The sequence below is a fragment of the Sphingobacterium sp. UBA2480 genome, assembly GCF_002341965.1.
Lineage (GTDB): Bacteria > Bacteroidota > Bacteroidia > Sphingobacteriales > Sphingobacteriaceae > Sphingobacterium > Sphingobacterium multivorum.
In genome coordinates this window covers 807,402-865,072 of the sequence record NZ_DDPA01000007.1, presented here as the reverse complement: position 1 = coordinate 865,072, position 57,671 = coordinate 807,402, and the positions used below count along the sequence as shown (strand labels likewise).

Genomic DNA, 57,671 nt, shown 5'->3' with positions numbered 1-57,671 from the left:
AAATTCTTGACGAAAAGCTATCTTAAGCACCTTAAAATCTTCTATTACTCATGCGAAGATAAGAAAAAGATCTTTTGGAGTTGTAGGAGAAAAAGGGCATCTTTGAGAAGGAACAAACTGCAAGCCAATGTTACGTTGCATAACAGCATACTTGTATTCAATCATAAATTTATATTCTTCAAGATAAATGGAAACAACTCATTTGCCCCAATTGTCTGCCATGGAACAACGTGTACTAGGCTCACTAATCGAAAAATCAAAAGTAACCCCAGAATATTATCCAATGACAATCAACAGCTTACAAGCTGCTTGTAATCAAAAGACTTCCCGCAAACCGGTTGTACAATATACAGAAGAAGATATTATCGCTACATTGGATATATTAAAGAAAAAGGGCTTAATCTCGACAGTTGTTGGCGGAGGATCTCGCGTAACAAAGTATAAACACAATTTTGCCATACAATTTCCACTGGTTCCTTCCGAATTAACCATTGTTTGCTTATTACTACTCAGAGGACCAATGACCGCCGGGGAAATTAATTCAAACTCTGGAAGACTTTATGAATTTGAATCATTGGGTGAAATCAATGAACAATTGGAAAAATTGGCACAAGAAGGCTACTTGAAGTCCCTGCCTAAACAAATAGGGCATAAAGAAGTCCGCTATATTCATTTATTAGGAGATATCAACCTGGAAGCGTATGAAAATAGCGTTCCTGCAGGCAGCTCCTCGAACGACCAGACCTTACTCGAACGAATTGGACAATTGGAACAGGAAGTTGCAGCATTGAAACAGAAATTTCAGGATCTCTGGGATGAATTACATTAGTCGCTCATGTCGCAAACAATAGATTCCGAAAACGAAATATCCAAAGCAACCTTGTGGCTGATGACCATCGCCACAGGCTTGGTTGTCGCCAATAATTATTACAATCAACCACTATTGGACCTGATTGCCAAAGACCTACATATTGACGAGGCCATGGTCAGTAATTCGGCCATGTTAACGCAGATCGGATATGCCTTTGGCCTGTTACTGATCGTCCCCTTAGGGGATATGTTTAAGCGAAAAAAAATGATCTTGATCGATTTCTTTTTCATTATTTTTTCTTTAGTCGGTATGGCCATGTCCACTTCTATCCTATCGATCTTGCTATTCAGCTTTCTGATAGGTTTCACCTCCGTTATTCCGCAGATTTTTGTGCCCATGGCCGCCGAGCTTGCGAGCAAAGAAAAGCAGGCTTCAGCGATCGGAATGGTCATGTCGGGCCTGCTGATTGGTATATTACTATCTAGGGTTGTAAGCGGGTTTGTCGGCTCCTACTTCGGATGGCGCGAAATGTACTGGATAGCCTCAGCAATTATGGTCATTACAGCCATCGCCATAGCGATCAAGCTACCAGAGGTGCTGCCAAATTTTAAAGGTTCTTACCAGGAATTGATGCGATCAGTCTGGAACTTTGCCAGAAAACAACCTGTATTACAATTGGCTGCATTTCGTGGAGCTATGGGATTTGGGGCTTTTTCCGCATTTTTTACAACGCTTGTTTTCCATCTTTCGGCCCCACCTTTTTTTGATGGCCCCGCAACTGCAGGAGCCTTTGGTCTCGTAGGTGCCTGTGGTGCGCTTGCCGCTGCTTTTGTCAATAAACTAACCATTTATATAGGCAAAGCAAAAATCATCTTATATGCGATCTTATTGATGTTATTCAGCTGGTTATTATTTACCCTCTTTGGCTATACCTATTGGGGTCTCATTCTTGGTGTTATTCTCATTGATCTTGGTCTACAGTCGATGCACATCCTAAATCAAAGCGATTTCTATGCGCTGAACCTCGGGGCCAACAACCGACTAAACACCGTATACATGGTCAGTTATTTTATTGGCGGATCAACAGGCACTTTTTTTGCTGCACAAGCATGGCAACACTTCCAATGGCCCGGTGTTATTGTCGTAGGCACATGTTATACGGTATTGGCACTGTTGGCTCATCTATTATTTGATTATAAATTAAGAAAAAACTAATATGAAATTCGGCCAAGTTGAACATCCGGAGGAAATCGATTTTACCCTTCCTCCTACTCCACCGGAAACCTTAACCCTATTACAGCATTTCAAAAACGATCAATCTTTTGAGGTATTTGTAGGCTGTGCAAAATGGAATAAACAAGATTTAAAAGGCTTTTACCCCAGAGGTACAAAAGACGAACTTGCTTATTACTCCACGCAATTTAACAGCATTGAACTCAATGCCACATTCTACAATTCGCCCGGCATAGACCAGGTAGAAACCTGGAAAAAGAAAACACCTTCCAACTTCAAGTTCTTCCCAAAAATCCCACAATCCATCAGCCATTTTAGCAGATTATTAAATACGGGTGATAAAGTGAAGTTGTTTACAGATTCCATTGTTCATTTCGATGAGAAACTGGGAATGGCCTTTTTACAGATGCACGACAATTATAGTCCAAAGGATATGGCCCGTCTAAAACTATTTCTTCATGACTGGCCAAAAGAAGTCCCTCTAGCCTTAGAGGTACGAAATAAAGATTGGTTTTCCAAACCCGAAGTAACAAAAGAACTCTATGCGCTGCTGGAGGAAACCAACGTGACCAACGTACTGGTCGATACCGCAGGCCGTAGAGACATGCTCCATATGCGCTTAACCACACCGACTGCTTTTATACGGTATGTAGGTGCCAACCACGCGTCAGATTACGATCGCCTAGATCAATGGATCGATGTGCTGAAACTATGGCGCGAAAACGGGTTGCAAAAACTGTATTTCTTTATCCACCAGAATATTGAGATAGAATCGCCATTACTGGCAACACATTTTATCAAAAAACTGAATACAACATTCGACTTGGATCTAACCTATCCCAACAAAAACACAGGAAATACATTATTCTAAGACAGGATATCAGTTCCGGTGCTAAAGCCAACTATAGAAAAAATCATTCAGCATATTTTGCCCACAAAAAAAGCCGAAGTAGAAAATACTTCGGCTTTTTATATAAAAAATAAGCTTTCGCTTATTTTTTAGCGTATTTAAAGTTTTTACCGATGAAACGTGCATTACCACCCAATTCCTCCTCAATACGTAACAATTGGTTGTATTTAGCCATACGATCAGAACGTGAAGCAGAACCAGTTTTAATCTGACCGCAGTTCAGTGCTACAGCTAAGTCAGCGATAGTCGCATCTTCAGTCTCGCCCGAACGGTGTGACATCACAGAAGTGTAACCAGAATTTTGAGCTAAAGTAACCGCATTGATTGTTTCAGTCAATGAACCAATTTGGTTTACTTTCACTAAAATTGAGTTTGCTGTATGAGTATCGATTCCTTGTTGAAGACGTTTTGTATTGGTAACAAAAAGATCATCACCTACTAATTGAACATGGTCACCGATTTTGTCAGTCAATGTTTTCCAACCAGCCCAATCATCTTCAGCCATACCATCTTCTATAGAAATAATAGGGTATTTAGCTGTTAATTCAGCCAAATAGCTTGCTTGCTCTTCGCTAGAACGCACAGCTCCTTTATCACCTTCAAATTTAGTATAATCGTATTTACCATCTTTGTAGAACTCAGAAGAAGCACAATCCAACGCTAAACAAACATCTTGACCAGGTTTGTAACCGGCAATTTCAATCGCTTTCAAAACTGTTTCGATAGCATCCTCAGTACCTTCAAAAGTTGGCGCGAAACCACCTTCATCACCTACTGCAGTTGAAAGACCTCTGTCATGTAAGATTTTTTTCAACGTATGGAAAACCTCAGTACCCCAACGCAAAGCCTCAGAGAATGAAGGCGCACCCACAGGCATGATCATAAATTCCTGAAATGCGATAGGTGCATCAGAGTGTGAACCACCATTGATGATATTCATCATAGGAATAGGTAACGTGTTCGCATTTACACCACCGATATAACGGTATAATGGTTGACGTGACTCTTGTGCAGCAGCTTTCGCTACAGCTAAAGAAACTCCTAAAATAGCATTTGCGCCTAAGTTTCCTTTATTTTCGCTACCGTCTAAATCAATCATGATTTTATCGATGGCATTTTGCTCGAAAACATCTACACCTTCTAGCGCTTTTGCAATTTTAGTGTTTACATTCTCAACAGCTTTCAAAACACCTTTTCCTAGATATTTTGACTTGTCACCATCACGTAATTCTACTGCTTCGTGAATACCAGTTGAAGCACCTGAAGGAACAGCTGCACGACCAACAAAACCATTTTGTGTAGTAACATCTACCTCAATTGTAGGGTTACCGCGCGAATCCAAAATTTGACGCGCATGAACATCGATAATTAAACTCATCTCTTTATTAGACTATAATTTATTTTCATTACTTAGTGTAGATAAGACACACTCTTATCTACAGACATTTTTCACAATCAAATATAATAAAAAATGTATTTATTCCCCTATTTATTATGAAATAAAATATGCTCCATCGGCATAACTGTTCAACTAAAAACAATAAAAAACCCTTCAAAATCTGAAGGGTTTTTTATAGAATATTGTGCAATTTAGTTTTTGATCATTGCTACAAAATCATCAAACAAGTAGCGCGAGTCATGTGGACCCGGTGATGATTCTGGATGATATTGCACCGAAAATGCTTTCTGTCCTTTGATACGGATACCTTCAATAGACTGATCGTTCAAATTGACGTGTGTAATTTCGACGTTCTCAGAATTTTGGATATCTTCAGCCACAACTCCAAAACCGTGGTTCTGCGACGTAATTTCACAACGGTTGGCGATAATGTTCTTCACGGGGTGGTTGATACCACGGTGTCCATTATGCAACTTGCTTGTGCGGATGCCATTTGCCAATGCTAAAATCTGGTGACCTAAGCAAATACCAAACATCGGTTTATTTGCGTTTAAAATAGCTTTTACAGTCTCGATAGCATAATCCATCGGTGCTGGATCGCCAGGACCATTGGAAATGAAATAACCATCCGGATTCCACTGCTCCATTTCTTCAAATGTTGTCTTCGCAGGAAAAACCTTTGTATATACATCACGAGCCTCAAAATTGCGCAAGATATTTTTCTTGATTCCCAAATCCAAAACTGCAACACGCAACGAAGCATTTTCATTACCGAAGAAATAAGGCTCAGCTGTCGTTACTTTCGAAGACAATTCAAGACCATCCATTGAAGGAACCTCCGCCAATTGACGTTTTAATTCTTCAACATCCAATGTTTCTGAAGAAATAATCGCATTCATCGCCCCCTTATCACGAATATGGCGCACTAATGAACGGGTATCCACATCAGAAATACCAACTAAATTTCCTTCCTCAAAGTAGCTTTGGATCGATTCATCAGCCATTTTGCGGCTGTAGTTGATGTTATAGTTTTTACAAACTAATCCAGCAATCTGAATTTGATTTGATTCGGTATCATCCGCATCAATACCATAGTTACCAATATGCGCATTGGTCGTTACCATGATTTGTCCAAAATAAGATGGATCTGTAAAAATCTCTTGATAACCAGTTGTTCCTGTATTAAAACAGATCTCCCCAGTAGTCGTACCAATTTTACCAGCGGCTTTACCGTGATAAACTGTACCATCTTCTAAAACTAAAATTGCAGGCAATTTGCTGTAGTTGGTCATTATCGATGTAATATTATAAAAATGTGTATCCTTACTTTTATGAATTTTAAAGCCTTCTTGACTGGATATAAAAAAAGCCCTCAAATGGGCTAAATATCAATTAACAATGCATCATTACGATTGACAAACCGTTTCCTAAGGCACCTACCAGTAAAGACTCTACTTTAATTTTCACGGGAGACAAAGTTACGACATATCACTTATAAAGTGAAAACATTTTTTATTTTTTTATCCTTCCATTGATTGGACTTCCCGAAACCGAATAAAGTCCCTCAAAATCAGCACAGTCAATAATGGGACAAGCATATAAATCAGCGGGTTTTCTAACCAAGCTTCTTGCCATTCCATCCGCAGCAAGGCGATAAAGGCTCTTGTTAACCCACAACCGGGACAATCAGAACCACTGATACTCTTCCAAAGACAGGGAATAAGGATATGGATATCTGTAAAAAGATACAAGCCAATGGCAATCCCGAAATACCCTAGCACCAACGAATATATCCAATGACATTTAAGGTATTTCAGGACGAGCGAAATCATTAATTATTGTTAATTGGACTCTTGATATAATTACCGTTGGCATCTTTATATTTTCCGACAATAATCATAATCAAATCGATTAGATACCAGATACCACATCCCCCCAAGGTAAGCAGCTGAATAACAGCAGTACCAATTTGCCCCAAGTAGAATCGATGCGCTCCAAAAGGGCCGAGAAAAAAACAAAATAACAGTGCTGGTAACCACCTGTCATCCTGAAAGGTGTTGTTTTGCTGTTGAAAAGGTTGGTTAGCATAAAAAATAGGCTGTCTCACACCACAAAATGGGCACACCTCCGCCTTGATATTGATTAACTTACCGCACTCTACACAATACTTTTCGTCTTCTGTTTTCATTTAGATTTAGTTTGGCGATGGAACTGAAAAACAGTCGTCCATCAGGGATTAAATAATAGGTTGAAATTAATAAAAAAACTTAAAAAACATACATTTTTTGGAGCACAATGCTGTGCGCTAGTTCATCTTCCCGTTAAAATGACCTATTACTACAGAACAGCGATCTTTTTGCTTCGTAATCGCAGCTTTTTTCTTTTAATTTTTAGTTGCAGAAAATTAGAAATACGGAGGAATCAAATTCGTCTTTTTAACAGTGCTTGTTCAGTGTTCGTTCAGTGCTTGTTCAGTGCTTGCTCAGTGAAGACTGAATAAACAGTGAATAAATACTGACTAAAAACTGATTGAAAATTGGGATTAGGGATAAGTTGATGGCTGAATGAGTCATTTGTAATGCGTTTCTTAAATCAGCCAGTTGCCGTTACCACTAAAACTGGGGGCAATGAAAGTTTAAGGATAGAAATTCGTAATTAACATAAACAGAAAAGGCGCCCNNGGGCGCCTTTTCTGTTTATGTATTTAAACTTAAGAGTTAATTGCTTTCCAGATCATATCTTTCAATGGCAATATATTTTTACCGGTCACCGACGAAATGAAAATATAGGGTACATTTTCCGGCAGCTCCAGCTCCATTTCCTTCTCCAGCTCCTCATCGAGCATATCAGACTTGGTAATAGCCAGCAATTTAGGTTTATCTGCCAACTCGGGATTATATGCAGTCAGTTCATTCAATAGAATGGCGTACTCCTCCCGGATTGTCCGATCTGTATCGGCCGGCACCATAAACAACAAAACAGAATTTCGTTCGATATGCCGCAAGAAACGATACCCTAATCCCTTTCCTTCCGAAGCCCCTTCGATAATACCCGGAATATCGGCCATAACAAAAGAACGGTTATCCCGGTAGCTTACCATACCCAAATTAGGCACCAGTGTTGTAAAGGGGTAATTCGCGATTTCTGGTTTCGCAGCAGAGACCACGGACAACAACGTTGATTTACCTGCATTCGGGAATCCAACCAATCCAACATCAGCAAGAACCTTCAATTCGAGAATCATCCACTGCTCTTTCCCCGGAAGACCAGGTTGCGAAAACCGTGGTGTCTGTTGTGTCGGCGACTTAAAATGCCAATTGCCCAGCCCGCCTTTTCCACCCGGAACCAATATTCTGGTTTCACCGTCTTCTGTGATATCGAACAATACCTCTCCCGTCTCCGCATCCTTTGCAATCGTACCCAGTGGCACTTCCAAGATCTCATCACGTCCGGTTGCCCCGGTACGCAAAGAACTACCGCCAGACTCACCGTTTGACGCGATAATATGTTTACGATATTTTAAATGGAGTAACGTCCAGAGATTAGTCGTTCCTTTCAGTATAATATGTCCGCCACGACCGCCGTCACCACCATCGGGTCCACCAGTAGCGGTGTGCTTGTCACGGTGCAAATGAGCCGAACCTGCCCCACCATGTCCAGAACGACAACACACTTTCACATAATCAACAAAATTCGAACCTTGCGCCATTACAATTTATTACAGTCTAGAAAATACTTATCTTAATTAATAATTATCGATGATATCAGTCAAACTTTTAAAGATAGAATCGATATCGCCGATACCATTCACTTTAGAAAGCTTGCCTTGTGCCTCGTAATACGGCAACACATGAATCGTCTTTGTGAAATATTCATCGATACGCTTCACCAATTTATCCGCATCATCATCCGCACGACCAGAAATTTCCTTACGTTTAGCGATGCGTGCTTTTAATTCATCCTCATTCACATCCAGTGCGATTACGACCGAGATTGATGTATTGATACCTTCTAAAAAAGCATCCAATGCTTCAGCTTGAGCAACAGTACGAGGAAATCCATCAAAAATAAATCCTTTTGCATCCGGATTTTTCTTTACTTCCTCTTCCAGCATTGCTATCGTAATCGAATCTGGCACTAAATTTCCCTCAGCAATAATCTGGCTCACTTGTTGACCAAGTGGCGTTTGACCTTTAATGTGTGCTCTAAAAATATCACCAGTTGAAACATGAACCAATTGATATTTTTCAATAAGCTTTGCAGATTGGGTTCCCTTACCTGCACCCGGAGGGCCAAATATTACAAGGTTTAGCATAGTTTTATTTAAGAAATTAAAACGAGTTAAAAAATAAAAGCCTAATCACAGATGATGACTAGGCTTTTCAGTTGTGCGCTCCAAGGGAGTCGAACCCCTAACCTTCTGATCCGTAGTCAGATGCTCTATCCAATTGAGCTAGGAGCGCAATAAACCATTACGTTTAGAACTCTGTCCCATGTGTTTTGGTGACGCAAATATAGTCAGAATTCGTTTTTTTACAAATTTTTTTTCAAAAAGAAGTTCCCTTTACCATCGACAGCTTTGCAACAACGTTACTAAAAACAAAAAAGCCAATCAAATTGACTGGCTTTTCTTTGTGCACTCCAAGGGAGTCGAACCCCTAACCTTCTGATTCGTAGTCAGATGCTCTATCCAATTGAGCTAGGAATGCCTTTTTAAGATACAGAACCTGTATTCGTGCGCACCAAGGGAGTCGAACCCCTAACCTTCTGATTCGTAGTCAGATGCTCTATCCAATTGAGCTAGGAGCGCTAGGCAACCAAAACAAATCTGTTATCCTTTTCCGTTTTGGTGATGCAAATATCGTTATATTTATCGATTTAACAAACATTTTTTCTCTTTTTTAAACTTTATACAACAACATTTCTTTTATCTCGTTGATAATATTATATTTAAAATATCAACTTTTTTTTTCAGACACGGACAAATGTTAGCATTCATGAGCAAAAGAGAATTAAAACTCAGTAAAATTCGCATCGGAGATATCAGTATCTCCTATTATATTCGCCCCAGCAAATTATACCCCGCTCCAAAAACAGTCATTTTCATCCATGGTTTTCCCTTCAACAAAAACACGTGGAAACAGCAGCTCCTGCAACTCGACGAAGATTATACAGGCATCGCCATTGATGTTCGCGGACATGGACTAAGCACCAATGGACATGGTTTTTTCTCCGTCGATGTTTTTGCCAAAGATCTAGTGGAATTTATTCGTAAACTCGACCTCAATCATGTCGTCCTTTGTGGAATTTCTATGGGCGGCTACATTGCACTCAGGACCTATGAACTGATCGGCCAACAACTCAAAGGACTTATACTCTGTGACACGAATTCCCTTTCCGACGACAACAAAAGCAAACAAAAGCGTTTTGATTCCATTCAGGCGCTATTAAAATATGGCAGAAGACCGTTTGCCATTGGCTTTATCGCGAATGTATTTCACGATAAAACAATCCGTGAAAACCCCGAGGCTGTTGAACTCATCAAAAGCTGTATTCGCAGAAATGAAGTAGCCAGCATTTGTGCGACACAACTTGCTCTTGCTTCACGAACAGATACAACCCATTCGTTGAAGACCATTATTATCCCAACACTGATTATAAAAGGGAAACACGACAAGATGATGAGCGAAGAACAAACAAATATCCTTATCGAAAATATACCCGACGTCCGCTATATGGAGTTTGAAGAATCCGGGCACTTGCCGAATCTCGAGGAACCCGAAAAATTCAATGCCGTGCTAAATGATTTCCTGCGAAATATACCATTGTAACCATCACTTTGGTCGCCAAGTGCAACATCGGATATAGACAACAACAAAAAAAGCCACGTCAGTGGCTTTTATTTCTTTCTTTCATTCAGATTTCGCTCTACAATACTAGAACGAAAAATCATCTTTTGACCGAACACCCGCTTCTTCAGCGTATGCATCATCAAAGTTAGGCTCATAACGTTTCTCGATTACTTCCTGATTAGACTTGATGTAATTAACTACATCTGTCAAACCCTCAGCGAACTTTTCAAAATCTTCTTTATATAAGAAAATCTTATGCTTAATAAACTGGCCATCCTCAAAGCGTTTCTTGCTTTCTGTGATAGTAATGTAGTAATCGTTCGATCGAGTTGCTTTTACATCAAAAAAATAAGTACGCTTACCTGCTCTCACCTTTTTTGAAAAAACTTCTTCACGTTCTTTGTTTTCAAAATCTCCCATTGGTTGTTATTTAAGTTTAAAGTAATCTTAATCTTTGATAAATATATAATAATTCATTTTAATACACCAAATAATATTAAAAAAAAAGACAATTACGCATAAAAATGGCAGTTCCCCTTCCTAACATAGGCTAGATAAAAATTAAACAACAAGATTTTTTACCGACGAAATCATTACATTTACCGAAAATATAAGTTGTATTACCTAAAGCAAATATGTAGAATATATTTGTGCCTCTATCTTTGAGTCATAAATAGTAAAAACATTATGGAAAAAGAACCCATCATACCAAACAGCAATAATAGCCGCAATATTGTAGGAGCGATTGTGATCATCGTAGGTATATTCTTATTATTGAATAACCTCAATTTAGGAAGCTGGTTTCCGGATTGGTTATTTGGCTGGCAAACGATATTAATCATTATTGGATTGGTCATTGGCATAAATTCCCAATTCCAGAAAAAATCGGCAATTATCCTATTGATCATAGGCGGAGCGAGCCTTATTTCAAGAATGATGCGTACAGACTTTGGTTCTGTAACGGTCCCTATCATCATCATTTCGCTCGGGATCTACTTTATCATGAGCAAAAGGAAACCGCCGATGGTTCCCCCAACTTACCCTAATCCGCCACAAGGCTCTTACGACTGGGATAAGCGAGTCAGTGTACCTGTAGAGGGCGCAACTGAGAGCAACATTACGGATCAGGAATCAAGACCATTTAATGAACAATACGGTTCAAGCCAACAAGCCTCGCCTAATCAGCAGGCTTTTGGCGACAAAGAGAAAGGTTCCTTTCACCAGTCATTTGAGGACAACCTCAATCTGAACAGCATCTTTGCGGGCCAAAAGAAAGTCATTTATTCCAAAAACTTTAGAGGGGGCAATTTGACCAATGTATTTGGAAGCGTAGAGCTAGATTTAACAAAAGCAGATATTCAGCAGCCAATTGTGATCGATACGTTCCAATTGTTTGGCAGCGCACGTATAATTATCCCCCCACATTGGACAGTATTTAGTAACGTCGCCTCGGTCTTAGGCTCTGTCGATGACCGTCGGTTCCAAACGATTTATAACCCCGATACAGATAAAAAAATCTATATAACAGGCACCTGTATTTTAGGTAATTTAACCATAAAAAATGCTTAATAGATGAAAAGCAAGCTGTTCCTCAGTGTTAAAAGTCGACTAATTGGCATTATCTGTGTATCCGTATTTATCGGATATCTTGCATTACAATACCTATTGATGCTTCGTTCTGGATTTGATCAGCAACTTGCATTCAAGGATTCATTTATAAACAGTATGGTGATGATGTTTTGCTGCTATGGCATGTCATCAGCACTCAATTTCTACACCCCACAACCCCGGGAGATTTGGAAAGTACTCATCATCGGTTTAATCATGGGCGCAATAAGCATCGCATTAAGCCGATTCTTGATGAGTTACTTTATCCAATCGACCTTTACCCCATTGCTGGACTTAACATTACCTTATCGGGGCATCGTTAACTTCCTCATTTTGACTTCTGTTGCCATTATCAACATTGTCTGGAATATTCAGGAAGACAATATCAACAATATCAAACGGAAGCAGGAATCCGAAAATTTACTTCGGGAAGCCGAACTGTATAATCTAAGACAACAGTTACAGCCTCATTTCCTCTTCAATAGCCTCAACTCCATTATAGCACTTATTGGCGCCAATCCGGATGAAGCCCGAAACATGACGTTCCAGCTATCGGACTTTTTAAGAGGAACACTAAGAAAAGAAAATAATCAAATTATCACACTTGAAGAAGAACTCGATCACCTTCAACTTTATCTCGATATTGAAAAAGTACGCTTCGGTCATCGACTCAATACATCCATCTCTTCTTCAGAAGAAATTTTTAACAATAGATTGCCTGCCATGATTATTCAGCCACTGGTGGAAAATGCGATTAAACACGGGTTATATAATGTAACGGATCAAGTAGAAATTAAAATAAAATGCCATTCGAATGATGGCCAACTGCTGATCCAGATTACCAACCCATTCGATACCGAAGAACAGTCAAAACCAAAAAAAGGCACTGGATTTGGACTATCGAGTATTCAACGCAGATTATATCTCCTTTATGGAAGAAATGATCTACTGGAAACTCAAATTCAGGACAACATATTTATTAGCACCCTAAAAATACCTCAATATGATTAAAGTCGTAATTATCGATGATGAACCCCTTGCACGCTCCATTATTGCGGGTTACCTAAAAAATGAAGCCGATATATCCATTGTGGCGGAATGTGGTGATGGCTTTGAAGCTGTTAAGGCTATCCATACGCACGAACCGGATTTAATTTTTCTGGACGTACAAATGCCCAAATTGACCGGATTTGAAATGCTTGAACTCGTTGACGACCCTCCGGCGGTCATCTTTACGACCGCTTTTGACGAATACGCCTTGAAAGCTTTCGAAAAGAACGCCTTGGATTACCTATTAAAACCAGTATCACCAACACGTTTCAAAAAAGCTTTAGAAAAATTCAGAGCAAGCTACTCCGCACCTGAGAAAAAAGTTCAACCCAACTACGAAGTGCTTACAGCGCAGGACGAAACAAAAATCGACCGTATTGTTGTCAAAACAGGCACCCAGATCAAGATTATTCCGATTGATACCGTCAAATACCTGGAGTCTTATGACGACTATGTTAAAATTCATACCAAAGATGGCATGTACCTGAAAAATAAAACAATGGCATTTTTTGAAAAATCTTTGGATCCGAATCAATTTGTCCGTATACACCGATCTTTTATCATTAAAGTGGATCAGTTGGCCAAATTGGAACCTTATGAAAAGGATTCGTATATTGCTGCACTGACATCAGGCGAAAAGCTCAATATCAGTAAATCAGGCTATGCCCGATTAAAACAATTGATTGGAATTTAAACATTCCGTAGATTTGTGCCCATCAATCGTTATGAAACATTTTATTACAATAGTATTGCTGGGCATCACATCTTACTCCTTTGCCCAAACGAATCCTGCAGAACAGATCAATAAAGGAGTTTACAATAAGCTGGAATTTTTTATCAATTCCCAGATGACAGACTCCGCCTATAATTTGGCCAGTGACACCTTCAAACAACAATTTAGCTTAGCCAAATTCACGCAAGTACTACAGGAACTCTATCCCTTAGGGAGGGTAAAAAGCTCAACCATAAAAGAGTTTGAAAAAGGGCTTGCAACCTATCAGATGGACTTCGACAGCCAATCGTATGAGGTTCTTTTTGCAACGGACACAACCTTAAAATTCAATACATTAAAATTCACTCCTCTGGCAATCAAGCCTCAAGTGGAAAAAACTATTGTGGTACCTGCCACACAGAAATCAGTCGATAATGACGACCTTTTTGTCGATTCTGTTGCAAATGCTTATTTGAAACAACAAAATACGCAATCACTTGCAATTGGCATTCTAAAGAATGGACAAACAAAAAGCTATTTCTATGGTGAGACTGCCAAAGGCAACCAAACCGCGCCTACAAAAACGTCTACCTATGAAATTGGTTCGTTAAGTAAAGTTTTTACCGCTATACTTTTGTCAAATCTTGTCGAAGAAGGAACGATAACCTTAGATCAGCCTATTGCGCTATTTCTTCCTGATACACTCAAGAAAAATGAAGAACTTTCAAAAATAACGTTTCAAATGTTGGCCAATCATACCTCTGGCTTACCAAGACTTCCTGACAATCTCGACAAAGTCAAAGGATTTAACGAAAACGATCCTTACAAAACATACGATAAAAAAGCACTTTATAGTTTCCTCGCAAGCTTTAAAAATAACAAGAAACCAGGTGAAGAGTATGAGTACAGCAACCTTGGTTACGCCGTATTAGGAGACATTATATGCAGTATCTATAAAAAAAGCTATGATCAGCTTGTAAAAGACATCATCTGCAAGCCACTCGAAATGAGTAATACCTTTCAGGTATTGGATCCTAAAAGAAAAGATACCTTTAAAGTATACAACAAAGATGGTCAAGAAGTAATTCCCTGGTCGTTTGACGCTTTTGGTCCCGCTGGCGGATTAAAATCGACTCTTGAGGATCTGCTTAAATTTGCGAATGCGCAATTCAAGATGCCGCAGACCCCATTGGAAAACGCCATGGCAAACACCAGATTGTTTACTTTTTTTCTGCCTCCAGACACCGACTTGGGACTCGCATGGCATATGAACCTGATTGACGACCTAACGGTCTATTGGCACAATGGCGGAACTGCCGGAAGCAGCTCCTATCTAGCCTTATCGCCCGATAAAAAAAGTGGCGTTATCATCTTGTCCAATTCTGCCATCTCTGCCGATGATAAGGGTAAAGCTATTTTAGATTACATACTCCGTAAAAAATAAAGTTCAAAAAATAGAGAATAATGAGCCATATTGAAACAACAATATGGTTTTTTTTGTTGTTATAGCGATGAGTGATCATTAATTTTGACTAGAAGAAAACACAAATTGGTTTACCAAAATCAATCACAAGAAAGCTAAAGAACAGCTATTTGCATGAAGATATTTATCACTAAAAAAATACCACAAAAAGGTATAGATTTATTAAAATCTGCCGGTCACGATCTAACGATACACGATTCAGCTGATCCCCTATCCGAAAGGCAGCTTATCGAAGCGAGCCAACAGGCCGATTACGTGCTCAATGGTGGGATGCAAAAGTTTGATGCTAATTTTTTCCAAAACTGCCCAAACCTTAAAGCCCTATCCCTCATGAGTGTCGGCTATGACAATGTGGATATCGCTGCCGCAACACAGCATGGAATACCTGTAAGCAATACGCCAGGCATACTTTCGGGAGCAACAGCTGATGTCGCATTCCTTTTAATGCTATCGGTATCGCGGAAGGCATTTTTCAACCACAAGAGAATTTTGCAGGGCGAATGGAAAGGTTTTGATCCAACGGCAAACCTAGGCATCGAGCTCAACAACAAAACACTGGGTATTTATGGACTGGGACGAATTGGCTTTGAATTCGCGAGAAAAGCCAAAGCAGCGTATAACATGGATATTATCTATTACAATCGGAGCCGTAATGAGGAAGCAGAGCAAATTCTTGGCGCACGATATGTGAATTTCGACGATCTGCTCACGCGGAGCGATGTCCTTTCAATCCATGCGGCGTTGACAGCGGAGACTAAAAACCGGTTTGACAAAATGACATTTGCGCGCATGAAAAACTCCGCTATATTGATTAATACCGCCAGAGGCGGATTGGTCAATGAAATAGATCTAACAGAAGCTCTAGAGACTGGCCAACTATGGGGTGCCGGACTTGATGTGACAAATCCTGAACCGATGGATCCGAAAAATCCACTGTTAAATATGGAAAATGTCTGTGTACTGCCACACATCGGGTCTGCTACAGAAGAAACGCGGGATAATATGGCAATGATGGCCGCCAGTAACTTACTGGCAGCAATTAAAGGCGAAAAAATGCCGCAGATTATCAATAAAGAGGTATATCAATGAAACGAAGATTTTTTCAGATTTTAAACAGCTTAAATAAAGCCATCTTACCAAAATATGGTAAGATGGATCCCTTGAAATTAAAAAAGTACCAGCAGGCTATCATTGCCTACCGGTACTTTGTCCTTTTACACGCCTTGGGAACAGATCAGGACTAAGCTTTTGCAGTCCCTAGGTCGCTTGAATTCGAAACAATGCTAATCTGTGTCGGATTGGAAGATAAACTAATATCGTTCCTTTCCAGCTCCAACATAATCTTTTCCTGCATTGAGTTTCGAGCAGCGACATAATGCTCTCTTTTCGTCCACGCACGAACGGTTAAAACCATGGCACTGTCTCCCAATTCTTTGATAAAAACAGTTGGCTCTGGAGTTGTCAACACATTTTCATTCGAACGGAGAACTCTTAATATAATATCTTTCGCTTCTTTCACATTTTTATCATAAGAGATACTGATGGTATATTCAAACATGCGTTGCACAATTTTCGTATAGTTTTTAATAACCGAATTGGCCAAAGGGCCATTTGGGCTAAAAACACGTACACCATCATCGCCTATTAAAGTGGAATACAAGATATCAATCCTCTCTACAGTACCTGCGGTACCATTTGCACTCGAGATGGAATCCCCTACCTCAAATGGTCTAAACATCAAAATCAGCACTCCGCCGGCAAAATTACTCAGACTTCCCTGCAGCGCCATACCAACGGCCAACCCAAAGGCGGATAAAGCAGCAATAAAAGAAGTTGTCTGTATTCCAATCTGACTTGCGACGGTGAGGAGCAACATCACCCACATGACGATCTTTACAATACTGGAGATAAATGCCCGAATAGAGGGATCTACATTCTTCTTTTCGAAACGTTTATGTAATAAGCGATCTACAAAATTGATCACATATTTCCCAAGAATCAATAGGATAATTCCCCCTATAATCCCCGGAATTGACTCAATGACAATATCGGTCAAACGACCAAATCTACTCCCCAAACTATTTAAATTACTTTCCATGTTATAAAATATATTTTAAACCTCTACGCACAAGGATTGTTCCAACATATCAGATACCCTATCAAAATATAAAAATCATTGAAAAACACCATAAAAGACCAAATAAACACCACTATTAAAAGAATATTTAGCGTAATTTTGCTATATGAATAGAAAAAATACCATTCCGATTATTGATAGTTGTAGCATTGATCTCAATAACAAAACAACGATTCATATTGATGATCTAAAAGAATATATCATCAAGCATCAGGATATGGTGTTTCCTCACAAACATAATTTTTTCCATTTTGTGCTATTCACCAAGGGCTCAGGAGAACACATTATTGATTTCAATCATTACAACATTGAACCTTATCAAATCTATTTTATGGTACCAGGTCAAGTTCATACCTGGAACTTTACAGGTGACGAAGAAGGCTATGTTGTCAATTTTTCCATTGACTATTTTCAGTCTTTTCTCTTAAGAACCGATTACCTGGAACGCTTCAGCTTCTTACAGGGTAAAATTGAGCAGCTTATTTTTGTTATTGCGGAACAATTTCGCAAGCAGGCTATTCACATTCTTGAACAAATTGCTTCCGCAAAAGCGGCAGGTCAAACGGAAGACTATATCCGTACACTTCTGCTCCAATTTATATTGTATATCTCAATTTCTACAGAAAAAGATCATCAAGAGCACAGTACGCCATATAATCACAAAATATTCAATAGTTTTCAGCAATTGGTTGAACAGCAATTCAGATCTACCAAATTGCCCAGTGTGTACGCAGATCAGTTATTTATTACACCCAATCATCTGAATGCGATCTGCAAATCCTACATCGGACAATCAGCAGGTGAAATTATACGAAACCGGATTGTACTCGAAGCGAAGCGACTATTGGTCAATCGAAACTTAAATATCAATGAGATTGCAGATGAGCTGCAATTCAATGACAACTCATACTTTACTAAATTTTTCAAAAAATCCGCTGGGCTCACACCAGAAGAGTTCAGAAAACAACTATAACTATGGAAGAGGTTAAATACGAATTATCTGAATTTAAAGCTGCATGGCAAGCGAAATGTCCAAGATGCCGGATCGGCCATGTATACCAAGGTCCTGCCTATGGTCTTAAAGTACAAAAAATGAATAGCCATTGCGAATACTGTGGACTTCGTTACGAGCGTGAACCAGGTTATTTTTATGGTGCCATGTATGTTACCTATGCTTTCTCCATTGCAGAAATGGTTACGGCTTGTATGGCAACCTATATCCTGACAGGCAATGACTCTTCTTTTATACTCTATGCAACCGTTGCTATCATGAGCGTTGTTTTAATGTCGCCATTCAACTACCGTTATTCCCGTATCATACTGATGTATTGGTTGACCCCGGGCTTAAGATATGATCCAAATGTCAAAAAAAAGGAAGTTGATGTGAAGGCTTCAGCATAACCTTCATTATCCTTATCTTTATCCTGATGAAGGATATCATTTATTTGGACAACAACGCAACAACGCGAATTTTGGATGAAGTATGGAATACCATGACCCCCTACTTCATCCAAAACTATGCGAATGCATCTAGTGTTTATCACCAAATGGGGCGTGAAGCCAATGCCGCCGTCCAACTGGCTAGAGCGCAAATAGCTGAAGTGCTGAATTGTTCACCAAAAGAACTATTTTTCAATTCAGGTGCAACAGAAAGTATTAATACCGTAATCTGCGGCATATTTGACAAATATCAATCCAAAGGAAATCATATTATCACCGTTTCAACAGAACACAAAGCTGTCCTAAGTTGCTGTGAACAATTGACGAAAAAAGGAGCGCAGATCAGCTATCTACCCGTCGATGCACAAGGAATGATCAATATCGACGACTTGAAAAATGCAATGAGTTCCCAGACCATACTCGTTTGCATCATGGCGGCAAATAACGAGACAGGAGTATGCACATCGCTAACTCAAATCGCTACTATTTGTACAGAGAAAGACATCTTATTTTTCTGTGACGCAACGCAGGCTGTTGGAAAAATCAACATTGATCTACAAAAAGTCCCGATTGACCTTTTATGCCTGAGCGCGCATAAACTTCATGGCCCGAAGGGAGTCGGTGCCTTATACATCCGTCGCAAATCGAAGCCGATTCAGATTGCTCCGCTGCTTGTAGGCGGTGGTCAGGAAAGCGGATTTAGAGGCGGTACGTACAACGTTCCAGCTATCGTCGGCTTTGGAAAAGCCCTGTCTCTGATTAATCCAGCATATTATGATACGGTCGAACGAAACCGCGATCTATTGGAAGAACTTTTAGGTGATATTCCTGAAATCATCATTCATGGAAAAAATGTACCCCGCCTACCCAACACCAGTTACATCAGTTTTAAACACATCCTAGCCAGCGAAATAATGACTGCCTGTCCTGCTTTGGCCCTTTCCTCGGGCTCAGCCTGTGTAACCGGGTCCAGAGAACCGTCCCATGTTTTAATGGCTATGAATGTTTCCAAAGAAGATGCATTATCGGCCATTCGCTTTAGCTTAAGCATATTTACGACTCAAGAGGATATTATACAATGCGCTCAATTGGTCACAGATGCGGTTCGCAAAATCCGCGATCAATCCCCCATCTGGCAACTTTTCAAAGCTGGCCTGATCGATTAATTTATGACATTCTAAAAACTTTATAACAGGCGAAATATAACAAGATTGTATGTATCTTTGTGCTATACAAAGGATATTACTATGATTACAGTTACTGACAAAGCAAAAACTCGTATCGAGGAAATCATGAAGGATGAGCAATATGACAGCAATTACTTTGTGCGTGTTGCTGTGGAAAGTGGCGGTTGTTCGGGCTTGAGTTATAAGCTGAACTTCGATAACGAAGAAAAAAAAGGTGATCAATTTTTCGAAGATAAAGGCGTGAAGGTCTGTTTGGATATAAAATCGTTTTTATACCTAGCAGGTACAGAACTGGATTATTCCGATGGTTTGAACGGAAAAGGTTTTGAATTCCATAACCCTAATGCGAGCCGGACCTGTGCATGCGGCGAAAGTTTCTCCGTTTAATCAATCACGTCGATCCACCATAAATAAAAGAGCCCTGAAATATTCAGGGCTCTTTTAGTAAGTAACCAAACACTTTTAGTTGCACCAACAAATTATTAGTTTTATAATTAAATATTGACCTACCTTCATTTTGTTAGAATTTTTTTATTTTTTCAACTTTTTAATGGATAAATATTAAAAATCACAACCAAACAGATTAACCAGTGATATTTTCATACTTTTGTAGGAAATAACTGAATAAAAAATAAAACCATGCGTATCAATCCGCACATGGTATTTCATTTAACTCATATGGAGGGAAGAAAACTTTTAAATACCGAAGTTGCTATCAGCTTCGTTAAAGATACATTTGTCCAACAACTAAAGAAAGCATTAAACTTAATTCCGATCTCATCGCCATTGGTGGTTTTAGACGGCACAGGATTAAATGATGACTTAAATGGAATTGAGCGCCCGGTATCATTTCCGATTAAATCATTGAATGAAAAAAGGGCTGTCGTCGTACATTCATTGGCAAAATGGAAAAGAGTCCGTTTAAAAGAACTTGAAATGTTACCCGGGGAAGGCATCGTGACAGACATGAAAGCACTGCGTCCTGATGAAGATTACACCCCTATTCATTCGATATATGTAGACCAATGGGATTGGGAAAAAGTAATCGATAAAGATCAACGTACTTTGGCCTTACTGAAAGATACCGTATTAAAAATTTACGATGCATTACGCTATACAGAACAACAGGTTGAAAGCAAGTATCCACAGATAAAAGCTATTCTCCCAGAAACCATTACATTTATTGCAGCAGAAGAACTACTGCAAAAATATCCTAATCTAAGTGCAAAAGAACGTGAAAATACCATCACAAAAGAATATGGTGCAGTATTTTTATATGGTATCGGCGGGGCACTCAGCAATGGTGTTGCACACGATGGTCGCGCAGCAGACTACGACGATTGGAGTACTGCAAATGAGGCTGGACACAAAGGATTGAATGGAGATATTCTCGTATGGAACCCCGTCTTAAATTCAGCCTTTGAGCTTTCTTCCATGGGGATTCGCGTCGATAAAACCGCTTTGGCACATCAAATGGAAATCAGAAATTGCACTGAAAAATCCAAACTGACTTTCCATAGCATGCTTCTCAATGATCAATTGCCGGAATCTATGGGCGGTGGAATCGGACAATCCCGTGTCTGTATGTTTATGCTCAAAAAACAACATATTGGAGAAGTCCAAGTCAGTATCTGGGAAGAGGACAAAAAAGAAACATTAAGACAAGAAGGTATTGATATCCTATAAAACAATACTTATGGAAAATTAATAACTCGGCAACTATACCGAGTTTTTCAGTATACCGATACAAATCAAGGCAAGGTAATCATCTTTTATAAACTGATTACCTTGTTTTTTTGAGCATAAAATGCCTAAAAAATTTTCATTCGAGTTTGTTCCTTTCAAAATAGCGGTATTTTGTATTTTTGCTGAATGCAGCTAGAAGCTATTTTAAATAAATTAGGTATCTCATCCTTAAATGAGATGCAAGAAAAAGTAGTGGAATCGTACCAAAAAGATCATGATTTCATCTTACTTTCACCCACAGGATCTGGCAAAACCTTGGCCTTTTCATTGCTCATTTTAGAGCAACTGAAGGAAATCGTTCGGGAGGTTCAAGTACTGATCTTAGTGCCGACCCGCGAACTGGCCTTACAGATAGAGCAAGTGCTTCGCAAGGTAGCCACTGGCCACAAAGTCACCTGTGCCTATGGCGGTCATAGTACCCGTATTGAAAAAAATGAATTCAAGGATGCTCCCGGAATTATTATAGGAACTCCAGGACGCATAAAACAACATATCGAAGAAGGAAATTTTGATCCTTCCGGTATTCATACCCTCGTGCTAGACGAATTTGATAAATCGTTGGAACTGGGATTTCAGCAACAAATGGATTTTATTATTCGACATATACCGGCCATCAGATCGCGGATATTGACTTCTGCAACGATGATGGATGCAATTCCTCCTTTTACACAGATAGAGGAGCCTATTCTTGTCGATTTTTTGAATAATTCACAAAATATACCCCGCATTACAATTAAAAAAGTAGTTGCCCCTGTTCAAAAGAAATTGGAGGCACTACTAAAACTTATCTGCAAGATTGGGACGAAAAAAATGATTATCTTCTGTAACCATCGCGATGCCGTCGATCACATCAGCGAACTACTGGATAATCGCAATATTATTCACGACACCTTTCATGGCGGACTTGAACAGCAAGATCGTGAACTGGCGCTTCTCAAATTCCGTAATCATTCCAACAATGTTTTGATCACGACCGATTTGGCTGCAAGAGGGCTGGATATCCCCGAAGTTGATGCCATTATTCATTATCAGCTACCGCATAAAGAAGATGGCTTTATTCATCGCAATGGACGTACTGCGCGTATGCAGGCAAAGGGTGATGTCTATGTCATCTTAAAGCCGGAAGAAGCGTATCCCTATATAGCGGAGGAAATACCTGAAGAGGAATTTCCCGAATACTATGATCTTCCTGAAAATTCACCTTTCGCCACACTTTATGTTAGTGCTGGAAGAAAAGACAAAGTCAATAAAATTGACATTGTAGGTTTTCTCCTGCATTTGGAAGGTGTTGAAAAAGACGACATTGGTATAATAGAAGTGAAAGATAAGGTCGCTTATGTCGCCGTTAAAAGAAAGCTTGCTCCTTTTATTATCAACAAGGCAAATGGGCAAAAAATCAAAGGACGTAAAGTAAAAATTGGACGTACTTAAAGGTCCAAAACATTGGTTAATTGGAATTCAAGTGTAAAACGGTGGCTTCAATTCTTGTATTTTCTTCTTTGGAAATCAATCGCCAGGTAAGCCTTCACAATACCGTGTAAGGCTTACCTGGCGATTCTGATTTAAAATTTTTCAGGGTATGTCATCGTTCCTGTTCAGGCCAAGCGCCCCCAGGTTAATCCAATTCTTTTAAATACCGGAGATACAATTGCACAGCTTCGCGCTTCTTGGCTGTCAAATGGAAATTAAGATGCTCTGTCAGATATTTGGTATAATCAAAGTCCTCAAATTCTGGGAGACCGGCTATCACATCGGTTGCATGTTCAACGCCATACGCTAAAGCTTCATTGAATTCCTCTACAAAAGAGTCGGGAAGTTTTTTGTTACTTACCCATAAGGCAAAAGCGAAAGGTAATCCGGTGAAGTTAAACCATTCTTCCCCCAAATCATAAACATAGGGTACTGCATTCTTCTTACCGAAAGTACGATCCCCAATTAAAACATAGGCATCTGGCTCTATAGATTCATCAGTGACCAATTCTACATCCTTTTTCCAATAATTTTTTATCAATACACGTGCTAAACCATTTGAAGTGCGCGATTGCTTATCTAAACGTAAAGTTTTTACCTCTTCAATAGGTTTATTGGCAAAAATAAAGACAGAATCGACAGCACCTTCCGTGCCGATACAAAAATCGGTATTAATATAGTACTCGGGTAGACTTAATAAGGCAGCTGTCGGTATAATCCCGATATCAGCTTGATCGTCGATTACTTTCTGTGCACAGGCACTTGGATAATCGACGCTCAAGTCGATTTGCTCCATCACTTTCGATTTACGTATTCCATTCAAAAATGGATAAGTATTGGTATACGATACGGCAGAAACTCTAATTTTATTCATTTATCAATGCTTCTAAGTGTGCGGTATTGTAATGGTCTACAATCTCAAATTGACCATTATCATACAGCAATTTATATAAAGCAGTATTTGTATGCGGGAAATCATCCATATAACGGGCATCGACACCAGTCATTAGACAAAGCATAATCCGTAAAGCACGACCGTGCATACAGACTAATATGTTTTTTTCATCTGTCTGAGCGAGCATATGATCCAAGGCGATTTGTTGACGCGCCATTAATTCATGAGGAGACTCTCCGTTTTCGATACTGACATCCAATTCTCCATTGCGCCATGCTGCGACCAATTTTTCAAAACCAGCTAGCAACTCCGGTGTTTGTTCTTTTCCTTCATAAACTCCCCAGCTTATTTCATCCAAACCAACAAGCTGTTCCCAAGGTAAATCCAAATCAATGAACCCCTGTACAGTTTGATGAGTACGCAATAAAGTGGAGGTATATATCTTATCAAAAGGCACCGTATTGTAGCGATCAAAGAAAGCCTGAGCTTGAGCTATGCCCATTTTATTGAGTGGGGAATTAACACCCCGCCCCTGCACAATACCTCTTAAATTTAGATCAGTCTGTCCGTGTCGTATAAAATAAAATGTCTTTTTCAACGTGCGATATGAGTTATGAATTGACAACAGGTAATGCGTAATAGCTTTTCTTTTGATCAACTTGATCAAAAACAACATCATTATAATCGGTTACCACATTGTAGAGGGTATCTCTTTCAATCGGATGGCGTCCAACATTTTTTATCAGCTCGACAACCTCTTGTGTGGTCATCCCCGGTTTTTGCTCTTCTGCTCCTGCCATGCTGTATATTTTTGTCGTATCATCCAGTGTTCCGTCTATATCATCGACCCCAAAAGCCAAGGACAACTGGGCCGTATCTCTCGATATCATTGCCCAATAAGCTTTAATATGATCAAAATTATCCATGTAAATTCGAGCGATCGCGTAATTCCTGAGGTCTTCAATAACGGATACCTCCGGAATATGGGACATTTGATTCTCCTTGTTTCTAAATTTTAGTGGAATAAAGGTCTGAAAACCGCCAGTCTTATCCTGTAGCTGTCTTAAGCGCTCCATATGATCGACACGATGCCAAAACTGCTCTATATGGCCGTACAGCATGGTTGCATTGGTATGCATGCCCAGCTTATGCGCCTGCTCATGAATATCCAGCCATTGTTCGGCTGTGCATTTATCATGTGCAATCTGCTCTCTGACTTCTGGATGAAAGATTTCCGCACCACCGCCCGGCATAGAATCTAATCCGCAGGATTGCAGATACTTCAATCCGTCGTAATGGCTCAATTTTGCTTTCTTGAAAATATAGTAATACTCTACAGGTGTAAGTCCTTTGATATGCAACTCGGGACGATGTGCTTTACATTTGCGAAAAAAATCGGCATAAAATTCGAGGTTCTGCTTAGGAACAACCCCTCCGGTGATATGAACTTCAGTAACAGCCTCCTTGTCGTACTTTTTCACAATATCCATCATGCCGTCGACTTCCATCTCCCAACCTTCAGCCCGTTCTTTTATTAAGCGGGAATACGAACAGAACTTACAGTCATATACACAGACATTAGTCGGCTCGATGTGAAAATTACGATTGAAAAAAGTATGATCACCATGGCGTTTCTCGCGAATATAGTTAGCAAGCACACCAAGGTAGCCTAACTCACCTTTCTCATACAAAAGTACGCCGTCCTCAAAAGTGATACGCTCCTCTCGCAAAACTTTCTCCGCTATATCTCTCAATTCGACAGCTAAATTCTTATCGTTAATCAAGAAATTCAATTTATCTATTGCGTTCATTAAATGTATCTCCTATCTTAAATCAAATGTACCGAAAAGGCAACAAAAGTTATAATAAAAAATGTGACAACAACTAATTTGACATAGCTCTTAGAAAAGGAGCCTAATCTGTAAATTGTTGCATTTCGATTAATTTACGGTATAATCCTTCTTGCTGTATCAGCTCACTATGGCTACCTGCTTCTACGATCTTTCCGGCTTCAATAACCACAATTTTATCCGCATTCTGAATGGTACTTAAACGATGGGCAATCACAACCGTTGTTCTATTGTCCATTAATTTATATAAGGAGTCCTGCACCAATTTTTCAGATTCGGTATCTAAAGCAGAAGTCGCCTCATCAAGAAGCATGATCGGTGGATTCTTCAAGACAGCTCGTGCAATACAGATCCGCTGACGTTGGCCACCAGATAATTTACCGCCCCTATCACCTATGTTGGTCTGATACCCCTGTTCCGTTTTCACAATAAACTCATGCGCATTCGCAATCCGTGCAGCGGCTTCTACTTCCTCTTGACTGGCAGAAAGATTAGCGAATGCAATATTATTGAAGATCGTATCATTAAACAAAATGGACTCCTGATTGACGACACCGATCATGTCCCGTAAAGAATCCTGGTCTAAATCCCGTAAATCAATACCGTCAAACAAAATTTGCCCCCCAGTAACGTCCATAAAACGCGGAATTAAATCAACTAAAGTTGATTTTCCCCCACCTGAAGGTCCCACCAACGCAATAATCTTCCCTTTTTCTATAGTCAAATCGATGTTCTGTAGAATCTCTTTATCTTTGGTATACGAAAAATTCACCTGATTAAAGACAATATTCTTCTCAAAGCTTTTCACAAGCTTCGCGTCGGCGCGATCTTTCACTTCCGTCCGTTCATCGATAAGTTCCAATACACGCTCACCCGCAGCAAGACCATTATGAATACCGCTGAAAGAATCTGTTAACGCCTTTGCCGGACGCATCACCTGTGAAAAAATAGCGATATAGGCAATAAATGCGGGCGCCGTTAAACTCTTGTCACCTGAAAGCACCAAATGGCCGCCATACAAAAGAATAATAGCCACCATAATTACCCCCAGCAATTCGGACACAGGTGAACTTAACTGTTGTTTTTTAGCCATAGCACGACCGATATTGGCGTAACGTTCGTTCTCATTATGAAACCTGTTCTTAATAAATGAAACGGCATTGAAAGCTTTGATAATTTTTATTCCAGACAATGCTTCGTCCAAATAGGAAATCATATTTCCATACGATTCCTGTGCCGCATGCGCTTGGCTTTTAAGATTCTTAACGATTCTAGAAATAAAAAATGCAGAGACGGGAATGACCAAGAGTGAAAAGAATGTCAATTGCGCAGAGATATTAAAAAGCATCACGATATAAGCGATCAATTGCAAGGGCTCTTTAAAAACCACCTGTAAAGTCCCCGTCACAGAATACTGCACGACCTGTACATCAGACGCAACTTTAGAAACAATATCTCCTTTTCGTTGTCCTGTAAAATAACCGACATGTAAATCCATTACACTGTCAAATACCGCTCTACGCAATTTGAGCAAAGTATGAATACGGAAATTCTCCATAATGCGTTGACAGAAGTAGCGAAACAGATTACTGATAAATACGGAGATCACAATTGCAATACAGACCCTTTGCAATGCGCCATAGGCACCAAACTGCTCATTTGCCATCGATGCATAGTAATTGAACCAAGCTAAAATATCTGTGTACGCTTCAGGTTTCACGACTTCAATAGCTGCTTCACAAGCCTCTTTTCCGGTTTTAAAAAGTGTATGGAGTAAAGGAGCAAGTAATGCCAAATTCAACGTGCTAAAAACAACCGTGATCAGCGTGCAAATTACATAGGGGATTGCAAATTTCTCAATGGGTTTAGCAAACGATAAGAGCCTAAAATATGTTTTCATTTATGTTGAACTAAGACAAATTACTTTTACATCAAAAGTAATTCGTCGGTCTCTCCTCTAACTTCCAGATTTTTGACGAGGAAATTGAACAAAAATAACAAATTAATCAAGAAAAGCACATATCCTGGCAAGGGACTATAAAATTGTTGCATCGCAAGAATAAAGCATTCAGCTTGTTCAGCTTGAAAAATCGATAAAAAAATCTCCTTTTAATAGATAATTCCCTAATTTAGCCTTATTCAAATACCAAATTTATTAAAATAAAATGCAAATAGACGTTGCCAAAAGATTGCAGCACACTGAAGAATATTATTTCTCCAAAAAATTAAGAGAAATAGATGAGTTGAACAAACAGGGAGCGCGTGTAATCAACCTAGGAATTGGAAGTCCAGACTTGCCTCCACACCCGGAGGTGATCGAGACATTAAATACGAATGCCCAACTTCCAAATGTGCATGGCTATCAAAATTATAAAGGCGCCCCCGCCCTACGACAAGCCGTTGCAGATTGGTATCAACGTTATTATAACGCGACTTTTAATCCCAATACAGAAATATTACCCTTAATAGGGTCAAAAGAGGGTATTGTGCACATCTGTATGACCTATCTTCAGGAAGGAGACCAAGCGCTTATACCCAATCCTGGCTACCCAGCTTATGCTGCTGCAGTGAGATTGAGTGGTGCTGAAGCGATCACCTATAATCTTACACAAGAGAAAAATTGGCTTATCGATCTAAATGAGCTCAAAAAACAAGACTTGTCAAAGGTTAAATTGATGTGGATAAACTATCCTCATATGCCAACAGGTGCTTCAGCACCCGATGCATTTTATCAAGAGCTGATTCAATTTGCTAAAGAGTATAATATCCTGATTTGCCACGATAATCCGTATAGCTTTATTTTGACAGATACGCCAAGAAGCATTATGAGTATCCCTGGCGCGAAAGATGTAGCCATTGAGTTGAATTCGCTGAGCAAGTCTTCCAATATGGCGGGATGGCGAATTGGTGTGCTCGTGGGTGCCGAAGAACGTATAAACCAAGTACTCCGTTTCAAAAGTAACATGGACTCAGGTATGTTTTTACCTGTTCAGCTGGCTGCGGCAAAAGCCTTACAACTTGATGCCTCCTGGTATGCTGATCTAAACAAAATTTATGCTGAAAGACGTCAACAGGTGTATGAAATTATGGATTTGCTGGACTGTTCTTATCAAAAGGACCAAGTAGGTCTATTTGTATGGGCACGCATCCCTGAAAAATACAAGGATGGTTATGCCCTGAGCGATGCTGTTTTGGACAAATCACGGGTATTTATTACACCGGGTGGAATTTTCGGAGACAAAGGCGATCAATATATACGCATCAGTCTCTGTGCCACAGTAGAGGTGCTCAAAGAATCAATCCAGCGCATTAAAGATAATTTCTAAGACATTCGATATCGGGGCAGCTTAACTGCTTTGAAATTATCGATAGAATAATTGATCGACAAACAACCAGGGTATAAAGCGTTCGGTGTATAACATTTGAACAAAAATACGCTTAATATAATTGTTTACATATGAACATTGCCATTGTAGGCGTAGGCTTGATCGGCGGCTCAGTTGCCATTCGCCTAAAAGAAACAAAATTCTGCGACAAAATTATCGGTGTAGATAAGAGTCAAAAGAACTTAGATAAAGCGATGCACATCGGCTTCATTGACGAAACAGCAAGCTTAGAAGATGCGATTAAGAGCTGTAAAGTATTAGTGCTCACAATTCCTGTCGATGCCATTTTACATGTTGTTCCTCAAATCTTGGATTTGGTTACAGATCAGGTCGTCATTGACATGGGATCGACAAAAACAAATATTCTCAACAAAATCAAGGATCACCCTAACCGGGGGCGTTACGTTGCAGCCCATCCCATGGCCGGAACCGAGTATTCGGGGCCTGAGGCTGCAATAGCAGGCTTATTCAAAGGCAAGATGATGGTGTATGTCGAAGCATTTAAAACGGATGAGGATGCTTTCGAAATCGCCGATGCCATCACCGACCAATTGGAGATGCGCAGCTGTTTTATGAATGCGGACGAACATGATGTACATACTGCTTATGTATCACACATCTCCCACCTGACCTCTTTCGCCCTCGCCTTAACGGTATTGGAAAAAGAGAAATCTCAGGGACGTATCTTTGAGCTGGCAGGATCGGGATTTGAATCTACAGTACGTCTTGCCAAAAGTTCGCCCGATATGTGGACACCTATTTTCAAGCAAAATCGCGAAAATGTACTCGAAGTGCTCGAAGAACATATCAAGCAGCTTCAATCCCTGCACGATTCTATTGCCACGGAGGATTATGACAAATTGCACAAACTTATTACCCGTTCCAATAAGATAAAAAGGATCATTAAATAAAGGCTGCTCTAGTTAGAGCAGTAGGTATAAAAAGTCCACCAAAAGGTGGACTTTTTTTATTCATCTTCCAATTCATTGAATTTATCCAGGTCGGCTTTTGCCCCGATAGGATCACCCAATTTTTCACGAATTGCTGCGCGATATGAATACAAATCAGAATAATATGGATTCAAATCGATCGCTTTCGAGTAATCTGCCAGTGCGCCTGGTAAATCCTCCAACTTTTCATTCAAATCGGCTCGTAATGAATACACATAAAAATCTTCCGGATTGAGCGTAACAAGGCGATCAAAATCCAATAATGCTTCCTCAAAATTTCCCAACCGCTCAAACAAAGATGCCCTTTCTTCGTATACGATCGATGAATCACGATCTATTTCCTCCGCCTTGGCATAGTCTTCCAGCGCACTTTGGTAATTACGATAGGATTCAAACACTTTTGCACGAAATATATAGGCGGCAGAACGATTCTCATCAAGAGCAATAGCCTGATTGAAATCAGACAATGCTAATTCAAAACAGGTCAATTTCAGGTACAAACTTCCTCTAAAAACAAACAGGTTGCTATCCTTGTTGTCGGATTCCGCAATAGCAGAAGAATAAAGACCGATTGCTTTTAGATAGCTATAGCAATGAACATATTCAAGTCCCAATGAATTTATTTCGTCAGTACTGAGCGTCCTAGACTTCGATTCCAGCTCTTGTATGACCAAATTTTCAGCTTCAAAATACGTTAATTCAGCTTGATTTTCCTGCCATTCCAAAACGCTATGGTAATTAAAATCCAGTCTCTTGGCAATCTGATAATCATAGAAAGCACCTTCGTCTTCATCGATGAGTCGATAAACTAAACAACGGCTCGCATAAAAAAATGGCTCCTCTTTATACTGTTCGATTGCGCTTGTAAACGTTGCAATAGCTTGGTCATATGCCGCTATTTTAAAATAATAAAGCCCCAAATAGCTATAGGCAAGTGCATGATTGGTCAAAGCAATCGCCTGCTCAAGTAAAGCGACAGGATTACCATCGCCACTGATTCCGACATTAAATCCTTCCAATGTAGATCTAATCGCGCTCTGTTGGACGGTGTCTAACCAATCAGCGGAAAAAGATGAACTCGCTTCCGGAAAAAATGATGAAATAGGTAAAAAAGAAAACTTAGCAAGAAGTACGGGTACTGGCAGTGTAAAATCTGATTCCACAAAAGTATTGTTTTGTAGAATGACAGCTAGATTTGAAAACATATGCTTCATGCCCAAAACTAAGCTAAATTTCATTACAAAAGAAATCTAACGGGAGATCAGGTATTATAATCGGGTATTCTTATCAACTAATTTCACCTGTCAGGTATAAGTATTTATAGCGGACAATATCCCTCGAATTTGTAAATTTGATTAATTTTTCCTTTTTGAAAACATAATTGGAAACCTTCTCTTCCATCAAACGCAGGAATTCAACAAATTCAGCAAAAAAGTCTTGACGTTCTCCTGGTGTAAACTGGCTGTTTTTTACAATCCAAAAGAATTGCTCTTCATTTACATGGAAAGATACCTCATTTTTCTTTTCTTTTCGAAAAATAAAGATTGGGTCATTTTCTTGGTTAATAAATAAAGCAAAGCCTGTATTTCCACCATCCAAATTAACAACAAAAGCAGAAAAATGGACAGTACCGATCTGTAAATTTTCCAGACAAATTAATTTATGCAACATCAGGTTGACAATTAGATCACCTAAAATTATTAAGTTTTTATTAAAAAACAAAAAAAGGCCCACAAAATAATTGTGGACCTTTTGTATTCGACGTAAATCTTATTAGAATGTAAATTTCACAGATGCATTCCAAGTTCTACCCTGTCCGATCAAAACAAAATTGGAAGTATCAATACCATTCCAAGTATTGTTCACATCTGTCACCAAGTTACTCGAAGTAGCTTCCGAAATATAGAACTTATTCAACACATTGTTCATGTTAACACGGAAACTCATGCTGTTCTTGTCACTTACTTTGACATTGTAAGAAAGACCGGCATCCAAAAGATTAAAAGACGGTAATTTCATATAACGTCCATAAGTTTGGCCATCTATTACTTCTCTACGATAATTCGATGCATACAAACGCTCATAATATCTGTAGTTTGCGTCAACAGACAAACCCTTAAACACTTTATATTTAGCACCAAATCCATAAGAAGTTTGCGCTGCGTTACCAACATGTTCACCGGTTAAGTTAACCTGAGAACGTCCCAATTCGACGCGGTTATCGTTACGTATAACAGAGTTTACTGCACCATCGTATTTCCAGTCACCTATCGATAAAAACCCTGTTAGGCTTAATTTTTCGATTGGGCGGGCCTCAAAATCAACTTCTACCCCTCTATGCACCTGTTTTACACCGTAATTTGTTGTATATAAATAGGCACCTTCGACCAAAATACCAGGATCATTTGTTGGGTTGTATTTTTTCACATCATCTGCCGTCGCTAAACTCGAACTACCCGTAACACGGTTTTCCCAAGTTGTGCGGTAAACATTCACATTCACATCCAAGAATCGAGAAGCAAATTTATAACCAGCCTCTAAACCAAGGATTTTTTCATTTTCAGCATTTTCATTAATATCATTTGCAAAATTCATGAAAATATTGTTTTGATAAGGCTGACGGGAATAGTACCCCGCATTACCAAAAACACTATGATGTCCCAATGTATAACTTACACCACCCTTCGTATTGTAGCCAAAGTTGTTCACGTCTTTAGAATCCTCATTACCTGGTGTGTATTGAAAATAATCAGAACGTTTATTTTGTTGTTCGGAAACCGATCCTTGGAAAAACGCTGTAAAGCCATTTTTCGCATATTCCAATTGACCGAACAGACCCCCGTAACGGATGTATTGATTGTAATCCCAAGCTAAACGATCTTCACGCGAATCAGGTTTGCTTGAGAAAGCTTTCCAAGGATTTGTTGAGTATGTATTGGTAACCAATGGCTTATTAGGGAAATTAACATTACCGCCCAATACAACACCATTTGTATTTCCAAGTGGATCTGTCAATTTACGATAATGTGTACCCTTATAATCTCTCACGTCAAAACCCACATTAAAATTCAGGGACTCTGAAAGCTTACGGTTATAATTGGAAACTATACCAAACCACTGATGATTGTTCACATCAGCAGCCAAATATTTGCCCTTGTTGTATTTATCACTTCTTAACGATTGACCGCCGCCAGCAGCTAACGACGCATAAACGACAGTTGACAAAGATGATTTGTCATCGATGGTCCAATCCCAGTTCAAGTTGGCTACCGGCTTATGATAAAAGTTCTTTTGTGCATTCATCATCACGCCGTTTGCATCCTTATAATTGTCGTTGTAACGTCTGCCATTAGCGAGATAGTTCGACAATTTTGAGGTATATCCTTGGTTGTGCCACTGTGGTGCACCGGTTACCATGAAGTTCAGGTTGTGCTTTTCATTTGCTTTGTATCCAACGGACAAGAAATAACTTTGTCCAGCACCTTCCGTATGATCCATATAACCGTTACCTGACCATTGCGTAAACATAGCCGAAACAGCAAAACCGTTTTTCATCAGACCGGTATTGTAACCTACTGTTGCCTTCATAAACATATCGTTACCAACAGTAGTGCGGACAAAACCACCTTCTTTCATTGCGGTAGATTGTGTCACGTAATTTACGGTACCGCCGACAGATGAAATCGCTAATTTAGATGATCCCAAACCACGTTGAATCTGCACTAAAGAAGCAATATCTGTAAGTCCCGACCAATTCGACCAATATACACTTCCATTGTCCATACCATTGATCGGCTGACCGTTCAACAAAAATGCGGTATTGGACTGATCAAAACCACGTGTTGTCATAGAAGACTCACCAAAACCTTTTGCCTGACCAGTGATATAAACCGACGGGGTATTAGCTAGTGCTGAAGTAATATCCTGTGCGCCTACCCTTTCCTCTAAATCCTGTTTACGGATCGTCGAAACGGCAATCGGCGTCTTTCTTCCCGCAGCAATATCAATAACACCATGACCAACAACAACAACCTCATCCAAATTTGTTGAAGATCCAGCCGTAAAAATTGGATTGATATTCAACGATTCCCCCGATTTCAGCATGATGTTTTCGAAAACAACAGGCGTTTCGCCAATGTAAGTTACCTCTACTTTGTAGGGGCCTCCTTCTTGAAGATTTGAAATTTGAAATTTTCCTTGGGCATCGGCTGAGCCACTTACAACTTGTCCACTTGGGATGTGGGTAATTTTAATGGTTGCTCCTTTAACCGTTTGTCCAGTAGCTTCTTTGACAACTCCTGAAACCGAACTAGTATTTGCTGTTTGACCATGAACGGCACTATAACTAGCAAAAACGAGGGCAAAAAAAAGTAAAGACTTTTTCATGTTAGATGTGATTGTTTTGTTTTTGTGGCGCAAAATTAGGAATTGATTGTCTTTTTAACTAATTTTAACAATAGGATTATCAGACCCTAGCGCTATACAAAACAAATCAGTTTTAAGCTTCCACAGAAAAACAGCTACTTCTAAAACAAAGAGGCAATAAAAAAACAGATTAAATAAAATAAATACAACACATTCATCACATTCTTAAAAAAACACTAAAAATAATCAGAATAACATTTTGTCTGTTTTGAATAAATCAAAATTTATGAATTTCACGATTTTATATGTTAGCTGCTGGATACGCCACACACAGCACAAAAAAACCGGTCTTTCTACACATTATTTCCACCAACATTCTTTTCCACCAACATTCTTTTCCACCCCCAGGGGATAAAATAAGCCCGTAAATAATTAACTTTAACTAAAATAATACCGTATGTTGTCAATCCAACAAGCTTATACAGGCATTCTTGAGCCAGAGTTAATTACTGCAATAGCCAAAAACGCACACATCAAAACGTTTCATGAGGGGGATCTCATCATTGATACCAATCAATACATCAAGTCGATGCCCCTTCTCCTAGATGGAGCAATAAAAATTGTCCGGGAAGATGAAGACAAAGGCGAACTGCTGCTCTACTATTTGGAAAAAGGTCAAACCTGTACGATGTCAATAGCCTGTTGTCTCGGAAATAAAAAAAGTGAAATTCGTGCCCTCGCAGAAAAAACAACAACGGTTGCCATGATTCCAAATGAGCTTGTCAACCTTTGGATGGGAAAATACCCCTCTTGGCGAAATTTCATCATATCAAGCTATTCAAGCCGTATGGACGAAATGTTACAAGCTATTGATAGTCTAGCTTTTTCCAATATGGAAGAACGAATCATCCAATATCTGAAAGCCAAAGTAAAGCTGAACAACGACCGAATACTTACCCTTACGCATCAGGATATTGCTTCTGACCTAAACACATCCCGGGTAGTTGTCTCCCGAATTTTAAAAAAACTGGAACAGGAAGATAAAATAGTGCTCCTTCGTAACGAAATCAGGGTATTAGTGGAATGACCAAAACATTTGTATCTTTAATAGACGTAAATTTCAAGAGCTATTAATGTAATTTTAGATGAAGATAGAAAAATTAGGATTTATAGGATTAGGAAACATGGGGCACCCCATGGCTAAAAACCTGGAAAAAGCAGGATTCCCCCTTTCTGTTTATAATAGAAACCGTGCAAAAGCAGCGGGCTTTGAAGAACAATCAATGATCAGAGAAGGTATAGCCGAATTGGTCGAACATGCTGATATTGTATTCTCCATGCTCACCAATGATGAAGCTGTCAGTGAAGTATATGAAAAAATCCTTCAAGGAGATATCAAGGGCAAATTATTTGTCGATATGAGTACCATATCCCGTAAACTCACCCTGTCTATCGCATCCAAACTCAAAGAAAAAGGAGCCGCATTTATAGATGCACCTGTGGCCGGCAGTACCAAGCCCGCGGCAGAGGGCACCCTGATTATTATGGTCGGTGGTGAACAGGAGGATCTTCATCGCGCCCGGCCATACCTCGAGCAGATGGGCAAGTCGATCAAACATGTTGGCGAAAATGGCCAGGGAATTGCCGCCAAACTTGCGATCAACTATTTTCTTTCAACGATCTATCAAGGTCTCGCAGAGACGATCTTATTTTCAGATAAACTGGGAATTCAACGGAGTGATATGCTCGAAATCATCAATGATAGTGCCAGTGGCAGTGGCGCAACAAAAGTCAAAACGCCTTTACTGATGGAAGAAAACTACAGTCCTGCTTTCGCGCTAGATCTTATGCTGAAAGATATTCGACTGGCGCAACAAGCCGGTGCCGAATATCCCCTCCTCAAGACATTACTCGATACCTACGGGAAAGCACACGACAAAGGTCTCGGACAACTCGATGTTATTGGTATTATTGAATCTATAAAGTCGTAACTTCAGGTTGACGACAGCGGAAAAAATGTACATTGAAAATTATATTTAGTTGAGATGGACTCCAAATTAGGTTCATTTCTGATCACACAAAATAATGAGCGGAACAAATTATTGACAGATGAAAACAGTTATGACACTATTGATGCTTACTATGGTCACGATGACTACGCAGGCCCAACAATTAAAACAGGTTCCTTACCAGGATGGTGAACAAAAACTCAACGGCATGGTAACCGCCAATAGGGCAAAAAAAGGCCCTGCTGTCTTAATTCTTCCTGCGTGGAAGGGAATTGACAACGAAGCGAAACAAGCGGCATTGCTTCTTGAAAAAGAAGGTTACATCGCGTTCATTGCCGACATCTACGGTGAGGGAAATATTCCTGCGGACAACACCGCAGCTTCGAAAATTGCAGGCCACTACAAGACGGACTATAAAGCTTATCAGCATCGCATCAAGCTCGCATTAGAACAACTGAAAAAAGAAGGCGCAGATCCGACAAAAATTGCGATCATTGGCTATTGCTTTGGAGGTTCAGGAGCATTAGAAGCGGCGAGAGCCGGCTTCCCCGTCAATGCCGTGATCAGTATCCACGGAGGCCTATCCAAAGCTGCCGATAGACCCAATGGTTCCATTAAAACAAAAGTACTCATTGAGCACCCTGCAGCCGATAAGAGTGTATCAAAAGAAGATTACGATGGGTTGGTCAAGGAATTAAATGAAGGAAAAGCAGACTGGCAAATAATTACCTACGCAAATTCTGGACATACGTTTACGAATCCCGAGTCAGCGGAATATAATCCCGTGATGGCCAAACGTGCCTGGGAGCACACCTTATTATTTTTGAAAGAAGTATTAAATTAAATAGCAAAGTCAACAACAGCAATATCGACCCAAATGAATTATAACGCGAAACTGCACATTTATCCGATTATCATTCAGTTGTTGATATTGCTGTTATATAGTCCCATTGCAGCATCGCAAACAGTAAAATCGTTAACAATAGCTAGCCCTACACAGGCAGTTCTGTTTGTAACCAATGAGTCCGATAAATCAACTGATTTTATCATGCGTTTACACGAAAAAAATGCTGCTGCGATTTTCAAGCAAGTACCTTTTAGCACAACAAAGTTACTGGTCACAAAAACCGATGCAAAAAAACTTACATTTAGCGTTAAAAATCAACAATGGACCATCAATGTATTGTCATTGAAACAACGTCATGCCATGATCTTGTTTGATGGCTTAGGCAAACCCAAGATCATATACGATAGTAATACCTATGTGGCAGCAGCCAAATCCATATTAAGCAACAGCACACAAGTTGCGTCAAAGAATCCTTCGTCACAATATAATGCCCAACATTTCTTTGACTCCATTGCACAAGTGCAATTTATTCCATCCAGGCAATATGCAGCGGCTATTATCGCCAATACAGCTCTCCCTCTTTACTACAGTCAGCGTAAAAATCAATGTGACGGCACGTACGTCATGCAGCAGTTTTCCGATGAAAATGAGGTGGAAACTGGAGCAATTGTGACGACTGTATATGAAGAAGGCAAAGAGCTCACATCCAACAATCTTTCCGGCGGAAATAATTATTTCAGCAAAAGATGCTATAATCAGTTCGGACTTATCGACTCCATACAGTACCTTCAAAACAGCAAATGGAGCAACAGCACCATTTACCGTTATCTCCCAAACGCCATTGTTTCCTACGATCCAACATTACAAACAGCGACAATAGACCACTTGAACAGCAAACTCCAGGTTGTAAAAAGAGAATCCATTCATTTTTTATACCAACGGATAGATTGGACCATTTACAGTTATGACAAACAGAATCGCATGAGTGAAGAGCTGTCGGGCAGAAATGATCAAAGGGAAAGTCGGGTCCGTTATGCGTATAGCGATCCGAAAACAAGTGATTATATACTACGCCAAACCTTCGATCAAAATGACCAACTCACAGCGGAAATCAAGCGATCCTACCGGGCCAACGAAACAGTTGATGAATTCTACTTCAAGGGGGTATTGCAACAAAAATCAATTGTAAAAGATTTGGGAAACTGTACGTATGAAAACCTGAACTATAACGGGCATGGGAAGATCACGGGCAAATACGTACAAACAAGAAAACAGCTATAGACATAGAGCGAAAAGCCAGTATACACCCGATGGAACAAAAGTTCTACCCCCTATACAGTAAAAACACAGGACAAAATCAAAAAAAGCGGCAAAAGATACATTTCTGCATTAATTTTGATAGCGATAAATAAACATCGTATTGAAAAAAAGAAAACTGATCAGTCAACAGCACCCCTTGCTCTATTTTTTTGCAGTATGGGTAAGAAGAATGCAGCGAAAAGCCGTCTGGCTATTTGACGACAAAAAATACAGCAAAGTTAAATCAGCTGAAAAACTTCCCTTTCGTATTAAAAAGCATCAGTCTGTATTATTAAAAAAGCTGGGCGAAAATAATATGCAATTGCAGATCAACAAAGTGACCAACCTGAAAATTGCAGCAGCACAGATCAATGCCATTCTGATCAGACCGAAGGAAACCTTTTCATTTTGTAAACTCGTAGGGCTCCCCACCGTAAAGAAAGGGTATCTGCCCGGCATGGAGTTATCCTTCGGTGAAGCAAGGGCGGGTATTGGCGGTGGAATCTGTCAAATATCCAATCTCATCCATTGGCTTGTTATCCATAGTCCACTCACCGTCAGCGAACGTTATCATCACTCCTTTGATCCTTTTCCTGACGATGGTCGCGTTTTGCCATTCGGCAGTGGGGCTACCGTATTTTATAACTACCGTGATTATCAATTCACCAACAACACGCCTTACACCTTCCAGATCAACCTCTGGTTTACAGAGAAATGTTTAGAGGGCGAATTGAGGATCGATCAGGAGCTGGATTTTGCATACCATGTCGTTGAAAAAGAACATCAATTTCTTAAAATAGACAACCAGTTCTTTCGTAAAAATGAGATTTGGCGCGAGAAGTTTTTAAAATTTCAGGGTGGAAAGATTTTAGAAACAGAACTTTTGACCAAAAATTTTGCCCGGGTTACTTATACCCCTGTTGAATATATTGAAATTAGTGCCGATCAAAATCCGGCCGATTAATTTAACAAGCTAAGTGATCGAAAAATGACGGATATGAAAAGTCCTCTTTTTTGTTTAAATTTGGTCTGGCTTTGGGGGTATTCTGTATAGAATTGAGATAGTCCCTTTGAACCTGATTCGGTTTATACCGGCGTAGGGAAAAGCAAAAATCCACTGTACAGCATACTCCTTTACTGCGCAGTCTATCGCTCTTCTTCCCTCCAAGGCTACACCGTACATCTTAGCATATGTAAAAAGAATGGAAGATTCAATTATCAATTTATTAGCGCAGCTGAGGGTCGAAAAACCCCTTGTACACAACATCACAAACCTAGTCGTGATGAACAATACGGCCAACGCACTGTTAGCCCTAGGAGCGTCCCCCGTAATGGTACACAGTCCTTTAGAAGTACGCGAAGTTGTCGATATTGCGCAAGCTCTTGTTATTAATATCGGCACCTTGAGTGAAGATACAGCCGAAGCTATGCTGGTTGCTACCGAACATGCCAATACCATTGGACGGCCATGGGTACTTGATCCTGTTGGTGCTGGGATATCAGCATTCCGCAATGATTTATTAGCCAATCTACTGGATCTCAAACCAACGGTTATTCGTGGAAATGCATCAGAAATCATGACGCTGTACAATTTCAACCAACCGAACACAAAAGGAGTCGACAGCACGACAGCGAGTAAAGATGCGCTCCGATTTGGCCAATTATTGCAAGAGCAAACCGGTTCCATTATCTGTATTTCCGGAGAAGTAGACTATATTCTTTCCGAACAATACAGGGTTGAAGTCTTTAATGGCAACCCTTTAATGACACAGGTAACTGGACTTGGCTGTAGTGCTACTGCACTTATTGGTGCATTTCTAGGTGTTACAGACCAATATGTTGAAGCAGCTGTTGCCGGCGTTTCCATTTTGAGCTTGGCGGGAGAACTCGCAGCCCAAACAGCAGCTGGCCCGGGTACCTTGCAATTGAATCTCTATGATGAACTCTATAAGCTCAATGCAGAACGTCTAAAATCAAAGCTCAAGATCAAATGTTATGCGCATTAATCCGCTTTTTCCCTACCCTTTATATTTGGTAATTTCTGAGCGGGACTGTTATCCTCAACATTGGCTCAATGTCGCCGAAGAAGCCATCATTGGTGGAGTCGATCTTATTCAATTACGCGAAAAAGCTAACGATCCCGCTACATTTTTGGATAAAGCCATGCGTTTGAAAAAACTGACCGATCGTTATGGTATTCCGCTCGTGATCAATGATGCCGTAGCAATCGCTGCAAAAATCGAGGCATGGGGAGTACATGTGGGTCAAAATGATTTGCAGCCGCTCCCTATTCGCGAAAAATATGGCGATAAATTAAACATAGGCTGGTCCATAGAAGATATGCAACAACTGGAAAGTCCACAAATGTACGCCGTCGACCACCTCGGTGTAAGTCCCATTTTTTCTACGAGAACAAAAATGGACACGATTACTGAATGGGGAATTGCAGGTTTAAAACAACTTCGGAGTAGGACGGAAAAACCATTGATCGCTATCGGAAGGATGAATTTACAAACTGCAGAAGAGACCTGGAATGCCGGTGCAGACTCCATTGCAGTCGTTTCGGCCATATGCCAAAGTCAAGATCCCAGAGCTGCCAGTGCACAACTAAAAGAACTATTAAAATGACAAAAGATAAAAAATACCGCGTCCCTACCGTACTCAGCATTGCGGGGTTCGATGGTAGCGGTGGTGCAGGTATACAAGCAGATACCAAAACCATATCTGCATTAGGTTGTTATGCCATGAATGTGTTAACTGCCTTACCCGTTCAGAACACACAAGGTGTAAGACGTATTTATGACATTCCTACAGCAGCCGTCCAGGACCAATTAGATGCTATTTTTGACGACATCTATCCCGATGCAATTAAAATAGGCATGGTACACCATATTGAACTTGTGGAGCTTATTAGCAGCTATTTAAAAGAATATAAAGGGCCTATCGTATTTGATCCAGTCATGGTCTCGACCAGCGGACACAAGCTGATTCACGACGATACGATTCAGGCCTGCATAGCACTTCTTTTTCCTTTGGCAACGCTAATTACACCAAATTTAGATGAGGTAAGTGTCTTAGTAGACGAAGTTATTGACACGGTTCAGAAAATGGAAAAAGCGGGAAATAGCCTACTGGCGAAAGGTTGTCAATCCGTTTTGATTAAAGGCGGGCATCTCCAAAGTCAAGAATTAACATCCCTATTGTTCCAGCACAAGAATCCACCAATTGAATTCAAATCTCAAAAAATTAACAGCAAAAATACACATGGTTCCGGTTGTTCGCTTTCTTCAGCAATTGCGAGCCATTTGGCACAAGGCGTTGGTCTCGATAGCGCGGTTGAATTCGCATTGGCCTATATACACGCAGCAATAGCTGGTAGCAAAGACCTCATCATTGGCAAAGGAAATGGGCCATTAAATCACTTCCACAATCCGATTAAACTTATTCAATATGAACTGGACTGATCATGCCTGGGATTCAATAACATCAATTTATTCAGATATACTCACTATGCCGTTTATTGTTCAGCTTAGTGATGGTAGTCTTCCCCTGGATAAATTTCAATTTTACATGCAGCAGGATGCTTTCTATTTAGAAGAATTTGGCCGTGTGCTCGCCTTTATAGGTGCAAAAAGCGCGGATAACCAACAAGCATTGGACTATTTCGAATTTGGTCGCAATGCGCTACTTGTTGAACGGGCATTACACGAAAATTACTTTCGGGAATTTGGTTTAAGTCCTGCCGACAAGAGCAACAAAATCGAACCAACCTGCCATCATTATGTTCATTTTCTTAAAAGCGTAGCCGCTTTCGAGAGTATTGAGGTTGCTATGGCGGCAACACTCCCCTGTTTTTGGATTTATAAGGAGGTCGGAGATCACATTGTATCGACAGCAAATACACAGGGAAATCCCTATTCCAAATGGATAGCAACTTATAGCGGTGAGGATTTTGCACAGGGCGTTATCAAGGCGAAAAACTACGTTGACAAAATTGCAGCAGAAACTACTGAAACAAAACGGGAGAAGATGCGACAAGTATTTATAACAGCTTCCCAATTAGAGTATCAATTCTGGTTAGCAGCCTACAAACGAAGAGTCTGGTAAACAAACTATTGTCCGATACCGAACAGTTGATGTTCAAAAATGAGCATGAACGAAAATAGCACTCAGGAACAAAACTAGTGTTAATCAGTATTTTAAACGGATTTAAAGTTTTGGCATTACTATTATACTATAGGTGGCAGTTAACGATAGCGCGTATGCATAAGTGCATAAGAAACGATAAAAAGGGAAATTAAAATGAAACTTTCAGTAAAAATAAATTTAAACTAATAACAGAAAAATAATGAAAAGAATCTTAACCATTGCCTTTATTTCATTTTTATATGTAGCTCAGGCACAAGAACGCGAAACACGTAAGATCACTGCTCCAGATGGCATTTCATCGGCAACTTCATTACGTGTAGATTATATTCACTCTAATCGCAACGAAGTTATTGTTGAAGCAGATAATCCCGAACATTTATCCCTTATCGAAACGACTGTAAAAAACGGTACACTGTATGTACAGTATAAAAGAAACAGTTCAATCAGAAATGCGAGAAACAATCGCGTAACTGTTTACTCAAGCAAGATACCGACACGCTTTTCGGCATCATCCAGCAGTTCGATCTATACCGATGAAACGATTAAGGCAAACAAAATTTCTGTAGACGTATCCTCCTCCGCAAAAATATCGCTTAAAAAATTAATTGCTGATGATATCAACCTTTCAACGAGCTCTTCTAGCAAGTTAACGACAGATGTCAGCAGTAAAAATTTGCAAGTATCGGCAAGCAGTTCGTCTAAGCAGGAAATTGCGGGTAGCGCTTCAAATTTAAATTTGAACACCAATTCATCCGCATCGGTTGACATGAGCCGTTTCTCGACAACAAATGCCCAAGTACAAGCCAATTCGTCTGCAAATGTTACGCTCAGCGTGAAAGAAAACTTACAGGGAAATGTTTCTACATCGGCAAGAATTGCGTTAAAAAATCAACCAAAAAATGTCCAAGTTGACAAATCAACAAGTGGCAGAGTAGTATTGTAATTTTTAGTGTGGTCTTTAAAAAAGACTGTTTATTTATGTTTAATGTTTAGTTAGCTTAAAGGTGATACATACCCCAGTATCACCTTTGCTTTTATTAGCATTTTTGCTCACACTTCTCCTTCTCCTTCTCCTTATAAATTCACACATTTATCACCTCAAAAAACTGTATCAGGAAATTAATGACATCGATAGCAAAACCAGATTTCAGCTAAAAAAATTATTTTAGGTCTCGGTTTCAGGACATTTTTGTATATTAATATTCATATAAATGCCAAACTTTCGACGCAATGGACAATTTTTTAGCGACTTGTATCAAGCAATTTCAATATTATAAATCTTTGGGTGATAAAACATTGGCACAGTTAAGCACTGAACAACTCTTTTGGCAACCCAATGATTCGAGCAATAGCATTGCATTAATTGTTAAACATTTAGGTGGAAATATGCTTTCCCGATGGACCGATTTCCTCACCACAGATGGCGAAAAACAAAATAGAAACCGCGACCAGGAGTTTGAGAACAGTTGGGTAGATCGCGATGAGCTTATTACCTATTGGAATGCTGGATGGTCCTGTCTGTTTCAAGCAATTGAATCCCTCGAAGAAGAAGATCTCGCTAAAATCATTTATATCCGTAATCAAGGACATACCGTCATGGAAGCGATCTTGCGGCAGCTAGCACATTATCCCTACCACATCGGTCAGATGCTCTATATTGGGAAAATATGTTTGGATGATAAATGGACCTCCTTATCAATACCCAAAGGTAGTTCAGCGTCCTATAATAGGGAGAAATTCAGCCATGAAAAACAGCAACAACATTTCACGTCGGAGTTTATAAAAGGGAATCAGGACAATTTGTCTTAAATAAGCTTTTTCACTTAGTTAACACAATAATTACTTGATTGGAAAGCATCGGATGCTAACCTAATTTCCGCAAACTTTTAAGTATATTTGTCATACATACAACTATTCCTTTTTTTTGATTTCATTGGTAAGTAGGTTGTCTTTAAAACTATGAAAAATTCGATTAAGATCATCAACAATTACGAGTACAAAAAGTTATTTTTACCGGATGTTTCTGAGCACAATTTATTCAATGAGAATAAAATTCAAGTCTATCGAATCGAGAATTACCTCCGCAGTATCCTGATGCCTGTCATCCCCTATCGTACGACGTTTAATTTTCTCATTTTTGTAACGAAGGGGTCCCTGACCCAACATCTCGAAAGCGCATCTTATACCTTAACCGAAAATCAAGTCATTAACATCAAACAAGGTAATATTACGGCTACGCTGGCAATCTCTGATGATGTAGAAGGTTTTTTCGTGGTTTATGAAAATGAAATTGTAACTGATATTGAGCTTGGCATAAACGATATTAAATTTTTCAATTCCCATCCTTTTACCACACTTAAACCACATGTAGCACATTGGATCCAGCAAATGTTGATGTTATTGGAAGAGGAACTTTTTACCGAGGGCCGCGTAATGGAAGTCTGCATATCCATGATGCAGTGTATCCTATTGAAGGTGATAAAATCGGATATAGAGACTAAGGCGCCGATGAGCCGACAGCTCGATATTGCTTTCCGTTTCCGCGAATATGTACAAAAATTTCATATCGATCATAAAAACGTGTTATTCTACGCCAATTTATTGCATATTTCAGAAAACTACCTCAATAAATGTGTAAAGGAAGCGACAAATAAACCTCCGAAGCAATGGATTAGTGAAATAAGTATCTTACATAGTCAGATTCTGCTCCAGGATGCTACGAGAGATATTGCCGGTATAGCCTTTGAATTGAAATTTCAATCGCCCTCCTATTTCACCAGGCTATTCAAAAAAATCACTGGGTATTCACCCAGTGACTATCGGAAACATAAGTTTATGGCGGGCTAATGCTTTTTACGGTAAGGTAAATTCCAGATTAAATCTACGGCTAAATAATGAACCCCAAAATCTACTTTGTTATAGCCTTTAATTAAGTCATTCATATAACCCAGATCCAATCGCAAAGGTGTCTTTGGAATATCTGTCATGTAATAAAAACCCAAACGGGTCTCTTTATAGCCAAAGCTAGACCAGGTACTAACAGGTTCGTAGAGCTTGCTGATTGCAAAAAGTCCTTCAGCGCTCAACGCCAATTCCTGCTTATTTTTAGCCGAAATTTTGAAATTTAGCTGCGACTTCAAGCGGGTCCTAAATTGAAAATTCTCTTCTGCCTTTTGAAAATCGGCTGTAAAGAACTTTCGGAACTCTTGCCTTAATGTATTTTTCCATTTCAAACGATCATTAAGGGTCAATGTATACGCATATCGTCCATACAACCTAAACTCTTGCTCAACACCTTCGTTATGATATGGGGCAGCCTCATCGTAAACGTTTTGGCGACGATAACTCAACGCATAACTATATTGTTGATTTTTAGCAAATTTATGATAGACCTCATGGTTTAACACCCAAATAGCCTGCTTGTGAAATGGATTTGAATCGTCGGGTGTACTTTTAGTTCCCAAACCAATATAGGTCAATGCTTCCTTCGTTCCAGCACTGTCTAATTTCCTACGCAAGCCCAAAACCGACCAAGATGCGGTCCTTGCTTTTCCTAATCCCGGCGGACTGACTTGTCCGTACACAGTATTTACATGAATTCCCAATAAGAGCATTATTGGGAATAGTTTTATTAAACGAAATTTAAACATACATAAAATTTTAGTTCACAAAAAAGGACTAGGAAGTCCCTTCAGCTGATGAAAACCTATTCACCAACCATTTATCGATAAGTTTGACAGGGTGCATAGCCCACATCGCAAAAACAAATGGAAAAGTCAATGTTGTCCATCCGTTGTGAATCAAAAAATGATCGAAATATGTTGCGATAATCGTTCCGATTAGAACATATACACCATCTCTAACGCGGGGGCCGCTTAGGGCAATTCCAACCAAAACCGCATTGAAGCTAAAAATGCCATTATTGGTCATATCTACAGATTCATGGCCATGGTGCGATATATAAACACTGATGATAACAGCAGCGAAACCGTAAAGTGCGCCCATGGGATTGCTCAGGAAAACCCCGATGAAAAAGATCAATCCAGCAATTAAACTACCCTGAAAAATAACCTGACCAAAGGCATGGCCTTCAATTAGGAAGTCATCCATTTCCTGAATATCAACAAAATGCTCGGGTACAGTCCGCAAGGCCAGTTCTGGAATACTCAACACATACAATGCGATCCAGGTAATTAAGATAAAAGGAAATGTAAATACCGGCAGATTCTTCTTTAATGCAAACCCCATCAAAATGGTGGTCAACGCAGATCCTACGATTAAGGCTCCCCATACCCAAACGTTTGTCTGGAAATAGAAAACCAAAGCAATACCGTAAAGCGTAGCATTAAATCCGAAAAGTCCATCATTGATATGATCCTCATCAAATTTCATCAACTTGGCCGTCAGTACGCCTACGATGTTAGCGAGAACCCCTGCAAAGCCCATAAGTGCCGAATCATAAATAATGGCTCCGATAAATAAGATACCCGTCCAAATGTTACCCTGTAACATAATCTGCCCAAATCCTTTAAAAAAAGCTTTTATAAAAGCTAGGATGTTATTTTTCATTGGAATATAATTAGTTGTTATTCAAAAATATGTTGCCCCATAGTGCGCTTTGCATTTCTTTAAAAAGAAGATAAAGCTGTTCGGCACCGTTACCTAAAACGCGAACCATAAAACCGTCATGCTGCAATTCGCTAATCCCAAACGCGACGTCTTTGGTTTCCCCGTACTGTTCATGGAAAGCCTCGATCCAGTCGCTTGGATTCAAGCCGGCACTATTCAGATAGATCAACGTTCCCTGGTGCGTATAGCCTTCCAAAATACCCAGACCTTGTATAGGCATACGATCTGGCTGAAGCAATACATTATCCTTCACCACGAGCCTACCATTGACATAACATTCTGTCAGATTTTGAAAGTGATTGTACATAAACTCTTCACCGGACATTTTCCGGCCACAGGTCACGATTTCACTCAGCAATAAGTGACAATTTGAAGCAAGATGTACAATGTTATGGCTCAAAAAATGAGACGAATGCTGAGGTACGACGGGATGGGGTACATAAGAAAAAACAGCATTTTCGCCTACATTCACTTCCATCGTTTGGGACGAATGACCTTTCATATGAAACAAACGCTGATAAGCCTGCGTTTGTAACTGTAACTTAGACCCCGGAGCAATATCAACTTGAATACGATGGTCATCTCCATCCAACAAACCAGGCGATGAACTCATAATCATCAAGTACGCTGCATTGTCTTTTTGATATTGCCCAACAGGAACGATACGAAACGGTTGTGTCGCATATGCATCTTTTAAAAAGGATTTTCCTTCGCGATGTGCTATCTTAATAGCTAAAGAACAAATCATAATTAACGTAGTAAATTAGGTTCCTCAATATCTTGAAGGAGTGCGTATTTTTTAATCCAGCCTACGATCTCTTCCAAACCATCGCCGGTTTTTAGATTTGAAAACAGGAATGGAGAACCTTTACGCATTTTACGTGCATCATGTTCCATCACTTCTAGGCTTGCGCCCACATAGGGTGCCAAATCTTTTTTATTAATCAACAACAGGTCTGATCTTGTAATTGCCGGCCCACCTTTACGAGGCATTTTTTCACCTTCGGCAACATCAATGACAAAAATGGTGATATCGGCAAGATCCGGACTATAAGTAGAAGTCAGGTTATCACCACCACTTTCAATTAAAATCAACTCCAAATCCGGGAAACGGCTAGCTAGTTCATCTACAGCTTCGAGATTCATACTCGCGTCTTCCCGTATCGCTGTATGGGGGCAACCGCCAGTTTCCACACCGATAATTCGTTCACGGGGAAGCAAACTATTTTTGGCCATATATTCCGCATCTTCCTTGGTATAAATATCATTCGTAATTACGGCAAGATCAATTTCATTCATCAACCGTCTGCTCAATCGTTCCAATAATGCTGTTTTACCAGACCCTACTGGACCACCAACCCCTATTTTAACATATTTTCTATTTTCCATTTTAATTGTTTTTTAAGAAATATAAACTCTAGAATATAATCGTTCGTGTTGCATGCAACGGATGTCAAATCCAATGTTGCATAAACCCACTAAATTCCGTTCAACGGTTAAGGTCTCTTTGCAGAGATCAAGTATATCATCATGTAAACCAAAAAGTATATCTTGGCCATCCAACTGTCCTAATGGCACAAGTTTTACAGCGTTGGTCACCATCGTAATGGCGGCATTATAATAAAAGCCATGTAATGCTTCTTCCAAAGGAATTTCTAAAAGTGACGCCAACATGCCATACATCAAACAGTAATGGCTATCTACTTCCTTCTTTTGGATTAATTCACCCCAGGATAGCATAAAATCCTGCTGTTGATAACGACTGAATATTTTATAAATACGTACACCCAGTTTTTTACTGGCATCGCGAATTTCTCTTGGGCTTTTTAATGCTGTACATTCTTGATCTAACGCGATCAATGCATCCATGTCCTGCGAAGAAGTTGCTTCATAGGCCAATTTCATCAAAGCAGCATCATTGTACTTCAGATTATACCAGAGGTTATGACGCACATAATTGTCCGCCGTAACCTTATCACAGACCAAGCCCTGTTGCACATAAGTCTCCAGTCCATTTGAATGGGTAAACCCTCCAATTGGTAATGTAGGATCTGCGAGATGGAGTAACTTGCCTAGAAATGTATTTTTCATTGACATCATTTTTTTATATAAGTATATATCTTCAAGGATTTATCAGCTCCTTGCGTAATCTTCTCTATCATTGGGCATTAAAGCGATACCGGCTGTTGGCGCTTGCAAATTCACGAAGGCCTTGTCGTTGATCAAGAGCGGTATATTCTTCGTTGAAGACTTCATCTTCTGATGATGCTTGGGATCGACATTTGCATTGAGCTGACGTAAAAGTTGGCGCTCGCCACGTTGCGGGTCAAATCCTTGTTTCTTTAGCCATTCGTACATTGACCGTTCATATGGCATAAGCAATTCATTTGCCTCCACAAATAGAGGCAAATGTTTGTTTCCAATTTCGCTGCTTACAAAAGCAGTTCGCAGGAAATCAATTGCCATGACACGGATGACTTCACAAGGTTTGATCGTTACCACAACAATTTTCTCTTCGTCTTCGTACAAGACATCACCATCCTGCAAGCTGGATGTATTACCCAACAATTTGACGGCAATATCCATTCCCTCCGCTGTACGTAAACGTTGAATACGTTTGGTCGACTCATACCATTCAATAGCAAGCAAATCGAGACGCTTAGTGATCTGCTCCCCCTGAATATTCCTTGTGATTTCCGTGATTATCATTTTTTAATTTTTAATAAATAGATTTTTAGACAAGCCTAAACCTACTGTAGATCCATTGATTCCCGTAATGAGTTCGTGATCATTGGGAATTGCAGCATCTTTACTATTTCTCTTTTTATAAGACAATTCTGCTACTTTAGCTTTTAATGCCCAACCTTTTCCCAAGGCGATACCCACAAGCGGGTACACTCTGAATAGATAGCCATTGTATTTACCATCTACCATAGTACCACCGGTAGCGACATGTTGATCGCCCCACAAATAATGCACATCAACCTGGCCAATTAACATAAAATGCTCACTCAGGGGCCAAGTATTGCTATAGAAAGGTCCTATTTCATGCGAATGATCCGTAAAATCCAGTGCTTTATCCTTAACAGAATTGAATCCATAGTTTAGCCCCGCATTCATGTTGTCAGTGAAAAAATAAGCAGCACCCACCGGAGCGGCACTAAATTGATGCCCAGCTGTTGTTTCGTGGTAATTCAGTGCCCCATAAATCATGATACCTCCCTTTTGCGCATAGGCCGATTGTATGGTTAAGCACGCCATTGCTATACAACAGCCTAAAAATGTCTTCAAATTTTTCATTAGCGTAAATCGTATTTTAGCTTAATGAAGCATCATGAGCAATCAGTATTCCCTCTCTTTTATGCGCTTTTGATAAGCCCATGATGATTTCATCAACCTATTGTTTTTCATAGCTTATGGCGTGACATCGGATCACGCCATAAAAAGTAGTTATAGGGTTAAAACAAGAAGTATCGTTGTCCCAACGAAACTGTATCAACAGGTTTTGACCGCAAGATCTCGCCGTCAAGACTTACCTCATAATTCTCTGGATTGACGATAATTTCAGGTGTGGCATCATTGTGGATCATATCTTTTTTGGAGATATTCCGACAATTTTCTACGGCAAGTAAGGTTCTTTCCAGTTTATACTCTTCTTTAATTCCCTTTTCCAATGAAATTTTAGAGACAAAGTCAAAACAAGTTTGGTGAACGGCTTTACCTAAACCGCCAAACATGGTTCTTAAGATGATTGGTTGTGGTGTAGGAATAGAAGCATTCGCATCCCCCATTTTTGAAGCGATAATCATCCCGCCTTTAATAATCATTTCTGGTTTTGCGCCAAATAAAGCTGGACGCCAGATCACCATATCGGCAATTTTACCAGGCTCGATAGAACCAACGTACTTCGAAATACCGTGGGCAATTGCTGGATTGATCGTGTATTTCGCGACATAGCGACGTGCACGGAAATTGTCGTTGTCCTTACCTTCATCTTCAGGCAATGGACCTACTTGTTTCTTCATCTTGTCTGCAGTCTGCCAAGTACGTGTGATGACTTCACCTACACGTCCCATTGCCTGCGAATCGGAACTCATGATACTGAATACACCGCGATCTTGTAGTACATCCTCAGCTGCAATCGTTTCTGGACGGATACGAGAATCGGCAAAAGCCACGTCTTCCGGAATTTCTTTGCTCAAGTGGTGACAAACCATCAGCATATCCAAGTGCTCGTCAATTGTATTTTTTGTAAATGGACGTGTTGGATTTGTCGATGCTGGCAATACATTTGGATACATCGCAGATTTGATGATATCCGGAGCGTGCCCACCGCCAGCACCTTCCGTATGGAATGTATGGATCACGCGTCCGTTGATTGCCTGGATCGTGTCTTCCAAGAAACCCGCTTCATTCAGCGTATCGGTATGGATAGCCACCTGCACATCATATTGATCAGCAACCGTCAACGCTCTGTCGATTGTTGCTGGTGTAGCACCCCAATCTTCGTGGATTTTAACACCTAAGGCACCAGCTTCAATTTGTTCAACAATAGGTTGTTCAGTACCAACGTTTCCTTTACCAAAAAAACCAAAGTTCATTGGAAGATCTTCAACAGCTTGTAACATGCGGCGTAAATTCCATTTACCCGGTGTTACTGTAGTTGCATTTGTTCCATCCGCTGGACCTGTACCGCCCCCGATCATTGTTGTAACACCACTATATAAGGCCGTTTCAACTTGTGTTGGACTGATATAGTGGATATGGGTATCAATACCACCTGGAGTTAAGATGTATCCTGATCCACCATGCACCTCCGTAGAAGCACCGATAATCATATTTGGTGTAATATTATCCATGGTATCCGGATTTCCAGCACGACCAACACCAACAATTTTACCATCCTTAATACCAATATCACCTTTCACGATACCCCAGTGGTCAATAACAATAGCATCAGTGATCACCATATCCAGTGTACCTTCATCACGTGTATGAACGGAAGATTGGCACATCCCGTCACGCACGGTCTTACCGCCGCCAAATTTGGCTTCATCGCCATAGTAAGCGTAGTCTTTTTCGACTTCAATAATGATATCTGTATCTCCTAAACGGATTTTATCTCCACTTGTAGGGCCAAAGATGGCGCTATAATTTAATTTGCTAACTTTTAAACTCATGACACTTTGTTTTTAAAGCCTTGTTCTTTTACTTTTTTCATTGCATTTGCTTTCGCAACTTCGGTTTCGGTATCTCCATTTGCCAAATCATTGTGGCCATAGATCCTTCTTGCACCTGCATACGGAACCAATTCGACCTCTTTTGATTCGCCTGGTTCAAAACGTACTGCAGTACTTGCGATAATATTTAAGCGCTTACCAAAAGCTTTCTCGCGATCAAACTCCATCATTTTGTTCACTTCAAAGAAGTGGAAATGTGAACCTACCTGAATGGGCCTATCGCCTGTATTTGTCACAGTGATGGTTGTAACTTCTCTACCTTCATTGCAGATCACATAGCCATCTGCAATAAAAAATTCTCCTGGGATCATAGATTATATTTTTAACAATTAGCGAATCGGGTTATGAACAGTAACCAGTTTTGTACCATCTGGAAATGTTGCTTCTATCTGTACATCATGAATCATTTCGGGCACACCTTCCATAACATCTTCACGTGTCAACAATGTTGCACCAAACTGCATTAAATCGGCAACAGTACGCCCGTCACGAGCAGCTTCTAAAAGTTCACTACTGATCAATGCAATAGACTCCGGATAGTTTAATTTAAGTCCTCTAGCTTTACGTTTTTTCGCTAGTTCGCCGGCAAGATGAAGCAATAGCTTCTCTGTCTCTCTAGGTAATAAATGCATATAAATATTATTTAAATTGTTGTTATTCGAATTAAAAACAAGTCACGGTGGGTACAGGTCACGAAAAGGTCATACGACTTAAAAAAATCGTTCAAAATCGTGATGAATAGGACAGATTACACCCCTACACAGCGCAAGGTCTGTCTTTTCTCAACCCTTGTAAGAAATGGAAATTTTTACCCCAGAAATGGGATCTTTAAACTTTGGAAAAGAATATATTTTGGCGGAAGGATCAATCGATCCATATAAGGCCTTCTGTTATTCTGAATTTTGAGACGTACAGGATAACAGAATACAAAAAGACAAATTGAAAGCACGCCCCAATAGAGCAGCTTGCTCCATTCATCTTTGAGGTCCATCTGTTCGGTGATATCATAGACATCATGATCTTTAACCGCAGCTAACAGATTTTCCCGTTCTGACTGTCCTAAAGCTTTATCTACATGAGAAGGAAATACAGACAGACTTAGGCGGACGAGGGGTAAATGCTGAACAGTAGAATGTGATGGCATAGCTATTCCTTTCATGAGCAGGGTGCTCAAAAGAAAAACTAAAAAGATTAAACTATACCTCATTCTTGCGTTCACAATACTATTATTTGTTGTTCAAATTTACAACCAAAGCGGGCTACTTGACTAGCACAAATCTTGAATTAAATAGTCCAAATTTGTTGAAAAAGCCCGCTTTGGCGGTTTTAGATTACTATTTCAGCATTAAAAAGAGTAACCCACTGATACCATGACATTTCGCGGTGCACCAGCAAAGGCTCTCGTGTAGTCAAAACCACCTAAAAAGTAATATTTATCGAATACATTGTTCAGATTTAAGGCCATTTTCATCGCACCAATGTGGTAATAGGCAGCAGCATTTACAGTGGTATACGAAGGCCATTGTCCCCAGAGTGCATTTCCTTCGCTATCCTTTCCGATACTGTTATCCATCCTTTTACGATCTACATAATAAACACCGGCACCAAAACCCAAACCTTTTAATGTACTAGCTGAAAACACATATTTCAACCAGGCACTCGCCATATTTTTAGGTGCTCCCGGTAGGGACTGCCCGATTTCAGAAGGAACAGAAGATGATTTTACCTCCGTATCATTATAGGTATAATTGGCCATAATCTGGAACTCACGTGTCAACTGCCCACGCACATCGAGTTCGACACCCTGCGATAGCGCTTTGCCAGATTGTCTATACTCCGGCAGCCCTGAATCGTTGATAGCCCCTGTGGCAATGAGCATATTCCGTCGTTCAATTCGGAATAAGGATAGATCAACTTGCAATTGCTCTTTAAAAAAACCGGCCTTCATCCCCGTTTCCACCTGGAAACTGCGCTCAGCATCAAAGGGTTTATCAGCTCCGTAATCTTTATAGTTCTGAATAAAATTGGCGCCCACAGGTACAAATCCTTGTGAATAACTTGCAAAATAGTTAATCTGGTTATTGATTCCATAGGTTACACCAAAACGAGGTAATAAGGCATTTTGCGTTGCATGAAAGCGATTTTGTCCGTCAAGTGTCTCAGAAGAATAGTGCTCATGACGAAGACCTACAATAAGTTTCAATCGCTCGTCAATGCTGATTTGATCCTGAATATATTTACCCGTTGTTTTATAAGGGCTCAAAAAAGGATAAGCGACTCCCGTGCGCCACACATAATTCGTTAGATCATGCGTGGTATAAGTGGGATTGTTCAAATCAAAAGTCAACGGGACGACTTTGCCATCTACAGTTTGCTGCCGCGCCTCCCGCAATTGATTTTCTTTGTCGCCCCGATATTGTGCAAAATCAACTCCTGCAACAAAATGATGATCGACTCTATCGCCCAAAAGATCCCACTTAACATAACCCACAACATTATCTGTATAGTCACGTCCATGACGATCAAAAAAACGCATATTCATAATGGTATTATGTGGCGCATCAGCAAAGGTGTTCATTGTCCGATGTTCGTTGACATCCTCCTGATAGATGGATTTCATGTAGCTCAGATTCAAACTAACATGTTCTGCCAGACGCTGAGACAAGCGGCCGCTTAACGAAAAAGTCTTGGAATTATAAAAATCGGAAGGCTGGCTCAACGTAAATGATCTTGGCAAAGCATAAAAGTTATTTTCCTTAATACCCATTCCCCGATCAAGATAACCGTTGAACTGATTATACACCATATCAATATCCACCACCGTGCCCTCAGCTGGTTTAAAGGTGAACGAAGGAGCCACCATGATTCGTTTCTGGCGATTTACATCGCGGAAAGTCTTTGTATCTTCGTAACCCGCATTAAAACGATATAAAATACGTTTGGCACTGTCCAGAGGTCCACCGAGATCCACAGTTGTTCGCATCGTTTCAAAACTACCACCTGAAAAATTCACATGCCCTCTAAAATCTTCCAAAGGCTTCTTGGTCGTCATATTAATTGTACCACCCGGTACGATATCTCCAAACAAAGATGCTCCTGGCCCTTTCAAAACCTCGATATTTTCAAGATTGATTGTTAAGGGAGAGTTATAATAACTGTTACCATAACCATACCCCGAGCGTAAGCCATTGACAAGCCGTACACCCGTTTCATAACCGCTTTTAAAGCCACGAATGACAACATCATCATAGGAAGATGCTTCGGTCACACCAGCCAAATCCTGAACCAATGCCCCTGTGGTGAATGCCTGCTTATCCTCTATAAATTCCTTACTTAAAACAGCAACAGATTGTGGAAGATCTTTTAATTTTCCAGCAAATTTTCCGCCCAACTCCATGTCGTTTGTCAGATAAGAATTGTTGCGTCTACCTGTTACCAATACCTCATCCAAGGTATTATCACCGGCCACCATCAGTAATCGAACTCCTTTTTTTGCATTCCAGCTAGCGGCGTTCAAATCCAGCAATACAGGCTTATACCCAATTGCATCTGCACGTAACTGTACAGGAAAGGAAATTATTCCGGTAAAACTAAATTCGCCCTGAGCATTAGAACTTGTCTGTTGTTGTCCATCGACTAAGGTCAGTGTAACCCCAGCGATGGGATCACCGTTTTCATCCTGAATTTTTCCAAATAATGCTACACCTTGTTGTGCATATACGGCTCCCGGTACGGAAGCGCTTGTCAATAAAGCGAAAGCTAGCGCTTTCATCATGTTGTTCATTAGAATAATTTTTCTTTTTTTTGGATTGCCCAAATTGGGTTTAAGCAATACGATCAACGAATAATTCCATGTGTATCGTTGGAAAATTCGATTCATTACAATAGTCCTTTAATTGAAAGCCTTGTTTTCCCCAAAACTCATAGGCTCCTGTCAAGAATGGGTGCGTATGTAAATAAAGCCTTTCAATACTTTTCTCCTTAGCTACAGCGACCAAACTTTTGAACAAGGCTGTTCCTAAACCTGACCTACGGTAACTCGGATCCACAAAAAGCCGGGCAACTTCCACCGTTTTCCTTCTGTCTATATCCAAATGCGGAAAACGGTAGTCATAAGCCGACATACCAACCACGCCGATCAAATTACCCCGATGATCTTTTGCCTGCAAGAATGCAGCAGCTTCAGCCTCAAGATACACGGCTGAAAATGCGAGTAGATCCTTAGGAAGCTTATTGGAATCCAACATCGGAAACAACTGTTTCCGAAATTCAATGACATAAGGTAATACGACATCAATATCCTCCTCTTCAACACGAGATATGGTTATATTTTTCAACTGAGGTTGAGCGGGAAGAGATCCCTTACTCATCCGTTTATTTTCAATCAATATATGACCACTGTCTTTAAATATATTCATAGTGTTATCGCTATTTTAAAATAATCGCCCCGTAAACTGGGCATTTCACCTACAAACCATGATGTTTTTACAAAGGCGCTTACTCCACACTTCATCAGGGTGTATTCAGCTCAGTGACGGTTGCTGGACTATGTTCTGCCCCCTCAATGGGTTCAAATGCCGCAGCACCACTCAGCATCGGAACAAACATCCATTTCTTTTGATTTTCCAAACTAATCAAAGGAAGTTGATAGGTCTGTTCCAATAAATTTCTTACTTGTTCCCGATCCAGACCATGGAGGTCCAGGAGCCTATTGTCTTTCATCAGATAAAACTGATCACCAAAAAGAAACGCCATGTTAGGGTCGTGCATTACACATAACACGGTTGTCCCCTCCTTGACCAGCTCTTTGGCGGTCTGCAGAACCGCAATCTGATATTTCAGATCCAAATGATTCGTAGGCTCATCAAGCAATAATAAATCAGGTTGCTGTACCAATACCCGACATAGTAACACCAATTGTCGCTCCCCTCCAGACAACGACGTATAGGGTTTGTCCTTTAAGTGTGTGAGGTTAAATTTATCCAAGATCTGTTCTACTGCCTCGAAGTCTTCT

At 40.0% G+C, this 57,671-nt stretch carries 59 protein-coding genes, 3 tRNA genes, 1 pseudogene and 1 riboswitch (2 of these 64 cut by a window edge); of the genes and pseudogenes, 30 read left to right on the top strand and 33 right to left on the bottom strand.

Annotated elements, in window-relative coordinates; all coding sequences use genetic code 11:
* On the bottom strand, positions 1-30 hold the 5' end (the start) of the coding sequence (locus B3600_RS16770) for a histone deacetylase family protein (protein ID WP_286753750.1). Its footprint begins 876 nt before the window's first position; only the first 30 of its 906 coding nucleotides appear in the window; it begins with the start codon at positions 28-30; its stop codon lies beyond the left edge, outside the window.
* A 157-nt stretch (positions 31-187) separates the two neighbouring features.
* Here B3600_RS16770 and B3600_RS16765 point away from each other — a divergent pair, with 157 nt between their 5' ends.
* From B3600_RS16765 to B3600_RS16755, 3 genes are read left to right on the top strand one after another with little or no spacing between them, the layout of a single operon-like run.
* The gene (locus B3600_RS16765; RefSeq protein WP_070567799.1) at positions 188-829 is read left to right on the top strand and encodes a YceH family protein; all 642 of its coding nucleotides are present in this window, start codon (positions 188-190) and stop codon (positions 827-829) included.
* A 6-nt stretch (positions 830-835) separates the two neighbouring features.
* Complete coding sequence (locus B3600_RS16760; protein WP_286753749.1) at positions 836-2,026, top strand: MFS transporter; 1,191 nt, start codon at positions 836-838, stop codon at positions 2,024-2,026.
* 1 nt (position 2,027) lies between these two features.
* The gene (locus B3600_RS16755) at positions 2,028-2,915 is read left to right on the top strand and encodes a DUF72 domain-containing protein (RefSeq protein ID WP_070567803.1); all 888 of its coding nucleotides are present in this window, start codon (positions 2,028-2,030) and stop codon (positions 2,913-2,915) included.
* 121 nt (positions 2,916-3,036) lie between these two features.
* Here B3600_RS16755 and eno read toward each other — a convergent pair whose 3' ends face one another.
* The 9 genes from eno to B3600_RS16710 all read right to left on the bottom strand — a co-directional run bounded on the left by eno (position 3,037) and on the right by B3600_RS16710 (position 9,163).
* Positions 3,037-4,332 (bottom strand): phosphopyruvate hydratase, encoded by a 1,296-nt coding sequence (gene eno / locus B3600_RS16750; protein ID WP_046675452.1) that lies wholly within the window; start codon positions 4,330-4,332, stop codon positions 3,037-3,039.
* Between the two features lie 212 nt (positions 4,333-4,544).
* Positions 4,545-5,645 (bottom strand): glutamine-hydrolyzing carbamoyl-phosphate synthase small subunit, encoded by a 1,101-nt coding sequence (carA, locus tag B3600_RS16745; protein WP_112376111.1) that lies wholly within the window; start codon positions 5,643-5,645, stop codon positions 4,545-4,547.
* A 228-nt stretch (positions 5,646-5,873) separates the two neighbouring features.
* Positions 5,874-6,185, bottom strand: coding sequence for a DUF2752 domain-containing protein (locus tag B3600_RS16740; protein WP_115050671.1), 312 nt, complete (start codon positions 6,183-6,185; stop codon positions 5,874-5,876).
* Positions 6,185-6,541, bottom strand: coding sequence for a TM2 domain-containing protein (locus B3600_RS16735; RefSeq protein ID WP_046675450.1), 357 nt, complete (start codon positions 6,539-6,541; stop codon positions 6,185-6,187). Before B3600_RS16735 ends, B3600_RS16740 begins: the two co-directional genes overlap by 1 nt.
* 522 nt (positions 6,542-7,063) lie before the next feature.
* Positions 7,064-8,062, bottom strand: coding sequence for a GTPase ObgE (obgE, locus tag B3600_RS16730; protein ID WP_204991046.1), 999 nt, complete (start codon positions 8,060-8,062; stop codon positions 7,064-7,066).
* 36 nt (positions 8,063-8,098) lie between these two features.
* The gene (locus B3600_RS16725) at positions 8,099-8,668 is read right to left on the bottom strand and encodes an adenylate kinase (RefSeq protein ID WP_046675448.1); all 570 of its coding nucleotides are present in this window, start codon (positions 8,666-8,668) and stop codon (positions 8,099-8,101) included.
* A gap of 74 nt (positions 8,669-8,742) precedes the next feature.
* Positions 8,743-8,816 (bottom strand) — tRNA-Arg (locus tag B3600_RS16720).
* A gap of 172 nt (positions 8,817-8,988) precedes the next feature.
* A tRNA-Arg gene (locus B3600_RS16715) sits at positions 8,989-9,062 on the bottom strand.
* Between the two features lie 27 nt (positions 9,063-9,089).
* Positions 9,090-9,163 (bottom strand) — tRNA-Arg (locus B3600_RS16710).
* 187 nt (positions 9,164-9,350) lie between these two features.
* Between B3600_RS16710 and B3600_RS16705 the strand changes: the two genes are divergently transcribed.
* Positions 9,351-10,184: an alpha/beta fold hydrolase gene (locus tag B3600_RS16705; protein ID WP_070567813.1), complete on the top strand. Its 834-nt coding sequence runs from the start codon at positions 9,351-9,353 to the stop codon at positions 10,182-10,184.
* A 105-nt stretch (positions 10,185-10,289) separates the two neighbouring features.
* Here B3600_RS16705 and B3600_RS16700 read toward each other — a convergent pair whose 3' ends face one another.
* Complete coding sequence (locus B3600_RS16700; RefSeq protein ID WP_070567815.1) at positions 10,290-10,625, bottom strand: DUF3276 family protein; 336 nt, start codon at positions 10,623-10,625, stop codon at positions 10,290-10,292.
* A 267-nt stretch (positions 10,626-10,892) separates the two neighbouring features.
* Between B3600_RS16700 and B3600_RS16695 the strand changes: the two genes are divergently transcribed.
* From B3600_RS16695 to B3600_RS16670, 6 genes are all read left to right on the top strand, one after another.
* Positions 10,893-11,774: a LiaF transmembrane domain-containing protein gene (locus tag B3600_RS16695; RefSeq protein WP_083296035.1), complete on the top strand. Its 882-nt coding sequence runs from the start codon at positions 10,893-10,895 to the stop codon at positions 11,772-11,774.
* Positions 11,775-11,777: 3 nt separating this feature from the next.
* Positions 11,778-12,824, top strand: a complete 1,047-nt coding sequence (locus tag B3600_RS16690; RefSeq protein ID WP_070567817.1) for a sensor histidine kinase — start codon at positions 11,778-11,780, stop codon at positions 12,822-12,824.
* The gene (locus B3600_RS16685; protein ID WP_070567819.1) at positions 12,817-13,557 is read left to right on the top strand and encodes a LytR/AlgR family response regulator transcription factor; all 741 of its coding nucleotides are present in this window, start codon (positions 12,817-12,819) and stop codon (positions 13,555-13,557) included. The genes B3600_RS16690 and B3600_RS16685 overlap by 8 nt, the downstream gene beginning before the upstream one ends.
* A 31-nt stretch (positions 13,558-13,588) precedes the next feature.
* Positions 13,589-15,019, top strand: coding sequence for a serine hydrolase domain-containing protein (locus B3600_RS16680; RefSeq protein ID WP_286753748.1), 1,431 nt, complete (start codon positions 13,589-13,591; stop codon positions 15,017-15,019).
* 153 nt (positions 15,020-15,172) lie between these two features.
* The gene (locus B3600_RS16675; protein ID WP_112376107.1) at positions 15,173-16,147 is read left to right on the top strand and encodes a 2-hydroxyacid dehydrogenase; all 975 of its coding nucleotides are present in this window, start codon (positions 15,173-15,175) and stop codon (positions 16,145-16,147) included.
* On the top strand, positions 16,144-16,302 hold the full coding sequence (locus tag B3600_RS16670) for a hypothetical protein (RefSeq protein ID WP_172462497.1): 159 nt from the start codon (positions 16,144-16,146) through the stop codon (positions 16,300-16,302). The genes B3600_RS16675 and B3600_RS16670 overlap by 4 nt, the downstream gene beginning before the upstream one ends.
* Here B3600_RS16670 and B3600_RS16665 read toward each other — a convergent pair.
* Complete coding sequence (locus B3600_RS16665; protein WP_070567825.1) at positions 16,299-17,156, bottom strand: mechanosensitive ion channel family protein; 858 nt, start codon at positions 17,154-17,156, stop codon at positions 16,299-16,301. The two genes, B3600_RS16670 and B3600_RS16665, sit on opposite strands and share 4 nt — an antisense overlap.
* Before the next feature lie 145 nt (positions 17,157-17,301).
* Here B3600_RS16665 and B3600_RS16660 point away from each other — a divergent pair, with 145 nt between their 5' ends.
* The 6 genes from B3600_RS16660 (at position 17,302) to B3600_RS16635 (ending at position 22,999) form a co-directional block, all read left to right on the top strand.
* Positions 17,302-18,168, top strand: a complete 867-nt coding sequence (locus B3600_RS16660; protein WP_286753747.1) for an AraC family transcriptional regulator — start codon at positions 17,302-17,304, stop codon at positions 18,166-18,168.
* Between the two features lie 2 nt (positions 18,169-18,170).
* The gene (locus B3600_RS16655; protein WP_046675442.1) at positions 18,171-18,596 is read left to right on the top strand and encodes a DUF983 domain-containing protein; all 426 of its coding nucleotides are present in this window, start codon (positions 18,171-18,173) and stop codon (positions 18,594-18,596) included.
* Positions 18,597-18,622: 26 nt separating this feature from the next.
* The gene (locus B3600_RS16650) at positions 18,623-19,801 is read left to right on the top strand and encodes a cysteine desulfurase family protein (protein ID WP_286753746.1); all 1,179 of its coding nucleotides are present in this window, start codon (positions 18,623-18,625) and stop codon (positions 19,799-19,801) included.
* 81 nt (positions 19,802-19,882) lie between these two features.
* The gene (locus B3600_RS16645; RefSeq protein ID WP_046675441.1) at positions 19,883-20,209 is read left to right on the top strand and encodes a HesB/IscA family protein; all 327 of its coding nucleotides are present in this window, start codon (positions 19,883-19,885) and stop codon (positions 20,207-20,209) included.
* Between the two features lie 291 nt (positions 20,210-20,500).
* Complete coding sequence (asnA, locus tag B3600_RS16640; RefSeq protein WP_286753745.1) at positions 20,501-21,508, top strand: aspartate--ammonia ligase; 1,008 nt, start codon at positions 20,501-20,503, stop codon at positions 21,506-21,508.
* Between the two features lie 237 nt (positions 21,509-21,745).
* Positions 21,746-22,999 carry a DEAD/DEAH box helicase gene (locus B3600_RS16635; protein ID WP_236560235.1) on the top strand — a complete coding sequence of 418 codons (1,254 nt, stop codon included), beginning with the start codon at positions 21,746-21,748 and terminating at the stop codon, positions 22,997-22,999.
* A 184-nt stretch (positions 23,000-23,183) separates the two neighbouring features.
* Here the strand turns inward: B3600_RS16635 and B3600_RS16630 are convergent, their stop codons facing one another.
* The 4 genes from B3600_RS16630 to B3600_RS16615 all read right to left on the bottom strand — a co-directional run bounded on the left by B3600_RS16630 (position 23,184) and on the right by B3600_RS16615 (position 27,683).
* Positions 23,184-23,912, bottom strand: a complete 729-nt coding sequence (locus tag B3600_RS16630; protein WP_070567831.1) for a menaquinone biosynthetic enzyme MqnA/MqnD family protein — start codon at positions 23,910-23,912, stop codon at positions 23,184-23,186.
* Positions 23,905-24,531, bottom strand: coding sequence for a histidine phosphatase family protein (locus B3600_RS16625; RefSeq protein ID WP_286753744.1), 627 nt, complete (start codon positions 24,529-24,531; stop codon positions 23,905-23,907). Before B3600_RS16625 ends, B3600_RS16630 begins: the two co-directional genes overlap by 8 nt.
* A gap of 13 nt (positions 24,532-24,544) precedes the next feature.
* Positions 24,545-25,744, bottom strand: a complete 1,200-nt coding sequence (mqnE, locus tag B3600_RS16620) for an aminofutalosine synthase MqnE (protein WP_070567833.1) — start codon at positions 25,742-25,744, stop codon at positions 24,545-24,547.
* Positions 25,745-25,847: 103 nt separating this feature from the next.
* Positions 25,848-27,683, bottom strand: coding sequence for an ABC transporter ATP-binding protein (locus tag B3600_RS16615; RefSeq protein ID WP_286753743.1), 1,836 nt, complete (start codon positions 27,681-27,683; stop codon positions 25,848-25,850).
* 265 nt (positions 27,684-27,948) lie between these two features.
* Between B3600_RS16615 and B3600_RS16610 the strand changes: the two genes are divergently transcribed.
* Entirely contained in the window at positions 27,949-29,109 is a 1,161-nt protein-coding gene (locus B3600_RS16610) for a pyridoxal phosphate-dependent aminotransferase (protein ID WP_120332598.1), read from the top strand.
* Between the two features lie 131 nt (positions 29,110-29,240).
* Positions 29,241-30,080, top strand: coding sequence for a prephenate dehydrogenase (locus tag B3600_RS16605; protein ID WP_286753742.1), 840 nt, complete (start codon positions 29,241-29,243; stop codon positions 30,078-30,080).
* A gap of 56 nt (positions 30,081-30,136) precedes the next feature.
* On the opposite strand, the gene B3600_RS16600 is transcribed toward B3600_RS16605, so the two are convergent.
* The 3 genes from B3600_RS16600 to B3600_RS16590 all read right to left on the bottom strand — a co-directional run bounded on the left by B3600_RS16600 (position 30,137) and on the right by B3600_RS16590 (position 34,505).
* On the bottom strand, positions 30,137-31,357 hold the full coding sequence (locus B3600_RS16600; protein WP_286753741.1) for a tetratricopeptide repeat protein: 1,221 nt from the start codon (positions 31,355-31,357) through the stop codon (positions 30,137-30,139).
* A 49-nt stretch (positions 31,358-31,406) separates the two neighbouring features.
* Positions 31,407-31,790, bottom strand: coding sequence for a hypothetical protein (locus tag B3600_RS16595; RefSeq protein ID WP_088162243.1), 384 nt, complete (start codon positions 31,788-31,790; stop codon positions 31,407-31,409).
* A gap of 102 nt (positions 31,791-31,892) precedes the next feature.
* Positions 31,893-34,505 carry a TonB-dependent receptor gene (locus B3600_RS16590; RefSeq protein WP_112376103.1) on the bottom strand — a complete coding sequence of 871 codons (2,613 nt, stop codon included), beginning with the start codon at positions 34,503-34,505 and terminating at the stop codon, positions 31,893-31,895.
* 436 nt (positions 34,506-34,941) lie between these two features.
* Between B3600_RS16590 and B3600_RS16585 the strand changes: the two genes are divergently transcribed.
* From B3600_RS16585 to B3600_RS16530, 12 genes are all read left to right on the top strand, one after another.
* On the top strand, positions 34,942-35,571 hold the full coding sequence (locus B3600_RS16585) for a Crp/Fnr family transcriptional regulator (RefSeq protein ID WP_070567849.1): 630 nt from the start codon (positions 34,942-34,944) through the stop codon (positions 35,569-35,571).
* Between the two features lie 58 nt (positions 35,572-35,629).
* The gene (locus B3600_RS16580) at positions 35,630-36,475 is read left to right on the top strand and encodes an NAD(P)-dependent oxidoreductase (RefSeq protein ID WP_286753740.1); all 846 of its coding nucleotides are present in this window, start codon (positions 35,630-35,632) and stop codon (positions 36,473-36,475) included.
* Positions 36,476-36,593: 118 nt separating this feature from the next.
* Entirely contained in the window at positions 36,594-37,337 is a 744-nt protein-coding gene (locus B3600_RS16575) for a dienelactone hydrolase family protein (protein ID WP_286753739.1), read from the top strand.
* A 33-nt stretch (positions 37,338-37,370) separates the two neighbouring features.
* Positions 37,371-38,621: a hypothetical protein gene (locus B3600_RS16570; RefSeq protein ID WP_286753738.1), complete on the top strand. Its 1,251-nt coding sequence runs from the start codon at positions 37,371-37,373 to the stop codon at positions 38,619-38,621.
* A gap of 139 nt (positions 38,622-38,760) precedes the next feature.
* A complete protein-coding gene (locus tag B3600_RS16565; RefSeq protein ID WP_286753737.1) occupies positions 38,761-39,603 on the top strand; it encodes a VanW family protein in 843 nt (280 codons plus the stop codon).
* Positions 39,604-39,666: 63 nt separating this feature from the next.
* Positions 39,667-39,759: riboswitch (TPP riboswitch) on the top strand.
* Between the two features lie 82 nt (positions 39,760-39,841).
* Positions 39,842-40,645 (top strand): hydroxyethylthiazole kinase, encoded by an 804-nt coding sequence (gene thiM / locus B3600_RS16560; protein WP_286753736.1) that lies wholly within the window; start codon positions 39,842-39,844, stop codon positions 40,643-40,645.
* Positions 40,635-41,267: a thiamine phosphate synthase gene (gene thiE, locus B3600_RS16555; protein ID WP_286753735.1), complete on the top strand. Its 633-nt coding sequence runs from the start codon at positions 40,635-40,637 to the stop codon at positions 41,265-41,267. The genes thiM and thiE overlap by 11 nt, the downstream gene beginning before the upstream one ends.
* Entirely contained in the window at positions 41,264-42,103 is an 840-nt protein-coding gene (thiD, locus tag B3600_RS16550) for a bifunctional hydroxymethylpyrimidine kinase/phosphomethylpyrimidine kinase (RefSeq protein WP_286753734.1), read from the top strand. Before thiE ends, thiD begins: the two co-directional genes overlap by 4 nt.
* Complete coding sequence (tenA, locus tag B3600_RS16545) at positions 42,090-42,746, top strand: thiaminase II (RefSeq protein WP_286753733.1); 657 nt, start codon at positions 42,090-42,092, stop codon at positions 42,744-42,746. Before thiD ends, tenA begins: the two co-directional genes overlap by 14 nt.
* A 241-nt stretch (positions 42,747-42,987) precedes the next feature.
* Positions 42,988-43,731, top strand: coding sequence for a GIN domain-containing protein (locus B3600_RS16540; protein WP_159333064.1), 744 nt, complete (start codon positions 42,988-42,990; stop codon positions 43,729-43,731).
* 287 nt (positions 43,732-44,018) lie between these two features.
* Positions 44,019-44,597, top strand: a complete 579-nt coding sequence (locus B3600_RS16535) for a DUF1572 family protein (protein ID WP_159333065.1) — start codon at positions 44,019-44,021, stop codon at positions 44,595-44,597.
* A gap of 150 nt (positions 44,598-44,747) precedes the next feature.
* A complete protein-coding gene (locus B3600_RS16530; protein WP_159333066.1) occupies positions 44,748-45,635 on the top strand; it encodes a helix-turn-helix domain-containing protein in 888 nt (295 codons plus the stop codon).
* Here the strand turns inward: B3600_RS16530 and B3600_RS16525 are convergent.
* The 14 genes and pseudogenes from B3600_RS16525 to B3600_RS16460 form a co-directional block, all read right to left on the bottom strand.
* Positions 45,632-46,438: a DUF2490 domain-containing protein gene (locus tag B3600_RS16525; protein WP_286753732.1), complete on the bottom strand. Its 807-nt coding sequence runs from the start codon at positions 46,436-46,438 to the stop codon at positions 45,632-45,634. The genes B3600_RS16530 and B3600_RS16525 overlap by 4 nt on opposite strands.
* Positions 46,439-46,466: 28 nt before the next feature.
* On the bottom strand, positions 46,467-47,357 hold the full coding sequence (locus tag B3600_RS16520) for an urea transporter (RefSeq protein ID WP_201638982.1): 891 nt from the start codon (positions 47,355-47,357) through the stop codon (positions 46,467-46,469).
* Positions 47,358-47,367: 10 nt separating this feature from the next.
* Positions 47,368-48,165: an urease accessory protein UreD gene (locus B3600_RS16515; protein WP_159333069.1), complete on the bottom strand. Its 798-nt coding sequence runs from the start codon at positions 48,163-48,165 to the stop codon at positions 47,368-47,370.
* Positions 48,166-48,167: 2 nt separating this feature from the next.
* Complete coding sequence (ureG, locus tag B3600_RS16510) at positions 48,168-48,806, bottom strand: urease accessory protein UreG (RefSeq protein WP_046675418.1); 639 nt, start codon at positions 48,804-48,806, stop codon at positions 48,168-48,170.
* A 12-nt stretch (positions 48,807-48,818) separates the two neighbouring features.
* On the bottom strand, positions 48,819-49,508 hold the full coding sequence (locus B3600_RS16505) for an urease accessory protein UreF (RefSeq protein WP_070567872.1): 690 nt from the start codon (positions 49,506-49,508) through the stop codon (positions 48,819-48,821).
* A 42-nt stretch (positions 49,509-49,550) separates the two neighbouring features.
* The gene (locus B3600_RS16500; RefSeq protein ID WP_286753731.1) at positions 49,551-50,126 is read right to left on the bottom strand and encodes an urease accessory protein UreE; all 576 of its coding nucleotides are present in this window, start codon (positions 50,124-50,126) and stop codon (positions 49,551-49,553) included.
* Between the two features lie 3 nt (positions 50,127-50,129).
* The gene (locus B3600_RS16495; RefSeq protein ID WP_139145037.1) at positions 50,130-50,717 is read right to left on the bottom strand and encodes a hypothetical protein; all 588 of its coding nucleotides are present in this window, start codon (positions 50,715-50,717) and stop codon (positions 50,130-50,132) included.
* A gap of 158 nt (positions 50,718-50,875) precedes the next feature.
* Positions 50,876-52,597: an urease subunit alpha gene (gene ureC, locus B3600_RS16490; protein ID WP_070567879.1), complete on the bottom strand. Its 1,722-nt coding sequence runs from the start codon at positions 52,595-52,597 to the stop codon at positions 50,876-50,878.
* 65 nt (positions 52,598-52,662) lie between these two features.
* A pseudogene (gene ureB / locus B3600_RS16485) lies at positions 52,663-52,968 on the bottom strand (urease subunit beta); the annotation flags it as partial.
* Positions 52,969-52,986: 18 nt separating this feature from the next.
* Positions 52,987-53,289 (bottom strand): urease subunit gamma, encoded by a 303-nt coding sequence (ureA, locus tag B3600_RS16480; RefSeq protein WP_070567883.1) that lies wholly within the window; start codon positions 53,287-53,289, stop codon positions 52,987-52,989.
* A 176-nt stretch (positions 53,290-53,465) separates the two neighbouring features.
* Positions 53,466-53,816, bottom strand: a complete 351-nt coding sequence (locus tag B3600_RS16475) for a hypothetical protein (protein ID WP_070567885.1) — start codon at positions 53,814-53,816, stop codon at positions 53,466-53,468.
* Positions 53,817-54,002: 186 nt separating this feature from the next.
* Positions 54,003-56,537 carry a TonB-dependent receptor gene (locus B3600_RS16470; RefSeq protein WP_286753730.1) on the bottom strand — a complete coding sequence of 845 codons (2,535 nt, stop codon included), beginning with the start codon at positions 56,535-56,537 and terminating at the stop codon, positions 54,003-54,005.
* Entirely contained in the window at positions 56,482-57,075 is a 594-nt protein-coding gene (locus B3600_RS16465) for a GNAT family N-acetyltransferase (protein WP_236560238.1), read from the bottom strand. The genes B3600_RS16470 and B3600_RS16465 overlap by 56 nt, the downstream gene beginning before the upstream one ends.
* 94 nt (positions 57,076-57,169) lie before the next feature.
* Positions 57,170-57,671, bottom strand: partial view of an ABC transporter ATP-binding protein gene (locus tag B3600_RS16460; protein ID WP_286753729.1) — the 3' portion only. The gene runs 341 nt beyond the window's last position; the window shows 502 of its 843 coding nt (coding positions 342-843); its start codon lies off the right edge, out of view; its stop codon occupies positions 57,170-57,172.

Bases quoted from the DNA above. Each gene is read 5' to 3' on its own strand.
- B3600_RS16765 (WP_070567799.1), top strand. From the start codon at position 188: ATGGAAACAACTCATTTGCCCCAATTGTCTGCCATGGAACAACGTGTA.
- B3600_RS16760 (WP_286753749.1), top strand. From the start codon at position 836: ATGTCGCAAACAATAGATTCCGAAAACGAAATATCCAAAGCAACCTTG.
- B3600_RS16755 (WP_070567803.1), top strand. From the start codon at position 2,028: ATGAAATTCGGCCAAGTTGAACATCCGGAGGAAATCGATTTTACCCTT.
- eno (WP_046675452.1), bottom strand. From the start codon at position 4,332: ATGAGTTTAATTATCGATGTTCATGCGCGTCAAATTTTGGATTCGCGC.
- carA (WP_112376111.1), bottom strand. From the start codon at position 5,645: ATGACCAACTACAGCAAATTGCCTGCAATTTTAGTTTTAGAAGATGGT.
- B3600_RS16740 (WP_115050671.1), bottom strand. From the start codon at position 6,185: ATGATTTCGCTCGTCCTGAAATACCTTAAATGTCATTGGATATATTCG.
- B3600_RS16735 (WP_046675450.1), bottom strand. From the start codon at position 6,541: ATGAAAACAGAAGACGAAAAGTATTGTGTAGAGTGCGGTAAGTTAATC.
- obgE (WP_204991046.1), bottom strand. From the start codon at position 8,062: ATGGCGCAAGGTTCGAATTTTGTTGATTATGTGAAAGTGTGTTGTCGT.
- B3600_RS16725 (WP_046675448.1), bottom strand. From the start codon at position 8,668: ATGCTAAACCTTGTAATATTTGGCCCTCCGGGTGCAGGTAAGGGAACC.
- B3600_RS16705 (WP_070567813.1), top strand. From the start codon at position 9,351: ATGAGCAAAAGAGAATTAAAACTCAGTAAAATTCGCATCGGAGATATC.
- B3600_RS16700 (WP_070567815.1), bottom strand. From the start codon at position 10,625: ATGGGAGATTTTGAAAACAAAGAACGTGAAGAAGTTTTTTCAAAAAAG.
- B3600_RS16695 (WP_083296035.1), top strand. From the start codon at position 10,893: ATGGAAAAAGAACCCATCATACCAAACAGCAATAATAGCCGCAATATT.
- B3600_RS16690 (WP_070567817.1), top strand. From the start codon at position 11,778: ATGAAAAGCAAGCTGTTCCTCAGTGTTAAAAGTCGACTAATTGGCATT.
- B3600_RS16685 (WP_070567819.1), top strand. From the start codon at position 12,817: ATGATTAAAGTCGTAATTATCGATGATGAACCCCTTGCACGCTCCATT.
- B3600_RS16680 (WP_286753748.1), top strand. From the start codon at position 13,589: ATGAAACATTTTATTACAATAGTATTGCTGGGCATCACATCTTACTCC.
- B3600_RS16675 (WP_112376107.1), top strand. From the start codon at position 15,173: ATGAAGATATTTATCACTAAAAAAATACCACAAAAAGGTATAGATTTA.
- B3600_RS16670 (WP_172462497.1), top strand. From the start codon at position 16,144: ATGAAACGAAGATTTTTTCAGATTTTAAACAGCTTAAATAAAGCCATC.
- B3600_RS16665 (WP_070567825.1), bottom strand. From the start codon at position 17,156: ATGGAAAGTAATTTAAATAGTTTGGGGAGTAGATTTGGTCGTTTGACC.
- B3600_RS16660 (WP_286753747.1), top strand. From the start codon at position 17,302: ATGAATAGAAAAAATACCATTCCGATTATTGATAGTTGTAGCATTGAT.
- B3600_RS16655 (WP_046675442.1), top strand. From the start codon at position 18,171: ATGGAAGAGGTTAAATACGAATTATCTGAATTTAAAGCTGCATGGCAA.
- B3600_RS16650 (WP_286753746.1), top strand. From the start codon at position 18,623: ATGAAGGATATCATTTATTTGGACAACAACGCAACAACGCGAATTTTG.
- B3600_RS16645 (WP_046675441.1), top strand. From the start codon at position 19,883: ATGATTACAGTTACTGACAAAGCAAAAACTCGTATCGAGGAAATCATG.
- asnA (WP_286753745.1), top strand. From the start codon at position 20,501: ATGGAGGGAAGAAAACTTTTAAATACCGAAGTTGCTATCAGCTTCGTT.
- B3600_RS16635 (WP_236560235.1), top strand. From the start codon at position 21,746: ATGCAAGAAAAAGTAGTGGAATCGTACCAAAAAGATCATGATTTCATC.
- B3600_RS16630 (WP_070567831.1), bottom strand. From the start codon at position 23,912: ATGAATAAAATTAGAGTTTCTGCCGTATCGTATACCAATACTTATCCA.
- mqnE (WP_070567833.1), bottom strand. From the start codon at position 25,744: ATGAACGCAATAGATAAATTGAATTTCTTGATTAACGATAAGAATTTA.
- B3600_RS16615 (WP_286753743.1), bottom strand. From the start codon at position 27,683: ATGAAAACATATTTTAGGCTCTTATCGTTTGCTAAACCCATTGAGAAA.
- B3600_RS16610 (WP_120332598.1), top strand. From the start codon at position 27,949: ATGCAAATAGACGTTGCCAAAAGATTGCAGCACACTGAAGAATATTAT.
- B3600_RS16605 (WP_286753742.1), top strand. From the start codon at position 29,241: ATGAACATTGCCATTGTAGGCGTAGGCTTGATCGGCGGCTCAGTTGCC.
- B3600_RS16600 (WP_286753741.1), bottom strand. From the start codon at position 31,357: ATGAAATTTAGCTTAGTTTTGGGCATGAAGCATATGTTTTCAAATCTA.
- B3600_RS16595 (WP_088162243.1), bottom strand. From the start codon at position 31,790: ATGTTGCATAAATTAATTTGTCTGGAAAATTTACAGATCGGTACTGTC.
- B3600_RS16590 (WP_112376103.1), bottom strand. From the start codon at position 34,505: ATGAAAAAGTCTTTACTTTTTTTTGCCCTCGTTTTTGCTAGTTATAGT.
- B3600_RS16585 (WP_070567849.1), top strand. From the start codon at position 34,942: ATGTTGTCAATCCAACAAGCTTATACAGGCATTCTTGAGCCAGAGTTA.
- B3600_RS16580 (WP_286753740.1), top strand. From the start codon at position 35,630: ATGAAGATAGAAAAATTAGGATTTATAGGATTAGGAAACATGGGGCAC.
- B3600_RS16575 (WP_286753739.1), top strand. From the start codon at position 36,594: ATGAAAACAGTTATGACACTATTGATGCTTACTATGGTCACGATGACT.
- B3600_RS16570 (WP_286753738.1), top strand. From the start codon at position 37,371: ATGAATTATAACGCGAAACTGCACATTTATCCGATTATCATTCAGTTG.
- thiM (WP_286753736.1), top strand. From the start codon at position 39,842: ATGGAAGATTCAATTATCAATTTATTAGCGCAGCTGAGGGTCGAAAAA.
- thiE (WP_286753735.1), top strand. From the start codon at position 40,635: ATGCGCATTAATCCGCTTTTTCCCTACCCTTTATATTTGGTAATTTCT.
- thiD (WP_286753734.1), top strand. From the start codon at position 41,264: ATGACAAAAGATAAAAAATACCGCGTCCCTACCGTACTCAGCATTGCG.
- tenA (WP_286753733.1), top strand. From the start codon at position 42,090: ATGAACTGGACTGATCATGCCTGGGATTCAATAACATCAATTTATTCA.
- B3600_RS16540 (WP_159333064.1), top strand. From the start codon at position 42,988: ATGAAAAGAATCTTAACCATTGCCTTTATTTCATTTTTATATGTAGCT.
- B3600_RS16535 (WP_159333065.1), top strand. From the start codon at position 44,019: ATGGACAATTTTTTAGCGACTTGTATCAAGCAATTTCAATATTATAAA.
- B3600_RS16530 (WP_159333066.1), top strand. From the start codon at position 44,748: ATGAAAAATTCGATTAAGATCATCAACAATTACGAGTACAAAAAGTTA.
- B3600_RS16525 (WP_286753732.1), bottom strand. From the start codon at position 46,438: ATGTTTAAATTTCGTTTAATAAAACTATTCCCAATAATGCTCTTATTG.
- B3600_RS16520 (WP_201638982.1), bottom strand. From the start codon at position 47,357: ATGAAAAATAACATCCTAGCTTTTATAAAAGCTTTTTTTAAAGGATTT.
- B3600_RS16515 (WP_159333069.1), bottom strand. From the start codon at position 48,165: ATGATTTGTTCTTTAGCTATTAAGATAGCACATCGCGAAGGAAAATCC.
- ureG (WP_046675418.1), bottom strand. From the start codon at position 48,806: ATGGAAAATAGAAAATATGTTAAAATAGGGGTTGGTGGTCCAGTAGGG.
- B3600_RS16505 (WP_070567872.1), bottom strand. From the start codon at position 49,508: ATGAAAAATACATTTCTAGGCAAGTTACTCCATCTCGCAGATCCTACA.
- B3600_RS16500 (WP_286753731.1), bottom strand. From the start codon at position 50,126: ATGATAATCACGGAAATCACAAGGAATATTCAGGGGGAGCAGATCACT.
- B3600_RS16495 (WP_139145037.1), bottom strand. From the start codon at position 50,717: ATGAAAAATTTGAAGACATTTTTAGGCTGTTGTATAGCAATGGCGTGC.
- ureC (WP_070567879.1), bottom strand. From the start codon at position 52,597: ATGAGTTTAAAAGTTAGCAAATTAAATTATAGCGCCATCTTTGGCCCT.
- ureA (WP_070567883.1), bottom strand. From the start codon at position 53,289: ATGCATTTATTACCTAGAGAGACAGAGAAGCTATTGCTTCATCTTGCC.
- B3600_RS16475 (WP_070567885.1), bottom strand. From the start codon at position 53,816: ATGAAAGGAATAGCTATGCCATCACATTCTACTGTTCAGCATTTACCC.
- B3600_RS16470 (WP_286753730.1), bottom strand. From the start codon at position 56,537: ATGAATCGAATTTTCCAACGATACACATGGAATTATTCGTTGATCGTA.
- B3600_RS16465 (WP_236560238.1), bottom strand. From the start codon at position 57,075: ATGAATATATTTAAAGACAGTGGTCATATATTGATTGAAAATAAACGG.